Annotated in this window: 46 protein-coding genes (2 of these 46 running past the window's edge); 18 read left to right on the top strand and 28 right to left on the bottom strand. The window is 66.0% G+C overall.

Annotation, left to right across the window (positions count from 1 at the left end):
- Positions 1 to 784, top strand: the 3' portion of a protein-coding gene (locus tag ACZ1JC_RS21465) for a hypothetical protein (protein ID WP_465138235.1). 29 nt of this gene lie to the left of the window's left edge; 784 of the gene's 813 nt are visible here — the last part of the coding sequence; the start codon falls outside the window, past its left edge; its stop codon occupies positions 782 to 784.
- Positions 785 to 840: 56 nt separating this feature from the next.
- Here the strand turns inward: ACZ1JC_RS21465 and ACZ1JC_RS21460 are convergent, their stop codons facing one another.
- Positions 841 to 1,965 carry an aminotransferase class V-fold PLP-dependent enzyme gene (locus tag ACZ1JC_RS21460; protein WP_465138236.1) on the bottom strand — a complete coding sequence of 375 codons (1,125 nt, stop codon included), beginning with the start codon at positions 1,963 to 1,965 and terminating at the stop codon, positions 841 to 843.
- Positions 1,962 to 2,726, bottom strand: coding sequence for a tryptophan 2,3-dioxygenase family protein (locus ACZ1JC_RS21455; RefSeq protein ID WP_465138237.1), 765 nt, complete (start codon positions 2,724 to 2,726; stop codon positions 1,962 to 1,964). The genes ACZ1JC_RS21460 and ACZ1JC_RS21455 overlap by 4 nt, the downstream gene beginning before the upstream one ends.
- A 138-nt stretch (positions 2,727 to 2,864) precedes the next feature.
- Between ACZ1JC_RS21455 and ACZ1JC_RS21450 the strand changes: the two genes are divergently transcribed.
- On the top strand, positions 2,865 to 3,326 hold the full coding sequence (locus tag ACZ1JC_RS21450) for an Lrp/AsnC family transcriptional regulator (protein ID WP_465138238.1): 462 nt from the start codon (positions 2,865 to 2,867) through the stop codon (positions 3,324 to 3,326).
- A 142-nt stretch (positions 3,327 to 3,468) separates the two neighbouring features.
- Here the strand turns inward: ACZ1JC_RS21450 and ACZ1JC_RS21445 are convergent, their stop codons facing one another.
- From ACZ1JC_RS21445 to ACZ1JC_RS21375, 15 genes are all read right to left on the bottom strand, one after another.
- Positions 3,469 to 4,440, bottom strand: coding sequence for a glutathione S-transferase family protein (locus ACZ1JC_RS21445; protein ID WP_465138239.1), 972 nt, complete (start codon positions 4,438 to 4,440; stop codon positions 3,469 to 3,471).
- Between the two features lie 195 nt (positions 4,441 to 4,635).
- On the bottom strand, positions 4,636 to 7,845 hold the full coding sequence (locus ACZ1JC_RS21440; RefSeq protein ID WP_465138240.1) for an autotransporter outer membrane beta-barrel domain-containing protein: 3,210 nt from the start codon (positions 7,843 to 7,845) through the stop codon (positions 4,636 to 4,638).
- Positions 7,846 to 8,365: 520 nt separating this feature from the next.
- Positions 8,366 to 10,759, bottom strand: a complete 2,394-nt coding sequence (locus ACZ1JC_RS21435; protein ID WP_465138241.1) for a TonB-dependent receptor — start codon at positions 10,757 to 10,759, stop codon at positions 8,366 to 8,368.
- 4 nt (positions 10,760 to 10,763) lie between these two features.
- On the bottom strand, positions 10,764 to 11,681 hold the full coding sequence (locus tag ACZ1JC_RS21430; protein ID WP_465138242.1) for a FecR family protein: 918 nt from the start codon (positions 11,679 to 11,681) through the stop codon (positions 10,764 to 10,766).
- Positions 11,682 to 11,726: 45 nt separating this feature from the next.
- Positions 11,727 to 12,323, bottom strand: a complete 597-nt coding sequence (locus ACZ1JC_RS21425) for an RNA polymerase sigma factor (RefSeq protein ID WP_465138243.1) — start codon at positions 12,321 to 12,323, stop codon at positions 11,727 to 11,729.
- 70 nt (positions 12,324 to 12,393) lie between these two features.
- Positions 12,394 to 12,798 (bottom strand): DoxX family protein, encoded by a 405-nt coding sequence (locus tag ACZ1JC_RS21420; RefSeq protein WP_465138244.1) that lies wholly within the window; start codon positions 12,796 to 12,798, stop codon positions 12,394 to 12,396.
- A 144-nt stretch (positions 12,799 to 12,942) separates the two neighbouring features.
- Positions 12,943 to 13,650, bottom strand: a complete 708-nt coding sequence (locus tag ACZ1JC_RS21415; protein WP_465138245.1) for a YoaK family protein — start codon at positions 13,648 to 13,650, stop codon at positions 12,943 to 12,945.
- Positions 13,651 to 13,660: 10 nt separating this feature from the next.
- Positions 13,661 to 14,995, bottom strand: a complete 1,335-nt coding sequence (locus ACZ1JC_RS21410) for an alginate export family protein (RefSeq protein ID WP_465138522.1) — start codon at positions 14,993 to 14,995, stop codon at positions 13,661 to 13,663.
- A 189-nt stretch (positions 14,996 to 15,184) separates the two neighbouring features.
- The gene (locus ACZ1JC_RS21405; RefSeq protein WP_465138246.1) at positions 15,185 to 15,613 is read right to left on the bottom strand and encodes a DoxX family protein; all 429 of its coding nucleotides are present in this window, start codon (positions 15,611 to 15,613) and stop codon (positions 15,185 to 15,187) included.
- Between the two features lie 3 nt (positions 15,614 to 15,616).
- Complete coding sequence (locus ACZ1JC_RS21400) at positions 15,617 to 16,516, bottom strand: glyoxalase (RefSeq protein WP_465138247.1); 900 nt, start codon at positions 16,514 to 16,516, stop codon at positions 15,617 to 15,619.
- Between the two features lie 165 nt (positions 16,517 to 16,681).
- On the bottom strand, positions 16,682 to 18,529 hold the full coding sequence (locus tag ACZ1JC_RS21395) for an amidohydrolase (RefSeq protein WP_465138248.1): 1,848 nt from the start codon (positions 18,527 to 18,529) through the stop codon (positions 16,682 to 16,684).
- 92 nt (positions 18,530 to 18,621) lie between these two features.
- A complete protein-coding gene (locus ACZ1JC_RS21390) occupies positions 18,622 to 18,891 on the bottom strand; it encodes a DUF1427 family protein (RefSeq protein WP_465138249.1) in 270 nt (89 codons plus the stop codon).
- A gap of 29 nt (positions 18,892 to 18,920) precedes the next feature.
- Positions 18,921 to 19,757, bottom strand: a complete 837-nt coding sequence (locus ACZ1JC_RS21385; RefSeq protein WP_465138250.1) for an alpha/beta fold hydrolase — start codon at positions 19,755 to 19,757, stop codon at positions 18,921 to 18,923.
- A gap of 133 nt (positions 19,758 to 19,890) precedes the next feature.
- Positions 19,891 to 20,550: a hydrolase gene (locus ACZ1JC_RS21380; protein ID WP_465138251.1), complete on the bottom strand. Its 660-nt coding sequence runs from the start codon at positions 20,548 to 20,550 to the stop codon at positions 19,891 to 19,893.
- 519 nt (positions 20,551 to 21,069) lie between these two features.
- The gene (locus ACZ1JC_RS21375; protein ID WP_465138252.1) at positions 21,070 to 21,999 is read right to left on the bottom strand and encodes a LysR family transcriptional regulator; all 930 of its coding nucleotides are present in this window, start codon (positions 21,997 to 21,999) and stop codon (positions 21,070 to 21,072) included.
- Between the two features lie 133 nt (positions 22,000 to 22,132).
- On the opposite strand from ACZ1JC_RS21375, the gene ACZ1JC_RS21370 reads away from it, so the two are divergent.
- From ACZ1JC_RS21370 to ACZ1JC_RS21345, 6 genes are all read left to right on the top strand, one after another.
- The gene (locus ACZ1JC_RS21370; protein ID WP_465138253.1) at positions 22,133 to 22,831 is read left to right on the top strand and encodes a pirin family protein; all 699 of its coding nucleotides are present in this window, start codon (positions 22,133 to 22,135) and stop codon (positions 22,829 to 22,831) included.
- Positions 22,832 to 22,921: 90 nt separating this feature from the next.
- The gene (locus tag ACZ1JC_RS21365) at positions 22,922 to 23,818 is read left to right on the top strand and encodes a pirin family protein (protein ID WP_465138254.1); all 897 of its coding nucleotides are present in this window, start codon (positions 22,922 to 22,924) and stop codon (positions 23,816 to 23,818) included.
- 11 nt (positions 23,819 to 23,829) lie between these two features.
- Positions 23,830 to 24,213, top strand: a complete 384-nt coding sequence (locus ACZ1JC_RS21360) for an OsmC family protein (RefSeq protein WP_465138255.1) — start codon at positions 23,830 to 23,832, stop codon at positions 24,211 to 24,213.
- Positions 24,214 to 24,669: 456 nt separating this feature from the next.
- Positions 24,670 to 26,010, top strand: a complete 1,341-nt coding sequence (locus ACZ1JC_RS21355; protein ID WP_465138256.1) for a dicarboxylate/amino acid:cation symporter — start codon at positions 24,670 to 24,672, stop codon at positions 26,008 to 26,010.
- Between the two features lie 179 nt (positions 26,011 to 26,189).
- Entirely contained in the window at positions 26,190 to 27,812 is a 1,623-nt protein-coding gene (locus ACZ1JC_RS21350; RefSeq protein ID WP_465138257.1) for an NAD-dependent malic enzyme, read from the top strand.
- 1 nt (position 27,813) lies between these two features.
- The gene (locus ACZ1JC_RS21345; RefSeq protein ID WP_465138258.1) at positions 27,814 to 28,893 is read left to right on the top strand and encodes an oxidoreductase; all 1,080 of its coding nucleotides are present in this window, start codon (positions 27,814 to 27,816) and stop codon (positions 28,891 to 28,893) included.
- Positions 28,894 to 29,058: 165 nt separating this feature from the next.
- On the opposite strand, the gene hutU is transcribed toward ACZ1JC_RS21345, so the two are convergent.
- From hutU to hutI, 4 genes are all read right to left on the bottom strand, one after another.
- A complete protein-coding gene (gene hutU, locus ACZ1JC_RS21340; RefSeq protein WP_465138259.1) occupies positions 29,059 to 30,723 on the bottom strand; it encodes a urocanate hydratase in 1,665 nt (554 codons plus the stop codon).
- 14 nt (positions 30,724 to 30,737) lie between these two features.
- Positions 30,738 to 31,544 (bottom strand): N-formylglutamate deformylase, encoded by an 807-nt coding sequence (gene hutG / locus ACZ1JC_RS21335; protein WP_465138260.1) that lies wholly within the window; start codon positions 31,542 to 31,544, stop codon positions 30,738 to 30,740.
- 151 nt (positions 31,545 to 31,695) lie between these two features.
- The gene (gene hutH / locus ACZ1JC_RS21330; RefSeq protein ID WP_465138261.1) at positions 31,696 to 33,225 is read right to left on the bottom strand and encodes a histidine ammonia-lyase; all 1,530 of its coding nucleotides are present in this window, start codon (positions 33,223 to 33,225) and stop codon (positions 31,696 to 31,698) included.
- Positions 33,222 to 34,424: an imidazolonepropionase gene (gene hutI, locus ACZ1JC_RS21325; protein WP_465138262.1), complete on the bottom strand. Its 1,203-nt coding sequence runs from the start codon at positions 34,422 to 34,424 to the stop codon at positions 33,222 to 33,224. Before hutI ends, hutH begins: the two co-directional genes overlap by 4 nt.
- Before the next feature lie 97 nt (positions 34,425 to 34,521).
- On the opposite strand from hutI, the gene ACZ1JC_RS21320 reads away from it, so the two are divergent.
- The 4 genes from ACZ1JC_RS21320 to ACZ1JC_RS21305 all read left to right on the top strand — a co-directional run bounded on the left by ACZ1JC_RS21320 (position 34,522) and on the right by ACZ1JC_RS21305 (position 38,140).
- Positions 34,522 to 35,913: a formimidoylglutamate deiminase gene (locus ACZ1JC_RS21320; RefSeq protein ID WP_465138263.1), complete on the top strand. Its 1,392-nt coding sequence runs from the start codon at positions 34,522 to 34,524 to the stop codon at positions 35,911 to 35,913.
- Positions 35,904 to 36,611, top strand: coding sequence for a UTRA domain-containing protein (locus ACZ1JC_RS21315; RefSeq protein WP_465138523.1), 708 nt, complete (start codon positions 35,904 to 35,906; stop codon positions 36,609 to 36,611). The genes ACZ1JC_RS21320 and ACZ1JC_RS21315 overlap by 10 nt, the downstream gene beginning before the upstream one ends.
- 92 nt (positions 36,612 to 36,703) lie before the next feature.
- Complete coding sequence (locus tag ACZ1JC_RS21310) at positions 36,704 to 37,570, top strand: SDR family NAD(P)-dependent oxidoreductase (RefSeq protein WP_465138264.1); 867 nt, start codon at positions 36,704 to 36,706, stop codon at positions 37,568 to 37,570.
- Between the two features lie 15 nt (positions 37,571 to 37,585).
- Complete coding sequence (locus ACZ1JC_RS21305) at positions 37,586 to 38,140, top strand: nuclear transport factor 2 family protein (protein WP_465138265.1); 555 nt, start codon at positions 37,586 to 37,588, stop codon at positions 38,138 to 38,140.
- A gap of 161 nt (positions 38,141 to 38,301) precedes the next feature.
- Here the strand turns inward: ACZ1JC_RS21305 and ACZ1JC_RS21300 are convergent, their stop codons facing one another.
- The 5 genes from ACZ1JC_RS21300 to ACZ1JC_RS21280 all read right to left on the bottom strand — a co-directional run bounded on the left by ACZ1JC_RS21300 (position 38,302) and on the right by ACZ1JC_RS21280 (position 48,090).
- A complete protein-coding gene (locus ACZ1JC_RS21300; RefSeq protein ID WP_465138266.1) occupies positions 38,302 to 40,383 on the bottom strand; it encodes a proprotein convertase P-domain-containing protein in 2,082 nt (693 codons plus the stop codon).
- Positions 40,380 to 45,479, bottom strand: coding sequence for a hypothetical protein (locus tag ACZ1JC_RS21295; RefSeq protein WP_465138267.1), 5,100 nt, complete (start codon positions 45,477 to 45,479; stop codon positions 40,380 to 40,382). Before ACZ1JC_RS21295 ends, ACZ1JC_RS21300 begins: the two co-directional genes overlap by 4 nt.
- Positions 45,480 to 45,511: 32 nt before the next feature.
- Positions 45,512 to 46,558: a hypothetical protein gene (locus tag ACZ1JC_RS21290; RefSeq protein ID WP_465138268.1), complete on the bottom strand. Its 1,047-nt coding sequence runs from the start codon at positions 46,556 to 46,558 to the stop codon at positions 45,512 to 45,514.
- A 71-nt stretch (positions 46,559 to 46,629) separates the two neighbouring features.
- Positions 46,630 to 47,100: a hypothetical protein gene (locus tag ACZ1JC_RS21285; RefSeq protein ID WP_465138269.1), complete on the bottom strand. Its 471-nt coding sequence runs from the start codon at positions 47,098 to 47,100 to the stop codon at positions 46,630 to 46,632.
- Positions 47,101 to 47,115: 15 nt separating this feature from the next.
- Positions 47,116 to 48,090: a hypothetical protein gene (locus ACZ1JC_RS21280; protein WP_465138270.1), complete on the bottom strand. Its 975-nt coding sequence runs from the start codon at positions 48,088 to 48,090 to the stop codon at positions 47,116 to 47,118.
- 175 nt (positions 48,091 to 48,265) lie between these two features.
- Between ACZ1JC_RS21280 and ACZ1JC_RS21275 the strand changes: the two genes are divergently transcribed.
- Entirely contained in the window at positions 48,266 to 48,874 is a 609-nt protein-coding gene (locus ACZ1JC_RS21275) for a helix-turn-helix transcriptional regulator (RefSeq protein ID WP_465138271.1), read from the top strand.
- 24 nt (positions 48,875 to 48,898) lie between these two features.
- Here ACZ1JC_RS21275 and ACZ1JC_RS21270 read toward each other — a convergent pair whose 3' ends face one another.
- On the bottom strand, positions 48,899 to 49,261 hold the full coding sequence (locus ACZ1JC_RS21270; RefSeq protein ID WP_465138272.1) for an Hpt domain-containing protein: 363 nt from the start codon (positions 49,259 to 49,261) through the stop codon (positions 48,899 to 48,901).
- Between the two features lie 171 nt (positions 49,262 to 49,432).
- Between ACZ1JC_RS21270 and ACZ1JC_RS21265 the strand changes: the two genes are divergently transcribed.
- The gene (locus ACZ1JC_RS21265; protein ID WP_465138273.1) at positions 49,433 to 52,702 is read left to right on the top strand and encodes a CHASE domain-containing protein; all 3,270 of its coding nucleotides are present in this window, start codon (positions 49,433 to 49,435) and stop codon (positions 52,700 to 52,702) included.
- A gap of 132 nt (positions 52,703 to 52,834) precedes the next feature.
- Positions 52,835 to 53,824, top strand: coding sequence for an aldo/keto reductase (locus tag ACZ1JC_RS21260; protein ID WP_465138274.1), 990 nt, complete (start codon positions 52,835 to 52,837; stop codon positions 53,822 to 53,824).
- A 14-nt stretch (positions 53,825 to 53,838) separates the two neighbouring features.
- Here ACZ1JC_RS21260 and ACZ1JC_RS21255 read toward each other — a convergent pair whose 3' ends face one another.
- Entirely contained in the window at positions 53,839 to 54,735 is an 897-nt protein-coding gene (locus tag ACZ1JC_RS21255; RefSeq protein WP_465138275.1) for a LysR family transcriptional regulator, read from the bottom strand.
- Between the two features lie 127 nt (positions 54,736 to 54,862).
- Between ACZ1JC_RS21255 and ACZ1JC_RS21250 the strand changes: the two genes are divergently transcribed.
- The 3 genes from ACZ1JC_RS21250 to ACZ1JC_RS21240 all read left to right on the top strand — a co-directional run.
- Complete coding sequence (locus ACZ1JC_RS21250) at positions 54,863 to 55,903, top strand: NAD(P)-dependent alcohol dehydrogenase (protein WP_465138276.1); 1,041 nt, start codon at positions 54,863 to 54,865, stop codon at positions 55,901 to 55,903.
- A 170-nt stretch (positions 55,904 to 56,073) separates the two neighbouring features.
- Entirely contained in the window at positions 56,074 to 57,549 is a 1,476-nt protein-coding gene (locus ACZ1JC_RS21245; protein WP_465148460.1) for an efflux transporter outer membrane subunit, read from the top strand.
- 2 nt (positions 57,550 to 57,551) lie between these two features.
- Positions 57,552 to 57,671 carry the 5' end (the start) of an efflux RND transporter periplasmic adaptor subunit gene (locus ACZ1JC_RS21240; protein WP_465138278.1) on the top strand. The gene runs 1,209 nt beyond the window's last position, so only the first 120 of its 1,329 coding nucleotides appear in the window; the start codon lies at positions 57,552 to 57,554; its stop codon lies off the right edge, out of view.

The raw sequence follows: 57,671 nt of genomic DNA, 5'->3' as shown, positions 1-57,671 counted from the left end.
CGCGCTCCAGCCGGTACCGGCCGCTGCTTCCGTGCCGCCGCTCGCTGCCGAGGAACTGCGCCGCATACCCGCCGAAGAGGCGCGGCAGGGCGCGACTGCCGGACACGGATCGGTCTATGCCATCGGCAATCACGAAATCGGTCGTTACGATGCCAGGACCGGGCAGCGCGTCGCCCGCTGGGATGGCGATCCGGCGCGCTTCCCCCATCTCAATTCCTGCGAACTGGAAGGCCGCGACCTGATCTGCGCGGCTTCCAACTACCCGCAAGTGCCGATGTCCAGTGAGGTGCTGCGGTTCGATGCGGCCGCGCTGAAGCTGCGCCGCATTCATTCGCTGGGCCATGGACACGGATCGCTGACCTGGCTGAGCCGCCGCAATGGGGCCTGGTATGCCTGCTATGCCAATTACGACGGCAAGGGCGGGGAGCCGGGCCGTGACCATCGCCAGACGACACTGGTACGGCTGGATGACCGGATGCGCGAGACCGGACTATGGGCATTCCCCGATAGCGTGCTGGACCGTTTCGCCCCGCGCAGCGCTTCGGGCGGAAGCTGGGGCGACGACGGCCTGCTTTACGTGACCGGGCATGACCTGCCCGAAATGTACGTGCTCCGCATCCCGGCCCAGGGAACGGTGCTGGACCATGTCACCACGATCGCACTGCCCACTGATGGGCAGGCGATCGGCTGGGAAAAGGGGCAGGCCCGCGTGCTCTGGTCCATCGAACGCAAGAGCGCCGAATTGGTCGCCAGTCGGGTTCCCGCAGTAAAGTTCCCGCAGTAAAATAGCCGTCACCGCGCCGAGCGATCCGCGCGGTGCGGTGACGGAAGGATCCGAAATCAGCGTGCGGGGGTGAAAATCACGCCTGAACGCAGCAACACGCGCGCCAGATCGCCAGCTTCCTCGGGCCGGTTCCAGATGTGGAATGAGGCGCGCAGGATATTGCCGCGGAAATCGTGCGCGAAACCGGCGACGGACAGGGCGGCAGTCGCGGCTTGCGGGTCGTCGCAAAGCAGGCAGAGCGTTCCGCTGCGCGCCGACCAGCCGAGCGATTGGCCGGCCTCATCCTCGAAAGCGGCGATGCAGGCGCGGTTGTTGGCGAGAACCTGGGCTTGCCCAACCTCTAGCATTGTCCGGATGCCCTCGGCCGCGAGCGCGAAGGGCGCGATGGACGGCGTGCCGCCCTGAAAGCGGCGCGCGTCGCCCGCATAGCGGAAGTCGCGAATGTCGAAGGCGAAGGGTTCTTCGTGCGCGAACCAGCCGACATCCAGCGGCGCCAGCGTGGGGGTCAGGCCGCTGCGCACCTGCAAGTAGGCCGCGCCGGGGCCACCGCAGAGCCACTTCACGCAGGAGCCGATCAGCGCATCGGCATCCCATTCTTGCGACGGGACGGGCAGAATTCCCGCAGATTGGGCCAGGTCGACGATCGAAATCGCACCATGCTGCCGGGCTAGCGCGGTGATCGATGACACCGGAGAGACAAGGCCGGAGTTGGAATGGACGTGCATGGCGATAACCGCCGCAACCGTTCCGTCGAAGTGCCGTTCCCAAGTAGCCGGATCGGATGGGTCTTCGCTGGCAGGGATGAAGCGCGCGCTCAGGCCCAGGCGGGCGAGAGGTGCCAACACGAAGCCGATGGTCGGAAACGCCTGTTCGCTGAGCAGCACCACATTCTTGTCAGCCTGCGGTTTCAGGCCGGAGAGTAAGGTGAAAAGCGCAGCGGAAACGCTGGTTTGCGGGGCCACGGTTGCCACATCGACGCCGAGCAGCGTCGCGACGGCAGAGCGGAAATCCTCGATAGTATCCAGCCAGTTCGACCACGCGTGGCCGCCCTTCGTTCGCCAGGGTTCGAGCACGCCCGCCTCCAGCGCGCCCATGGCAGAGCGCGGCAGGCAGCCGACCGAGTGGGCGAGGAGGTAAGGGCCGCCTTCCGGCAGATGGAACAGGTCGCGCGCTTCGTTCATGCAGCGTCAGCCTTAACCTCGGGATTCTTTGGCGCAATGCTGTCGCGCACGCGGCCGTAATCGTGGCCCCAATCGTCGGTCATTTCCACGCGGACATCCCACAGCGCCGGGAAGAAGCGGTGCTTCGCGCCAGCCTGCAAGAGATCGACTGAACGACCCTTGAGCGAGGCTGAACCCATACCTATCGAGCGGTGGATCAGGAAAATGTGGTGCCAGCGGAACTTGCCGAACAGTTCGTCCAGTTCGATCAGTGCTTCGGCCAGAATATAGGCCTCATCATGGGCAAAGCCCTGGTCGTAGATCTCGCGCACGGTGCGGCCGGCGCCGGAGACATAGGCCTTGTCGAAGGTATGCCATAGCTCCGGAATGAAGCGGAGCAGCACGCGGAAGCCCGGCGATTCCTGCCCGCTGCCGTTGCCGAGTTGCAGGCGGATTTCCTGATATTCGCGCGGCGACATCGTTTCCAGCAGGTCCAACTGGGCGGTCATCAGGCGCATCAGCCGGTGGCAGCGGCCCAGCAACGTATTGGCGCGCAGGGCCTGCTTGGCAGCGATGCACTCATCAATGTCGAGCACGGTGGAGGCGATCAGCTTCATCCACAGTTCCTCCACCTGATGGACGATCTGGAACTGCAATTCGTCGGCATTGCACAGCGCGTCCCACGGTTTTTGGCAGGCCAGTAGGCTGTCGGTCTTCAGATAGACCTCATAGTCCAGCGCGGCGGGCGCCCCCAGCTGTTCGTAGACTTTCGCGCGGTCCATGGCCTCTCCCTTTCCTGTGCTTATGGAGCGAGCACGATAGCAGCGACAGGCTGAAACATTGGACTTGATTGGACGGCGATTGCAGCAATCTGGAGAACAGAATAAACGATTTCGACAATTCTGGAGACCGTTTGTTCCATGCCCGATCTCGATCCCTTAGACATGCGCCTTTTGCGCGCGCTGGAGCATGACGCGCGGCTGTCTTTCGCCAGCCTTGGCGAACTGGCGGGGGTTTCCAAAACGCCCAGCTGGAAGCGCGTACAGGCGATGGAAAAGGCTGGCGTGATTGCCGGTTATCGTGCGGTGATCGACCCTGCCGGCATCGGCCTTTCGACCAGCGCCTTCGTGCAGGTTTCCATCGAGTTCGACCGGCACGAGGCCTTCGAAAGTGCCGTGCAGGATGAGCCCGCCGTACTGGCCTGCCACGCGACGGTGGGGGATTTCGACTACCTGCTGCAAGTCGCCACCGCCGGTGTTCCCGAACTGGACGACCTGCTGCGCAACCGCCTGCGCCGGCTGCCGGGCGTGCGCCATTTCACCACCACGCTGGCCATGCGCGACATCAAGCCGCGGGCTTACCTGACCGATGCGGCGGGTTAGGGGAAGGATGTCTCGGGCCGCTAAGCACCTCTCGTCATTGCGAGCGTAGCGAAGCAATCCAGGGCGGTTTGCGCGACTCTGGATTGCTTCGCTACGCTCGCAATGACGAGGTGAGGTGTCTGGCCAAACCTTGCGCCTGCCCTCACCCCCGCCCGTGTGGGGCATCGAGGTCCAGCAGCGGCCCCACCGGCACGATCCCGGTGGGATTGATGGTGCGGTGGCTCTGGTAATAGTGCCCCTTGATGTGCTGGAAATTCACCGTGCCGGCGACGCCCGGCGTCTGGTAGACATCGCGCAGGAAGCCCTGCAGCGCGGGATAGTCCGCGATGCGGCGCAAGTTGCACTTGAAGTGGCCGACGTAGACCGGATCGAACCGGATGAGTGTGGTGAACAGACGGATATCCGCCTCCGTCATGCTGTCCCCCACCAGCCAGCGCTGCGTCGATAGCCGCTCCTCAAGCCAGTCGAGGCTGGCGAAAAGCTGCTCAAAAGCGTCTTCGTACGCCTCCTGCGACGTGGCGAAGCCGGCCTTGTAGACGCCGTTGTTCACGGTGTCGTAGACGCGCGCATTCACCTCGTCGATTTCCGCGCGCAGGGCCGCCGGGTAATAGTCGCCGGGGCAGGCGCCGATGCCGTCGAACGCGGAATTGAACATGCGGATGATTTCGGAGGATTCGTTGTTGACGATGGATCCGGTCTGCTTGTCCCACAGGATCGGCACGGTCACCCGTCCGGTATAGTGCGGGTCCGCCTTGGCATAGACTTCGTAAAGGTAATGCGCGTGGTTGACCGTATCGGGCACCACACCCGGTGCCGGATCGAAAGTCCAGCCGCGTTCCAGCATCAGCCAGTTCACCACCGAAACATCGATCATCGTGTCCAGCGCCTTCAGCGCGCGGACGATCAGCGTGCGATGCGCCCAAGGGCACGCGAGGCTGACGTAGAGGTGATAGCGCCCCACCTCGGCAGGAAAGCTTCGGCCGCCCTCTGCAATGGGCGTGCCGTCGGCGGTTACCCAGTCTCGGAAAGAGGAATCCTTGCGGACGAACCGGCCGCCGGTCGATTTCGTATCGTACCAGACGTCCTGCCAGACGCCGTCGACCAGCTTGCCCATCGTACTGCCTCATTTCCTTGAAGGGGGAAGGGGCAGCATCGGCCTTTTGCGGGGGCCTGTAAACCGTTCCGGAAAAAGCAAACCGCCCCGGCCGGCCGGATTCCGGCGGCAGGAGCGGTTTGCAGGGTGCGGCGCGTCGACGAGGGGGCGGGGGTGTGCGCCGGCGCGCCGCGGACGGCCTGATGGAGACGGGCTTTAGAAGCCGATCGCCACCGAGCCGCGCAGGGAAAGGTTGGTGTGGCCGTGGCGATCCTCTGCCGCCAATTCGCCCATCATCGTCAGGCCCACCGAACCGCCGATGGCGCGCAGGCGCGCGAACCAGCCGCTGGTGCCGTCATCGCCTTCAAGGCGGAAATCCTGGCCGCCTTCAAAGTGCGCAGTGGTGGCGCCGATGCCGCCGCTGACCACTTCGCGCCAGCCGCCTTCGGTTTCCATGCGGAACCAGTTGTCGTCACGGCCGGCTGCGGTCATGAAATCGACGCCCACGGTCATGCCGCCGTTCACGCCCAGCTCGTCGCTTGTGCGCGATGCCACGGTGAGGTCCAGCGCCTTGCCGCCGCCGGTTTCGGTGTAGCCGTCTTCCTTCAGGCGCACGTAGTCGATCGAGACGGCCGGGCGGAAGAACAGGTACTTGCCGCCGCCTTCGTAGGAGACGCCTGCCGCGCCGGTAACGAAGTTGCCGTTCCAGCTGCCATCGATCGTGCGCTTGACCGTGTCGGTGCCAGCCGTGCCGGCGAACGTGCGTTCGCTGTCATAGTTGCCGAAGCCGACCGAGGCGCGGGCATAGCCGGCCAGCGGGCCGCTCTCACCGCGCCAGTGGCCGGCGAATTCCCAGGAGTTCGACTTGATCTCGCTGGCCGCGCCGCGCGTGTAGCGGTTCCACAGGTACGAGAACGTGCCGCCGAAATAGCCCACGCCGGTGGCATATTCGCCGCCCAGTGACATGGCATAGCCCTGCAGGTTGTAGGCCGCGCTGGCACCGGCGTTCTTGTCGCTGCCCCAGAACGAGAGGTTCAGGTGGGTGAGGAAGCGCGAATCGCCGAAGACCGGGCTCTGCGGATCCTGAAGCTGGCGGATCAGCGTACGGGCGCCCAAGCTGATGCCTTCGAATGCGCCGCCGGCATGATCGGGCAGCATTTGGCTGACGTGTTCGCGGAAGGTATCGCCGTCGGTATCGGCCAGGAACACCTTTTCGATGTCCGCATCCTTGCCCAGCGCGGCGAAGATCGCGTTGTAGCCGGCCGCCTGAGAGCGGTTGAGGCCCAGTTCCTGCACGGTGCGGCGGGCTACGTCGACGACGATGACGTTGGCGGGCGCATCCTCGTCCAGCGTGGCCTTGAACATGTAGGGCACAAGATCGGCGGAGGCCTTCAGCTTGTCCCGCCCGGTGAGCGATCCGGCGGTGAGGACCTGGTAGCTGCCCTCTGCCGTGGAGATGTCGGCCAGCTTGATGGAGAGCTTGGCGCCGTCCGCGAAGTTGGCGTTGCCGGCCACGGTATAGGCCGAGCCGAGGCCGGCGGCCTTGTTCAGGGTGACGGCCAGCACGCCGTTCGCGCCGACATCCAGCGATCCGATCGAGGCGGGCTTGTTGAGGTCCAGCGTGCCGCCGCTGACCTTCAAGGCAAGGTTGCCGGCATTGGCCAGCGCGCCGGAGAACACCGCGCTGTCGGACAGCGTCAGCGTGTCCGCTCCGCCACCGAAATCGACCGTGCCGACATAGCGCGAGGTGCCGGCAAGGCTCATCGCGTCGGTGCCCGAACCGAAGGTAACGTTGCCCGTCTGCACCGCATCGCCGGAAAGCGTGAGCGTGTTGTTGCCGCCACCGAACGTGACATTGCCGGTCACTGTGCCGTCGGCGATGGAGAACGTGTCGTTGCCGCTGCCCAGCTTCACGTCGCCGGTGATGGCGGGGGCGGCGAAGCCCGATGCCACCTGCGTCTGCCGGATGGTGACGCCGCCGGTGTTCGCCGAGAGATCGATCGCGATGTTGCGGCCGCTGTCGGCCTTGGCGCCGGTTGCGGAGATCGTGCCGCTGTTCTCGATCAGGTTCAGCGTGCCGCTGGAATCGCGGATGGCGACGGCGGTGCCGTTCTCACCCGTCACGGCCTTGATCGTGCCGGAGTTGCGCAGCGTCGGCAGGCTGGCGCCGGCGTCGATCTTCACCGCAGTCGCTACCGAGGCGGCGGTGTTGCCGCTGGTGGCGGAGATCGTGCCGCCGTTCTGCACCAGCGGCGTGCTGGCGCCCGCGCCGAAGCGCACTGCGGTGGCGGCGGCATCCTTAGAAGTGGCGGCGACCGAGCCGGTCACGCCGACGCCATTGGCAATCGTCACCTTGCCGCCCAGACCGCCGATGACGAGGCCGTTGCCGTCCACGCCGGTGTAGACGCCGTTGCCTTCCACGCCGCCTTCGATCTGCAGGCCAAAGCCGCTGGCAGTACCGGCCACCGCGCCGATGGCGACATCGCGATTGGCCGCGCCGATCACCATGGCCGGCGCCTTGCCGTAGGAGGCGACCTTGGCGTTGCCTTCCTTGGCATCGTCGATTCCGTCACCGTCTTCGTCCGCCTTGTTCGGGTCGGTATCTTTCGGTGCCACGGCCAGCACGATGCCGCCGCTGACATTGCCGCCGATCACCAGAGCGGAACCGCCCTGCAGCAGATCGTCCGCGTCCAGCTTCGACGGGTCTGCGGGCGAGGTGTTGTAGCGATAGCCGGTGGAGGCGATGTTGCCCTGAACGACCATGGCGCCATTGATGTCCCCGCCGAACTGCGCGGCCACCGCATTCAACCCCTGCGCGCCGACCGATCCGGCCAGGCGCACGTTGCCGTTGATCGCGCCCGCCTTGACGCCCACGACATTGTCGCCGCCCACGGTGGTGGTGCCGTCATGCGTGAAGGCGCCGTTCAGCGTGCCGCCGATGGAGATGCCGGTCGAATTGTTGCCCTCCACCGCGATCGTGCCGCTCTGGGTCAGCTTGCCGGCGTGATCGCCTTCGATCTTTATGCCGGTGCGGTTGGAGCCGATCGCGAAGGGACCGTCGAGGTCGCCGTCCTTGTCGGTATCGGTGGCGGTGTAGGTCTCGTCGATGGTGATCGTGCCGGTGTTGACGATGTCGCCGGTGGTTCCCGCCAGCACGCGGATGCCGGTGGCGCCATCGGCATTGGTGATTGTGATCGCGCCGGCATTGGACACCGCGTTGTTGCTGTCCATCGTGATCGCCGTGCCGGACGCCAGCACCACGGAACCGTCCTTGGTCACATTGATGGCGTCGGCCGTGCCGTTCTTGATGGTGGAAGTGAGGAGCGGGGTGGTCTTCTTGGTGGTCACATCCTCAGCCTGAGCCGCAGTCGCCATGGTGAGCAGCGCGGTGGAGGCCAAGAAGTAACCGGGCAGGTAGCGAGGCATCGTCGTCCCTTCAGATCGATTTCGAAGGGGAAGACGGAGGCTTTTGGGAGTGACCTTGAAAATAATTTGGGTGGGGGTGTCTCGCCCCAACTCGCCACATAAAGCTTCGTCATTCCCGCGCAGGCGGGGATCCCGCTTTTCTTTGCGGGCGTGGCGCGAAGGAAGCGGGGCCCCCGCCTTCGCGGGGGCGACGGGTTCGGTTAGTGGCGGGCTGAGGGCTGCCAGCTGCCCATTTCCTATGCTTTATGCCCCATGCCTCAGCTCCATGCCTCAGCTCCATGCCTCAGCTCCATGCCTCAGCCCCGTGCCTCAGCCCCGTGCCTCAGCCTCATAACCGCCCCCTTGCTCGTCATTGCGAGCGTAGCGAAGCAATCCAGGGCAGTTCAGCGCCGCCCTGGATTGCTTCGCTACGCTCGCAATGACGAAGGTGGGTGGGGAGGGCGAGGGGACAACTGAAGGCGCGTGGTCGCGGCCGCGGGCAGGACGTATGCCCAGCGCCAGCCACATACCCGCCTCCCGTTCAGAACTTCGCGTCGAACCCCAGTCGCACGGTACGCGGGCGCAGCGGCGTCACTTGCTCACGGCCCGTCGCGAGCGGCGTGCCCAGCGCAAAGCGGTTGCCGCGCTCGTCGGCAAGGTTGGTCACGCCCAGCGTCACGCCGTAGCCCGGCGTGCCAACGCGCATGTCGAAGCCGCTGTCGAAATAGTCGCCCTGCAGCATTCCCAGATCCGGCCCGATACCCAGCCGCGACTTGCCGAGGTAACTGCCCCAGGCATTGGCGGAGAGGGCAAGATCGTCGGTGAGGTCCCGGTTCCACGCCAACGCCGCGCGGCCGGCGAAGCGGGCGATGTTCGGTACCTGCATCTGCAAGGCGTCCAGCGCACCGGCGGCGAACTGGTACTTGAGCGTGCTCTGAGGATCGGGCTTGTCGATCCGGCTGTGGTTGAACGCTGCACCCGCTTCCAGTCGCAGGCCATGCGCAACCTGCATGCCGCCTGAAACGCTGGCCGACCAGACGCGGCCGTCGCCGATGTTGGCGGTGCTGGGCAGGCCGGCGCTGTCGGTAAAGTCCGCCTGAATGTCTCGCCAGCGGGTGTAGGACAGGCTGACCGCCAGATCGAACGGGCTCACCCCCGCCCGGCCGTGACGCGCGCCGATCTCCACGGTGCCGGTGCGGTCGTTGCGGAAGCGGCGGACATAGTCGCTCTCGATCGCGAAGCCGCCGGGGCGGAAGCCCTGCTGATAGCGCAGATAGAGCTGATCTTCGGGCGAGAACTCGGCGTGCAGCGCCAGAGAGGGCAGGAAAGCGGTGAAATCGCGCTTCGCCGTCACGCCCTTCATCGCCATGGCATAGGCGACTTGTGGCAGCACATCCTCGCCATCGCCGCCCAGCCGGGCCTGCGTGAAGCGGCCCCCGGCGGTGGCAGTGAACGGTCCGCGCAAGTGCAGGCTCGCCTCGCCGTAGAGCGTGAATTCGTCCACCGTATTGCGCACGCCGGTCGCCGTGCTGCGCAGCGCCAGTTCCTCGAAATCGCGCGTCAGCGTGGTGCGGTTGTGGGTGTAGCTGGCACCGATCAGCCAGCCGAAGCCATGCCGTTCCGGCTGCCAGAGCCGGGTTTCGTGCGCGATCATGTGCGTCGCATTGGCCTGTTCGAACAGGCGCGGCGGGCCATCTGGTTCGCTGGCGTCGTAGCGCTCATGCAGGTTCTGGCGGACCGCGCCGGTGGTGGAGCGCAGTTCCAGGCCGCCGATCCGGCCGGAAATCACCAGTTGCCCCAGCGCATAGTCGGCCTCCGAACCCTCCCGGACGCGGGCGGAGTTTTCCAGCGGCTTGCCGTCGCGATCGGCATACTGGCTATCGTCCGCGCCGATGGACTGGGCAAGGCCGATCACGTCCACCGTCCAGTCCGGCGCCAGCTTCACGCGCAGCGCGGCGCGGCCGCCCAGCACATCGGTGCGGTTGACGTTCTTGCGGCCGAGCAATGGCTTGTCGATGTAACCGCCATAGCTGGCGGTATCGAGTGTGGCGCGGAATGCGGCCGTATCTGCCGCGATCGGCAGGTTGACGGTGGCGCTCAGGTCGCTGGAAGGGCCGCCGTGCTGGGTGAGCGCGCCGCCAAGGATGATCGATCCGCCGGTCCGGTCGAACTCGGGCGGATTGGGCACCAGCCGGATGATCCCGCCCAGCGATCCCGCGCCGTAGAGCGTGCCTTGCGGGCCCTCCAGCACTTCCACGCGGGCAAGGTCAGACAGGCGCAAGTCGGGATCCGGCGCGTTGTAGGTCAGCCGCATATCGCCGAGGTACTGGCCCACCGTAGCCTGCGTCGGGCCGGTGAAGCTGGAATCGGCAATGCCGCGAATGAACAGCTTGTTGCGCCCGCTACCCAGATGCGTGGAGGCGACGGTGGCAAGGCGGCGAATGATCTTCTCGCTGCCGCCGACGCCGCCGGTGGTCAGGCTGTCTCCGCTGAGGATGGTGACTTGCGCGGGCACTTGCTCTAGCCGCAAGTCGCGCTTGGTGGCAGTGACGACGATGGCTTGCGGCGCCGGTTCCGGTTTAAGCGCAGGAGCCGGGCGTGGCGGCGGAACCGGCACGGAAAGACGCGTCGGTGGCGCGCTTTCCAGCCGCCATGCCATGGGGCCGACCGGCACGGCACGGGCCCCGGCGGCGCGCGCCAGCCGGGCTACGGCCTCATGCGCCGCCATCCGCCCTTTCAACGCCGGGATGCGACGACGGGCCAGAGCGGGGTCGGCAATGACGATGCTGGTGCCGGTCTGCCGCGCCAGTTCGATGGCGGCATCGCCGGCCGATCCTTCGCGTGTCGCCACGGCCGCCAGCTGCGCAGGCGTCTGCGCGGCAGCGGGAAGCGGCACGGCATATGCCGTCGCAAGAAGAAGCAATGCGCGGCGCATGGGATCAGGGGCGGCCGATCACCCAGACTTGCCCCTCATGCCGAACCTGAAGGCCCAGCAGCGCGCCGATCATCTGCGGATCGTCGTGAATGGGGGTGACGAGAATGGAGCCGGAAACCGGCGTTTCGGATCCGGGCTGCGCGGCAAAGGCAATGCCGGTGGCGCGGGTCAGCCTTGCGGCGACTTCGGAGAGCGGTGTGGCATCGAACGTCAGCCGCCCTTCACGCCATTCGCCCACTTCGCGGGTGGGCACATGGCCCAGCGTGACGTTGCCGGCGTCCGCGACCAGCCTGTCACCGGGCGCAAGGCGCAGGTTCTCGCCCTTCGGATTGTACCCCACCGCGCCTTCGGCCACGCCGACGCTCAGGTGCGCGCCATCGCGCGAAACGTCGAATACGGTGCCCAGGTCGACGAGCGTGGCGTCGCCCGCCTCGACATGGAACGGGCGCGCGGCGTCGTGGCGCACGGTGAACAGCGCCTGCCCCTTGTCCAGCACGGCATAGCGCGGATCCTTGCGGTCCAGCCTGACCACGGTGCCGCCGGCCAGATCGATGCGGGTGCCGGTTTCCAGTTCCACCGTGCGCATCTGTCCGGGCGCGGTTTCCACGGCATAGATATCCCGCGCTTGCGTCTGCCAGAGCCACACACCGCCGATCAGCGCGATGGAGGCGGCGATGGCGCTGCCCAGCCAGACGCGGCGGGTTGGGGCGGCAACGTGCACGTCGTCGATCACGTCGTTCGCGGGCGCCGCAGCGGCCAGTTCCACCGCGTCCAGCACGGCGGCGCTCACGGCGTCATAGGCGCGGGCATGGGCGGGGTCGGCCTCCAGCCAGAGCATGAAGCCGTCCCAGTCGTCGAAACCGGGTTCGCCGGTCCGCACGGCCCAGCGGGCCGCTTCCTCGCGGATCATCTCGTCACTCATCACGCGCTCCTTCTGCGTGGATGACGGAGACGTTGGGCACCAGCCTCATCCGTGTCGTTCCTTCCATTCGCCCAGCGCCCGATAGGCAAGGCGAAGATCACTTTCCACCGTGCTGAGGCTGACGCCCAGTTCGGCGGCCACGTCGCGCTGTGCCACACCGTCGATCCGGTGGCGGCGAAAGGCTTTCGATGCGCGCGGGCCTAGCCGGTCCAGCACGCCCATGACCTCGGCCGCTTCCTGCGCGGCGGCAAGGCGGCGTTCGGGCGAGGGCTCGGGCGCTACGCCGGTGGAGGCGTCGGTATGGGTGTCGCTCCAGTCACGTTCGCGCTTTTCGGCCTGGCGCTGTGATCGGTAGCGGTCGATCATCAGGCTGTCCGCAGCGCGCATCAGATAGGAAAGCGGGGCGGCGACCGGGCCGGACTTGCTGGCGGCGATGCGCAGCCAGACTTCGTGCAGCAGATCCTCCGCCGCGTCGCCCGCGCCGCGCGAGCGCAAGAAACGCAGCAGCACATCGCGGTGCGCGAGGAATGCCGCTTCAAGGCCGGCACCGGGAGAGGGCGAAGTCACGGGGATCTGGTCGGTTCTTGTAGTCGCGCGCTTCAGATAGACGTTCGCGAGGATTAGGGGAAGAAGGCGCGACACGCCAAAAGGGCGGCTCCTTGCGGAACCGCCCTTTGTTGTGGGTTTGCGTCGTGGGTTGGGAGAGCGTGGGTTACTCGCGGCCCCTGCCGAAGGCGACGATCTGCAGCAGGCCGCCGGCCATCGCCACGTTCTTGAAGAAGTGGATGAACTGGTTCTGGTCCGCAAAGTTGTTGTGGAAGAGCAGCGCGGTAACCAGGCTGAACACGGCCAGCACGGCGGCGACGGTGCGCAGGCGATAGCCGGAGATCAGGACCAGGCCGCCAACCACTTCGATCAGGACCGCACCAGCGAGGGCAACGATGGGGAAGGGCAGGCCGACCGAGCCGATATAGGCCATCGTCGCGGCAGGCGCGGCCAGCTTGGACAGGCCGGAGAGGATGAAGATCGCGGCGATCAGCACGCGGCCGATCAGCGGCAGGGTGCGGACGATGCGGGTTTCGGTGTCGTTGACGGCAGTGTTTGCGATGGTGTTCATGGCGGTATTCCCTACTTTTTCGGTTGCGGGGCGCCGCTGTTTCCTCTTGCCGGCGTCCTTCGATGAGCAAGGAATGCCTCGAAATTCCGTTTCAGAAAATCAGGATAAGATTGATCGATTTGTTCTGAAATCTAGAATAGCCCATTAGCCGGCATGCGGCGCGGCGGCGGCGGGATGGCGCACGCAGGCCAGCGTTGCGACCAGCACCACGACCCCGGCCAGCGCCAGCGGCGCGGAAAGGCCGTGGTGCAGCACCATCACCGCTCCCACGGCGGCGCCTGCAAAGATCGCGAAGATCGCGCTCAGACGGCGGAGCAGGTTCGGCCCGGTGCCGCCGGCCATGCGCGAATCGGCGGCAATGCCGGTGATGGTGAGCGTCAGCACGGTGGTGGTGAGGTCCGGCACTTTTAGCTGACGGATGGTGGCGTTGCGAAAGCCCATGGCCACGGCGGTCAGCGCGATAATCGCATAGAGCGCGGGCTTGGGGGACAGTGTGGCGGGGTCGTATTCCAGCGCCACCCATGCCGCGATCCACAGCAGGCTCGCCTCGATCAGGGCGGCCCAGGTCAGCCAGTGGCGCAGGGGGCGCGGGGACAGGGCCTTGCCGGTGCGCCCGGCAATCAGCGCGCCGCCGATGAAGGCGCCCAGCGCCACCAGATAGGGCGCCACCATGAAACCCGGGGTGCCGGCGGCGGCGAAGCCCAGGAAGACGATGTTGCCGGTCATGTTGGCGGTGAAGACCTTGCCCAGGCCCAGCACACTGACCGCATCGACCAGACCGGTGGTGGAAGAAAGCAGCAGGAGCAGGCCCGGCAGCGGACTGGAAGGAAGTTTGGAAACGGGGGTGTCCACGGGAGGTCTCCTAGAACCGGAAGTTGGTTTCGAGGCCGAGCATGTGGATCGTTTTCGCAGATCCGGTCTCGCGAATGAAGGCGCCCGGCGCGAAGGCGGATAGCGAGGCGGACAGTTCGAGTTCCGCCGTCGCCTGCCAGGCGATGGTGGCTTCGGCTTCCTTGCCGACGAACTTCGCGCGGCTGTCTCCGGCGTCGCGGATCAGGTTGCCGGGGATGTCGTAGATCCCGTCCTCCCGCGAATAGCGCCAGTAGGCCATCGCCGCGAGGCTGGCCGAGATGTCCGGCGCCAGTTGCAGGCCGAGCGAGGAATAGGCGTTGACGATGTTGTAGGGGCCGACCGGAGAGAGTTCGCCAAAATACTTGCCCTTGGGGAACATCGCATTGAACGTGCCGAGGCGGTTGTCGTCCCGCTTGCCATCGCCGCTGACGACGTTGACGCGCATGGTCAGGTCCGGTGCGAGCGGCGCGGCCGGGAAGGCGCGGCCGAGTTCGGTGCCCAGCGTCCAGGCCGAGATCGGGCCATTTGCGAAGCGGCCGAACTGGTAGACGCCCTCGACATTCCAGTGCCAGTCATCCCGCGTGCCGTGCCAGCGCGCGCCGAGGCTGTGGCGGGTTTCGGTGCCCTCGCGGGTGGCCCAGTGCGCGGCATCGTTGCGATAGCCGAGGTAGTAGAGGTCGAGATCGGGCAGCGTGGCATAGGCGCCCCAGAGCGACTTGTCGGGCGAAGTGCGGTCGTTGAAGTCGCCCTTGCGTGCCTGCACGGGCCTTACCGCCAGCAGGCTGACTTTGGCCGCGCCCAGCTTTACGTCCGCGCGCACGCCATCGAAGGCGAGCGGCACGTTGGGGCCATAGCGCGTGCCGATCAGCCGCTCGGTGCCGAGCGAGAGCATCTGCCGCCCGCCGCGCAGGGTCACGGGGCCAAGGTCGGCCTCGGCAAAGCCCTGCAGCAGGTCGACACCGCTTCCGTCCACCGGGCCCGGTGAGGGGGCGACGCCGATCGAGGTGGAGGCGATGGGCTGCACGAAGGCGCGCAGCTTGCCGACGTGGAGGTCTGCATAAGGCAGGGCGCGGAGCCAGACATAGCTGTCGTCCGGCGCTTCGGCACTGCCCCAGAGGTTGTTCTCAAGGTTCTCGTTACGCGCGCGCAGTTCGATGCCGGTGGAGAGCCAGACGTCATCGCTGATGGGCACGTACTTGAACGGCCCGGTCCAGTGGTGGCCGCGCTTTTCGGCGTCGGCAAGATCGGACCAGTCTTCGTCGTAGCGGGTGATGGAGAGCGTGGGGGCTTGCCAGGCTTCGGTGGGTTCGGCGTGGGCTAAGCCGGGCGCGCAGGTCATGGTCATGACGGTTGCCGCATAAATCGGCGCGAGGCGCTTCATCGAACGGCTCCTGAATTGATCGGATGAAGTCCCCCTCCGCGCGTCCAGATCCTGTCGAAGAGCGCTGGCGCGGTGCTGTGGTCCTTCGACAGGCTCAGGACGAGCGGAGGGAGGGGAAGGCTTGGGGGATAGAGCGAGAGCAAAGCCCTCGTTTCAGGCACGGCTCTTGGCCCGATGGGCAAGCATGGCCACCAGAATGAAGCCGCCGACGAGGCCCATGTGCTCGAAGAAGGCATTGGTGGCGCCAAAACGCTCGGGGCCGGCGGGCATGGTCCAGAAGGCATTGGCGACAAGCGCGGCGAAGAACGTGAACACGCCGAGCATTCCCGCGCCCAGCCAGACCAGACGGCCCGAGAGGATCAAGAGCGGGCCGATCAGTTCCACCGCGATGGTCAGCGCGGCCCAGAGCGCGGGCGGGGTCAGGCCGAAGTGGGCTTGCTCGGCCACCGCGCTGGGCCAGTCGGTCAGCTTGGTGAGCCCGCCGACGAGGTAGGCGCCCACCAGCAGGAGGCGGGCGAGGAACCCCGTCGGTGCGAAGTCCAGCACCGATGCGACGAATTTGGGAGTGCCGGTGCCGGACATGGCTCAGTTGCCCTCGCCCGAATGGATTTCGGCGATGTAGCCGCCAGGGAAGCGGACGATGGCGCTCTGGCGCTTGCCGGTGCTGTAAGGCGCAACCAGCGTTTCCACGCCCGCGGTCGAAGCCTTGGCAAGCGTCGCCGTAAGGTCGCTGACCGCATAGCCGGTCATGTCGCGGCCATAGGGCCAGGGCAGTTGGCCGTCCGAGACATAGACCACCATCTTGCCGTAGCCGCTGGTGATCTCAACGCGGCGGATGGTCTTGCCGGGCTCGCCGATCTCGGCGCCATTGGCGGCCTTGTCGTCGGCGGTGATCCTGGCGTGGGCGAAACCGGTCCAGCTCTTGATGAAGCTGTCGGCGGCATCGGCGGTCAGGTAGATGCGGTTTTCCGGGACGGTTTCGAGCGGGGTGTAGCTCGGCTTGGCGGTGTGCCAGTAGAGCTGCATGTTCACGCCGCCCGGCCACTGGATCACGGAATCCCGGCCGATCGGATCGGGGAAGGTTTCCAGACGGCGCACCGCGCCATGGCTGACCGCAGACTTCACGGCGGCGTCGAGGTCGCTGACCAGATAGCCGGTGCGCTCATCGCCGAAGGCATACGGGATCGGCGTCTTGAAGCCGAAGACCGACACGGTGCCGGCGGGGGTCAGCACAAGTTGCGACTTGGTGAGGCTCTTGGTCGGCGTCACCTGGAATTCGCCCTGCTTGCTGGTGGTGCCGCCGAAGGTGGCGACGAAGCTGGCAACGAAGGTGTCGAACTGGTCTTGCGGCACGTAGACGTGGGTGGTGTCGTACTGGGCACCGACCGAGTAGTCCGTAGCGGCCTTCTCGGCGGCGAAAGCAGGCGTGAAGGCAGGGCTCGCGACCAGCATGGCGGTCGCGATGATCAGGGTGAAGCGTTTCATGTCAGTGGCTCCGATGGAGGGAGGGCAGTGCCGCTCGGTCGTTGGTGCAAGACCCGTCTAGGCAGTGACCGAGGATCTATCGATCCGAATAATATCGACTAATACGTTCGAAATTATGGAATAGTATCGGCACGGCCCCTCCTCGCCCGGAGGGGCCGTGCTGGATCAGACGGCCCAGCAGCCGCAGCCGAGCGAGCCCCAGAAGGTCTGGACATCGGCGGCGGGAACATTGGCGCCCAGCGCGGCGGCATGGTCATGGCCGTGGACGCCGCAGCTGCTGGCGCAGCCGCAGGCAGAGGCGAGCTTCTGCTTGGCTTCGGGCGTCTGGTAGTAGCCGCCGAACGTGGCGACCGGCGACCAGTCCGGCATCGGGCGCGGCAGCTGCGGCGCGAGCGGGCGATAATCGCCCTCGCCATGCACCACCTTGCCGCCCAGCAGCGTCAGGATCGAACGGATGTGGACGATCTCATTGTCGGGCACGCTGAAGTAGTCGTCGGAGAGCAGCGCGAGGTCGGCCAGTTGGCCTGCCTTGATCTGGCCCTTCTTGCCCACTTCGTTCGAGAACCAGGTGTTCTCGTGCGTCCACATGCGCAGCGCCTTCTCGCGGCTGACGCGGTTGTCGCCGCGATAGAGCGAGAGGCCGCCCACGGTGCGCCCGGTGACGAGCCACGAGAGCGAGACCCACGGGTTGTAGCTGGCGACGCGGGTAGCGTCGGTGCCGCCGCCCACGGGGATACCGGCGGCCAGCATCCGGGCGATCGGCGGCGTGCGTTCGGCGGCCTTGGCGCCGTAGCGCTCGACGAAGTATTCGCCCTGATAGGCCATGCGGTGCTGCACCGCGATGCCGCCGCCAAGCGCGGCGATGCGGTCGATATTGCGGTCCGAAATGGTCTCGGCATGGTCGAAGAACCAGTTGATGCCTTCGAGCGGAATGTCGCGGTTGACCTTCTCATAGACGTCGAGCGCGCGGCCGATCGTCTCGTCATAGGTCGCGTGAAGGCGCCAGGGCCAGCGGTGCTCGGCAAGCAGGCGGATGACGGGTTCCAGATCGCCTTCCATGCTGGGCGGCATGTCGGGGCGTTCGACGCGGAAATCCTCGAAGTCGGCAGCGGAATAGACCAGCATCTCGCCCGCGCCGTTGTGGCGGTAGGTGTCGTCGCCCTGTCCGGGGCTGACCTGCTTCACCCAGCCCGAGAAGTCCGCCAGCTCCTCCTTCGGCTTCTGCGTGAAGAGGTTGTAGCTGATGCGCACGGTAAGCTGGTCATCGGCGTGGAGCTTTTCGATGATGTCGTAATCGTCGGGATAGTTCTGGAAACCGCCGCCGGCGTCGATCACGCCGGTCACGCCCAGCGCGTTCACTTCGCGCATGAAGTGGCGGGTGGAGTTGAGCTGGTACTCGGGTGGAAGCTTGGGGCCCTTGGCGAGCGTGGAATAGAGGATCGTCGCGTTGGGCTGGGCGAGCAGCAGGCCGGTGGGGTTGCCGGCGGCATCGCGCACGATCTCACCGCCCGGCGGGTTCGGCGTGTCCTTGGTGTAACCGACGACGCGCAGCGCGGCGGCGTTCAGTAGGGCGCGATCGTAGAGGTGCAGGATGAAGACCGGCGTATCGGGGGCGACGGCATTGAGTTCCTGAATCGTCGGCAGACGCTTTTCGGCGAACTGGTGCTCGGTAAAGCCGCCGACGACGCGGACCCATTGCGGAGCGGGGGTGTTGTCGACCTGCTTCTTCAGCATCGCCATCGCTTCGGACAGGCTGGTCACGCCGTCCCAGCGCAGTTCCATGTTGAAGTTGAGCCCGCCTCGGATGATGTGCATGTGGCTGTCGATCAGGCCGGGGATCAGGCGGCGACCCTTGGCGTCGATCACGGCGGCGCCGGGTGCGGCGGCTTCCCGCGCTTCCTGCTCGCTGCCCACGGTCAGGAACTTGCCGTCACGGATGACCACGGCTTCGGCCTGCGGGTTCTCGCGGTCGAGCGTGGTGACCTTGGCGTTGATGATGATCGTGTCGGTCATGGGGGCTTCCTTGGATCGGGCAGTCTGGCTGGTAAGCAGGGATGGCAGGAGCGACGATGCGGCCGCTCCCAGGAATGTATGGCGGCGGGTGATCACGCCTTGGCCTCGGGGGCCGCGTCACCGGGAGACTTGTCGCCCGGCAGGCGGCCGAGCACGTGTTTGCGGCAGTCGGTCTGGACGAAGTGGACCACTTCCTCGCCAGCGATCAGCCGCTTGGCGAGGGGGACGACCTGTTCGCCCAGCAGGATACCGAGCAGGCCGATGAGGGCGATCACCGGGGGCGCGGGCGAACGAACCCCCAGTAATCCATAGATCACGCCGACAAGCAGGCCGGCGCCGAGTGAGAGGAGGTAGATCTTCATGGCCGGGCTCCTTGTTCCTTTGGGGGACTTCAGTCGCGGGCGAAGGATAGCAGGTCGGCGTTCAGCCGGTCCTGGTGCGTCTTGGGGAAGCCGTGCGGGGCGTCCTGATAGGTGATCAGCGTGGCGTTCGGCAGGATCTGCGCGGCGCGCTTGCCGGTGGTTTCGTAGGGAACCACTTCGTCTCCGGTGCCGTGGATGACCAGCGCGGGGATGGTGATCCGGGTCATCTCCTCGCGGAAGTCGGAGGCCCAGAACTGTTCGATGCAGGCATAGAGGGCGTTGATGTCGGCGGCCATGCCCTGCTGCCAGAACGCCATGCGCCAGCCTTCGCTCTTCGGCGCGCCGCCGCCACGGTGCATGCCGAAGAAGACATCGGGGAAATCGAGGAAGAACTGCGAACGGTTATCGATCAGCGCCTTGCGCACGCGGTCCGCCACATCGGCCGGGACGCCATCGGCATTGCCGTTCACCGCGCCCATCAGCGGGGTGACCGCACCCAGCAGCACCATCTTTGCGACGCGGCCGGTGCCGTCTGCCGCGCCGTGGCGGGTGACGTAACGGGTGATCTCTCCGCCGCCGGTGGAATGGCCGACCAGTATCGCGTCCTTGAGGTCCAGCTGTTCGATCACCGCGGCCAGATCGTCGGCGTAAGTGTCCATATGGTTGCCGGCGGCGCTGGCGTCGGACCGGCCGTGGCCGCGACGGTCATGCGCGATGACGCGGAAGCCGTTGTTTGCAAGGAACTGCATCGTGCCGTCCCACGCATCCGAATTGAGCGGCCAGCCGTGAGAGAACACGATCGGGCGGCCCTGGCCGAAATCACGATAGAAGATCCGGGTGCCGTCGGTGGTGGTGACGTAAGCCATGCTGCTGATCCTTATAGGAAAACGCGGCACGATAACGCCGCGGAGGCGTTTCGCGAAATGCGGATTTCAACGATGGGAGAAGGGGGACCGGCAGCCCGGCGGGGGGATAGGGGGGCTGCCGGTCCCGAGGTGTTCAGTGCCCGCCTTCGGAGGCTCCGAACATCGTCTTGGCGTACTTGATGCCAAGACCATATGCGCCGCCCACTTCGGCCGCGATGCCGGTGGTGCTGTCGTAGGTTTCGGTCCGCGCCCAGTCGCGCTGCAGTTCGAGCAGGTACTGGAGCGAGGTCATCGGTACGGCGCCGAGCTGGATCATGCGTTCCACGGCACGCTCATGCGCTTCGGTAGAGATGTCGCCGCTGGCATCGGTGATCACATAGGCTTCGAAGCCCTGGTCGATGGCCGAGGCAACCGGGCCGACGATGCAGACCGAGGTCCAGAGGCCGGCGAAGACGATGCGCGGCTTGCCGATGCGGTTGACCTCTTCGATGACGGCTTCGTCTTCCCAGGTGTTCATGCTGGTGCGGTCCAGCAGCTTTTGGCCGGGGAAGGGCGCGGTCACTTCGCTGAACATCGGGCCGGAGAAGCTCTTTTCTGCCACCGTCGTCAGGATCGTGGGCACCTTGAACGAAGCGGCGGCGCGGCTGACGAGTGCAGCATTGTTGCGCAGCAATTCAGGTGCGATCGACTTGGTGGCGAAGGCCATCTGCGATTGGAAGTCGATCAAAACCAGAGCGTGATTATCAGGCGAAAGCAGCGAGTTGCCAGGCTTGGCGGTGGCGGTGATCGTCATCGGGAAGCTCCATTTTGTTAGGCAGCGCTTGCTGCGGTGACTGGAAGCTATGCGGATTCGCTGTTTTCAAAAATCCTGATAAATCAGTTTCGAACGTTCGATGAAGTTGAAAAGATTGCTGGACTGGCAGGATGATGCGCAAGAGATTGAGCAATGGGGCTAGGTGCCGGCCCTAGCGCGCGTCCCCGCCCCGGTCTTGTACGGAAAGGACATATCCGGGCGGCCGGCAAAGGCATTGCGGCGCGGCATGGTCAAACATCGCTGATCCTTCGGCACAGTCCCTGCGCCGGCAATGCAATTGCCGGCGCTTTCCATCTGATTCGCTACCGATTTCTTGATCTCGCAGTCACGTTGCAGTCGTGAGGCGATTCGTGATGGACGGCACGTTTACTGTATGAGTCGTGCCGTCCGGTTCCGCTTAGAGCGTTTTCTAATCAGGTGGGACCACCGGATGACTTGGAAAACGCGTTCAACCAATAATTTAGTGCGGTTTCATTTTGCGCGGATGCTGCACCGGCTTCACACGTCCGGAAGGTCCAGTCCCGGGGTGTCCAACTCACATTGCGCCACGAACCGGTCGATCAGCCAGGCGGCGGCGGGGCCGGGGGGCGCATCCCGGCGCCAGATGCCGGCAAAGCGATAGGTGCCGCCCGTGTGGTCGGGCATCTGCAAGTGCACCAGCGTGCCCGAGACAAGGTCCGCCTCCACCATCGGCAGCGGCATGTTGCCCCAGCCGATGCCCTGCCGCAGCAGGGCGTGCTTGGCGCCAAGGTCGGCAAGGCGCCAGGTGCGCGCGCTGACGACGGAGAAATCGCGCCCTTCCGTGAAGCGCGAACGGTCGGACAATACCAGCTGTGTGTAGTTGCGCCCGGATCCGGGCGGGATCGTGGTCATGCGGCCCAGCGCATGATCCGGGGCTGCCACCGGTATGAGTGCCACGGTGCCGGTGGCGACGCTGTCCAGTCCATCGACACCGGCGAACAGCGGCCCGGAGATGCCGATCACCGCACGGCCATCCAGTACCATCGCGGTGATCGCGCCCAGCGCTTCGACATGAAGGCGAAGCTGCACGGTGGGAAATTCCGTCTGGAAGGCGCGCAGCACCACGCCCAGCCGGTCGGCCGGAAACATGACGTCCACCGCCAGATCGACCTCCGCCTCCAGGCCGTCCAGCAGGCCTTTCACTTTGGCGCGCAACCCGTCGATTCCCTCCGCCACGCCGCGCGCTTCGGCCAGCACGGCGCGGCCGGCGACGGTCAGCTGCGGCTTGCGCGTGCCTTCGCGGTCGAACAGCATCAACCCCAGTTGCGCCTCAAGGTTGGAAATCCCATAACTGATCACGGAGACCGCGCGGTTCAGCTTGCGCGCCGCGCCCGCGAAACTGCCGGTGTCGACCACGGCAAGGAAAATGCGAAGCTGGTCGAAGGTAGGCGTACCCGGATTGCTCACTTATCAACTCCATCGAACAATTGGGTCGATTTTATCCATCTGATCAGGAAAGATGGCAAGGGCTATATGGGTCTTCGACGAGGCGGACACCGGACTTCACCGGCACCACCGCCAAGACAGGAGATTTAGGACCATGATCGAACTTCGCCCCTTCGACAGCCTCGGCGGTGCCAACCACGGCTGGCTCGACGCCAAGCATCACTTCTCGTTCGCCGGTTACCACGATCCGGCCCGCGTCCACTGGGGCAACCTGCGCGTCTGGAATGACGACATTATCGCCCCGAAGACCGGCTTCCCCCCGCACCCGCACCGCGACATGGAAATCATCACTTATGTCCGTGAAGGCGCGATCACCCACCAGGACAACCTGGGCAACAAGGGCCGCACCGAGGCCGGCGACGTTCAGGTGATGAGCGCGGGCACCGGGATCCAGCATTCGGAATACAACATGGAAGACGTGGAAACGCGCATCTTCCAGATCTGGATCATCCCCACCCGCAATGGCGAACAGCCGAGCTGGGGTTCGCGTCCCTTCCCTAAGGGTGAGCGTTCGGGCCAGTTCGTGACGCTGGCTTCGGGTTACGAGAACGACAATGACGCGCTGCCGATCCGCACCGACGCCAAGGTCGTGGCGGCCACGCTGAAGGCTGGCGAGACTGCCGAGTACCCGCTGGGCAAGGACCGCAAGGCCTACCTCGTTCCGGCAACCGGCGCGGTGCAGATCGACGACGTTCGCGTCAACGCCCGTGACGGCGCCGCGATCAGCGATCTGGACGTGCTGCGGGTGACCGCGATCGAGGACAGCGAAATCGTCCTCGTCGACGCCGCCTGATTATATAAAAGCCTGATAACAAAGGGGCGGGTGCCCACCGGTGCCCGCCCTTATTTTCCTCGGCCCCGTCTTCTTTTTGGAGAGCCATCCATGACTGTGCAATCTTCCGATGTCGAAGGCGTAGACCTCGTCATCCTCCCCTCGGTCCGCGATCTTGGCGATGGCTTCAAGGTCCGCCGCGCGTTGCCCGTCGCGCAGCGCCGCATGGTCGGCCCTTTCATCTTCTTCGACCAGATGGGCGAGGCGGTGTTCAAGTCGGGCGAAGGGCTCGACGTTCGTCCGCACCCGCACATCGGTCTTTCCACGCTCACCTATCTGATCGAGGGCGAGATCCTGCACCGGGATTCGCTGGGTTCGGTCCAGCCGATCCTGCCGGGTGAGGTCAACTGGATGACCGCCGGCAGCGGCATCGTCCATTCCGAACGCACTTCGCCCGAAAACCGCGCCAAGGGCGGCAAGCTGTTCGGCCTGCAGACCTGGGTTGCGCTGCCGAAGGAGTCCGAGGAAATCGACGCCTCCTTCGCACATCACAAGGCGGATGAGATGCCCGTCAGCGAAGATGCCGGCACCCGCTTCACGCTGATCGCCGGTTCGTCGGACGGCATGACTTCGCCGCTGAAGACTTATTCGGACATGATCTATGCCGACATCGTGATGCTGGACGGCGCTCGCTATCAGCTCAAGGCTGAGCATGTCGAACGGGCGATCTACGTCGTCAGCGGCGCGGTGGAAGTCGTGGGGCAGAGCGGCACGTTCGGCGAGGCCGAACTGGTGGTCTTCCAGCCCGGCGCCGAACTGGTGCTGCGCGCCAAGGCGCCGACGCGCCTGATGCTGCTGGGCGGTGAGCCGCTGCCTGAAGAGCGCCATATCTTCTGGAACTTCGTGTCCTCTTCGAAGGATCGTCTTGAGCAGGCGAAGGACGACTGGAAGGCCCAGCGCTTCCCCGCCGTGCCGAACGAGCCCGACTTCATTCCGCTTCCTGCCTGAGAGTCCCAGTCATGACGCAAGCTACCGCCACCATCGGCCAGACCCCCTGGCGCACCGAAATCGTGGTCAATGGCCACGCCATCACGGCCGACGAGCCGCCCGCGCTGGGTGGCCAGTCGGCAGGTCCGGCACCCTACGACCTGCTGCTCGCCAGCCTTGGCGCCTGCACCGCGATCACGCTCAAGATGTATGCCGCGCGCAAGGGTTGGGAGTTCGGAGACTTGACCGTCGACCTCGCGCTCAATGGCGGGAAGGGCGATCTGCATATTGCCCGCACGCTGACCATCACCGGACTGGATGACGAGCAGAGGAGCCGTCTTGCCGACATCGCCGAGCGGACGCCGGTGACGCTGACGTTGAAGAACGGCCTGCCGATCGAGACGCGGTTGGCGTGAGCGGGCGGGCCTGACCGGCAAACCAGCCGTTCGCATCTAACCACTCGTCATCCCCGCCCTTCGGCTGGCCGGCAGGCAGGCCGCTCAGGGTGAACTGCCCGTAGGGCAGGCGGGGATCCGCTTCCTTCCTGCTACCTCGCGCCTTCCCGCGAGGTGGCAAAGGAAAGCGGGGCCCCCGCCTGCGCGGGGGCGACGGCAAGGTTGGGGCGGTAGTCCGTGGCGGGATATACCCCGATCCCGCTCAGCCTGAGCTTGTCGAAGGCCCCTGAGGCTGGGTGCAAGGTTCCCATCCTTCGACAGGCTCAGGATGAGCGGGGTGTGATGAACAACCGCGCGCTCTCAGCCGCCGTCCCCGCATAAAAACCGCTTGGAACCGGACGGCAATTCGCACAGGGTCCGCCAAAAGCCGCGCCTGTTCGGGGGATGCGCGGCGCCAAGGAGCACAAGACGGGTCCCATGCATATCGCTTCATCCCAGCCGGGTGAGAGTGCCAAGCCGCAGCGCTGGTACGGCCATCTCTATTTCCAGGTCCTCGTCGCCATCGCGCTGGGCGTATTGATCGGCCATTTCCGTCCCGATGCGGGAGAGGCGCTGAAGCCGCTGGGCGATGCCTTCATCAAGCTGGTGAAGATGGTGATCGCGCCGGTCATCTTCCTGACCATCACCACCGGTATCGCCGCGATGCGCGATCTGAAGTCGGTGGGGCGCGTGGCCGCAAAGGCCTTTGCCTACTTCCTGTTCTTCTCCAGTCTGGCGCTTGTCGTTGGTTTGATCGTCGCGAATGTGGTGCGGCCCGGGCATGGGCTCAACATCGATCCCTCGACGCTCGACGCCTCCAAGGTCGCGCTCTATTCGGAGAAAGCGCACGAAACCTCGATCACCGGTTTCCTGATGGCGATGATCCCCGAGACGTTCCTGTCTTCGATGACCGAGGGGAACATCCTGCAGGTCCTCGTCGTCGCGATCCTGTTCGGCGTATCGCTGGCCATGCTGGGGGACCGCGGCGCGCCGGCACTCTCGCTGCTGGAAACGATCTCGCTGGTCTTCTTCAAGCTGGTGTCGATCGTGATGAAAGCGGCACCGATCGGCGCATTCGGGGCGATGGCCTTCACCATCGGCAAGTACGGCGTAGAAAGCCTCGCCAACCTCGCCGGGCTGGTGGCGACGTTCTACCTGACCTCCGCCTTGTTCGTCTTCGTGGTGCTGGGCACCGTCGCGCGCTTGTGCGGGTTCTCGATCTTTTCGCTGGTCGCTTATCTCAAGACCGAACTGCTGCTGGTGCTGGGCACCTCGTCCTCCGAAAGCGCGCTGCCGCTGCTGATGGAAAAGCTGGAGCGTGCCGGCTGCCCGCGCCCCGTTGTCGGCCTTGTCGTGCCCACCGGCTACAGCTTCAATCTGGACGGCACCAATATCTACATGACCCTGGCCGCGCTGTTCATCGCGCAGGCGTGTAACGTCCACCTCTCGTTGGGGGAGGAACTGCTGCTGCTGGGCGTCGCCATGCTCTCGTCCAAGGGCGCTGCGGGGGTGACCGGCGCGGGCTTCATCACGCTGGCGGCCACGCTCTCCATCGTGCCTTCGGTGCCGGTGGCGGGCATGGCGCTGATCCTGGGCGTGGACCGCTTCATGTCCGAATGCCGCAGCCTGACGAACTTCATCGGCAATGCCGTGGCAACGGTGGTCGTCTCGCGATGGGAAAAGGCCATCGATATGGAACAGTTCCGGGCGGTGATCGGCAATCGCGGCGATGCGCAAGGTGCTGGCGTGCAGTCCGCGCAACTGGCGGCTTCTGAATAGGCTTTGATGCATTAATTGCATTTGCGGCGGGGTCTTCGGCGGCGTGACAGGGCATCGCGGGCGGTCTATCCACCACTCGCGAGCTCGTGCCGATCCCCCCGTGGGCCACTCGCCGCTGCCTTTCTCGGCAGGGCAGCCCATGTCGGCCGGGCATCTCGAAGTCTGAAGAAAGGTCGTCGATGTCTCCCACCCGTCACGCCGCTGCCCGCGCGCTGCTCTCCGATCCGCTGACCAACAAGGGCACGGCCTTCACGGAGGAAGAGCGCGACCGCTTCGGCCTGCACGGGCTGCTGCCGCCCCACGTGGGCACGCTGGACAGCCAGATCGAGCGCCGCCGCAACGCGCTGGAAGACAAGGAAAGCGATTTCCAGCGCTATGCCTTTCTGCGCGAACTTCAGGACTCCAACGAAGTGCTGTTCCACGCGCTGGTGCAGAGCGACCTGCCGCGCATGCTGCCGCTGGTCTACACGCCGACCGTGGGTGAGGGCTGCGAGCGTTTCAGCGAGATCTACCGCCGCCCGCGCGGCCTGTTCCTCAGCTATCCCAACCGCAACCGCATTGCCGATATCCTTGCCGATCCCGCCTATGACCGAGTGAAGGTGATCGTCGTCAGCGATGGTGAGCGTATCCTCGGCCTTGGCGATCAGGGCGCGGGCGGCATGGGCATCCCCATCGGCAAGCTGGCGCTCTACACCGCCTGCGCCGGCATCCATCCGGCCGAAGTGTTGCCGATCCTGCTCGACCTTGGCACCGACAACCACGCCCGCCGCGAAGACCCGCTCTACATCGGCTACCGTGCGCCCCGCGTGCGCGGCAAGGACTACGACGATTTCGTCGAGGCTTTCGTCTCCGCCGTGAACGACCGGTTCCCCGGCGTGCTGCTGCAGTGGGAGGATTTCGCCGGCAAGAACGCCTACGACCTGCTCGTGCGCTACCGCGACCGCCTGCTGAGCTTCAACGACGACATTCAGGGCACCGCCGCCACCGCCGTGGGCACGCTGCTTTCCGCCATTCGCAAGACCGGCGTGCCGATTACCGAGCAGCGCGTCGTGCTGTTCGGCGCGGGCGCGGCGGGCAGTGGCGTGGCCGAAATGCTGGTGCAGGCCATGCAGCTTGAAGGCCTGAGCGAAGCCGATGCCCGCGCGAAAATCTGGGCGGTCGACCGCGACGGCCTGATCCTCTCCGACGTTCCGCGTATGCCGCCGCAGCAGGTGAAATTGGCGCACGATCCCGCCGATATCGCCGGCTGGAATCTCTCCGGCGCGAACCTCATCACCTTGCACGACACGATCGCCAACGTGAAGCCCACCGTGCTGATCGGCACTTCCGGCCAGAAGGCGGCCTTCGATGAGCGCGCGATCCGCACCATGGCGGAGCATGTCGAGCGGCCGGTCGTTTTCCCGCTCTCCAACCCGATCTCGCGCGCGGAAGCCCATCCGGCGGACGTGCTGGAATGGACCGACAACAAGGCTATCGTTGGCACCGGCAGTCCCTTCGGCATCGCCGGCGTGACGCAGGTGAACAACGTCTACGTCTTCCCCGGCATCGGCCTTGGCGCGCTGGCGAGCGGCGCGACTACGGTGAGCGACGGCATGTTCATGGCGGCCGCGCGCCGTCTGGGTGAACTGCATGACGGCGACGAAGGCCTGCTGCCGCCCGTCACCGCGCTGCGCGAAGTGGCGCTGGAAATTGCCGTCGCCGTCGTCGAACAGGCCGTGGCGGAAGGCCTCGCCACTGCCGAGCCGGAAGCGCTCACCCGTGAAAGCATCGCGGCGAGCATGTGGAAGGCGGAGTACGCCTGACATGGCCGAGGCGGCGAACATGGTTCGGGTCGGCCTGATCGGCTACGGCTATGCCGGGGCGACCTTCCACGCGCCGCTGATATCGGCGGTGCCGGGGCTTTCGCTCGATGCTTTCGTGTCGAGCAACCCGGCGCCGATTGCCGAACGCTACCCACAGGCCACGGTCCACGCAGAGGCCGATGCGCTGCTGCGCGATCCGGCCATCGATCTGGTAGTCATCGCCACGCCCAACCACTCGCATTTTCCGCTGGCCGAAGCGGCGATGCGCGCGGGCAAGCATGTCGTCGTCGACAAGCCCTTCACGCTGGACCTTGCCGAAGCGCGCGCCTTGATCGCACTTTCGCAGGAGTCCGGGCGCAACCTGACGGTGTTCCACAACCGCCGTTGGGACAGCGACTTCGCCACCGTGCGGCGGGCCATCGACGATGGTCTGGTGGGCGATCCCGTCCACCTTGAAACCCACTTCGATCGCTTCCGCCCGCATGTTCGCGACCGCTGGCGGGAGAACGCCGGGCCGGGGTCGGGCGTGTGGTTCGATCTGGGCCCGCACCTTACCGATCATGCGCTGCTGCTGATGGGCCTGCCGGACCGGGTGACGGCCTCGCTCGCCCTCCAGCGCGAAGGTGCGCGTAGCGACGACTGGGCGCATGTCTTGCTCGATTTCGGCGGCAAGCGAGCGATCCTCCATGCCTCGATGCTGGTATCCGGCGGCGTGCCGCGTTTCATCGTTCACGGCACTGGCGGCAGCGCGGTCAAGCAGGGCATGGATGTGCAGGAGAGCCAGCTTGTGGCCGGCATGGCGCCCGGCGCAGAGGGCTGGGGCGAGGACTTCGATCCGCTCGTGCTGCACACGGCCGAAAACGCCCCGCGCAGCATTCCCGCCGAGCGCGGCGACCAGCGCGAGTTCTATCGGCTCGTGGGCGAAGCGGCACAGGGCAGGGCGGCGAACCCGGTCCCGCCGATCCAGTCGCTGGCCGTAATGGCGGTGATTGAGGCCGCGCAGCAATCGGCTGCTGAAGGGCGCTCTGTGGAGCTGTCGTTGACCGAGGCAGAGCGGCGCGCCTGGGCTGAAAGTCGGTAACGGCTTACGTCCCGAATACGTGCCAGGATAACCTCCGAACACCTAAACTCGTCGCCCCCGCGCAGGCGGGGGCCCCGCTTTACTTTGAGCCACAACGAGAGGCCGGAAGAACAAGCGGGGTTCCCGCCTGCGCGGGGACGACGAGGTGACAGGGTCAGGCTAGGATCAGAGGATCCCCGGCAGATCCAGACCCTTCTCCCGCGCACAATCCAGCGCGATCTCGTACCCGGCATCGGCGTGACGCATCACGCCCGTCGCCGGGTCGTTCCACAGCACGCGCTCCAGACGCTTGGCTGCCGCTTCGGTGCCGTCGGCGACGATCACCATGCCCGAATGCTGCGAATAGCCCATGCCGACGCCGCCGCCATGGTGCAGCGAAACCCAGGTCGCACCGGAGGCAGTGTTGAGCAGGGCGTTGAGCAGTGGCCAGTCCGAAACCGCGTCCGAACCATCGCGCATGGCCTCGGTCTCGCGGTTCGGCGAGGCGACGGAGCCGCTGTCGAGGTGGTCGCGGCCGATGACGACCGGGGCCTTGAGTTCGCCCTTCGCCACCATCTCGTTGAAGGCGAGGCCAAGGCGGTGGCGGTCGCCCAGACCGACCCAGCAGATGCGCGCGGGCAGGCCCTGGAACTGGATCTTCTCACGCGCCATGTCGAGCCAGTTGTGCAGGTGCGCGTGGTCGGGCAGCAGTTCCTTTACCTTGGCGTCGGTCTTGTAGATATCCTCGGGATCGCCGGAGAGCGCGGCCCAGCGGAACGGCCCCACGCCGCGGCAGAACAGCGGGCGGATATAGGCGGGCACGAAGCCGGGGAAGTCGAACGCGTTTTCTACGCCTTCGTTCTTGGCCATCTGGCGGATGTTGTTGCCGTAATCGGTGGTGGGCACGCCTGCCGCTTGGAAGTCCAGCATGGCCTGCACGTGGACCGCCATGGATGCCTTGGCGGCCTTGGCGACCGCTTCGGGCTCACGCTCGCGCTTTTCGATCCATTCGGCAACGGTCCAGCCGGCGGGGAGGTAGCCGTTGACGGGATCGTGGGCGGAGGTCTGGTCGGTCAGCAGGTCGGGACGAATGCCGCGCGCGAACATTTCGGGCAGCAGTTCCGCCGCGTTGCCGAGGAGGCCGACGGAGACCGGCTTCTTCTCGGCATTGGCCTTTTCGATGATCGCCATGGCTTCTTCGATCGTGCTGGCGGCAACGTCGAGATAACCCGTACGCAGGCGCATTTCGATGCGGCTGGGCTGGCATTCGATGGCAAGGCAGGAAGCGCCGGCCATCACGGCGGCCAGCGGCTGCGCGCCGCCCATGCCGCCAAGGCCGGCGGTCAGCAGCCACTTGCCCGAAAGGTCGCCGCCATAGTGCTGGCGGCCCATCTCAACGAAAGTCTCGTAAGTGCCCTGAACGATGCCCTGCGTGCCGATGTAGATCCACGAACCGGCGGTCATCTGGCCGTACATGGCAAGGCCGCGCTTATCGAGTTCGTTGAAGTGTTCCCAGTTCGCCCATTCCGGCACGAGGTTGGAATTGGCGATCAGCACGCGCGGCGCATCGGCGTGGGTGCGGAACACGCCGACCGGCTTGCCGGACTGGACCAGCAACGTCTCGTCATCGTTCAGGCGGCGCAGGGCCTCGACGATCTTGTCGTAGCTTTCCCAGTCGCGCGCGGCACGGCCGATGCCGCCGTAGACCACCAGTTCCTCAGGCCGTTCGGCCACGTCGGGGTGAAGGTTGTTCATCAGCATGCGCAGCGGCGCTTCGGTGAGCCAGCTTTTCGCGCTGAGTTCGGTGCCGGTCGCAGGCTTGATGACGCGGCTGTTGTCGAGGCGGGTCATTGTGTTTCCTCAGGTCAGGATTGCGCGAAGGCGATTGCGGCCTTCAGCACGTCTTGCAGGATCGGGGTGAGGGCGGCGGCACGCGCCGCCGAATAGGGCAGGGGCCAGTTGGCTTCGCTGGGCACTTCGGGCTCATCCATGTAACCGCGAATGGCGAGTTCCATCTGGATCGCATGGACGCCGCTGGCAGGCTCTCCGTAATGCCGCGTGGTCCAGCCGCCGCGGAAACGGCCGTCGAGAACGTGGCTCAGGCCGCTTGCCTTGCAGACTTCGACCACGGCGGCGGAAAGCGCCGGATCGCAGGTCTGGCCAAGGTTGGTGCCAATGTTGAACTGCGGCAATTCGCCATCGAACAGGCGCGGCACGTGGCTGCGGATCGAGTGCGCGTCATAGACCACGACTTTGCCGTGGAGCTTGCGCAGCCGCTCGATCTCGGAGCGAAGCGCGGCGTGATACGGATCGAACCAGAGCGTGCGGCGGCGGGTGATCTCGGCTTCGTCAGGGCCTTCGGTCTTGTAGAGCGGCTCTCCGTCGAACGTGGTCGTCGGGCAGAGTTCCGTCGTCGCCTGCCCGGGATAGAGCGAGGCGCCAGAAGGATCGCGGTTGAGGTCGATCACGCTGCGCGAAACGCGCGCAGCAATCGTCGTCGCGCCAAGCTCGCGGGCGAAGGCGTAGAGATCGTCCACCCACCAGTCGGCATCGCGCCGCGCCAGCCATTCCGAGCGGAAGGCCGGACCAAGATCGGCGAGATCGGTGCCGACATGCGGAAAGGCGACGAGTAGCGGCGCCTCCCCGCGATGAAGCGTGAAGCTAGCGCTCATGCGCTTCGCCCCATGCGACTGCCATTACCCATCACCTGGTCATTGCGAGCGTAGCGAAGCAATCCAGGGGCGGCCTTGTGCTGCACTGGATTGCCGCGTCGGCTATGCCTCCTCGCAATGACGAAAGAGTGGGGATGAGCGAACAGGGGCATCAGGCGATTCCGGGCAGCAGGTTGCCGCCGATATCCACAAGCGCGCCGGATCGGATCAGTACGTTCGCGGCTTCCATGTCGGGGTGGAAGTGGCGGTCTTCCTCCAGCGTCGGCACCTGCGCGCGCAGGGTTTCGCGCGCCTGCTCCAGCACCTTGCTGGATGCCAGCGGGGCGTGGAAATCGATGCCCTGCACGGCGGCGAGCAGTTCGATGCCCAGCACCGCGCTGGCGTTCTCCACCATGCCGATCAGGCGGCGGGCGCCGTGGGCGGCCATCGAGACGTGGTCTTCCTGATTGGCCGAAGTCGGGATCGAATCGACCGATGCAGGATAGGCCTTCTGCTTGTTTTCGGAGACCAGCGCGGCGGCAGTGACCTGCGGGATCATGAAGCCGGAATTCAGGCCGGGGCGCGGCGTCAGGAACGCGGGCAGGCCGGACAGCGCCGGGTCCACCAGCATTGCCACGCGGCGTTCGGAGATCGAGCCGATCTCGCAGACGGCCAGCGCGATCATGTCGGCGGCGAAGGCGACGGGCTCGGCATGGAAGTTGCCGCCGGAGAGCGCCTCGTCCGCTTCCGGAAAGATCAGCGGGTTGTCGGAAACGCCGTTGGCCTCGATCTCCAGCGTCGTGGCCGCCTGGCGCAGCACGTCGAGCGCGGCGCCCATGACCTGCGGCTGGCAGCGCAGGCAGTACGGGTCCTGCACGCGGGCGTCATTCTCAAGATGGCTGGCGCGGATTGCGGAACCGTCCATCAGCGCGCGCAGGGCGTCGGCCACCTCGATCTGGCCGGGATGGCGGCGCAATGCGTGTATGCGGCGGTCGAACGGGGTGTCGGAACCCTTGGCCGCCTCGGTCGAGAGCGCGCCGGTGACGAGCGCGGACTGGAACAGGCGCTCCGCCTCGAACAGTCCGGCAAGGGCATTGGCGGTCGAGAACTGGGTGCCGTTGAGAAGGGCGAGGCCTTCCTTGGCGCCGAGTTCTACCGGGGCGAGACCGGCCTGCGCCAGCGCTTCGGCGGCGGGGAGGCGCGCATCGCCCACGAAAATCTCGCCCACGCCGATCATCGTCGCGGCCATGTGCGAAAGCGGGGCAAGGTCGCCGCTGGCGCCAACCGAACCTTGGCTGGGCACTACCGGCGTCAGGCCCTTGGCCAGCATCGCTTCCAGCAGTTCCACCGTCTCTACGCGCACGCCCGAGGCACCCTGGGCAAGGCTGGCGAGCTTCAGCGCCATCATCAGGCGGATCACCGAAACGGGCGAGGGCTCACCGGTGCCGGCGGCGTGGCTGAGCACGATGTTGCGCTGCAGCGTGGCTAGATCCTCGTCACCGATGCGTACGCTGGCCAGCTTTCCGAAGCCGGTGTTGATGCCATAGACCGGCTGGCCCTTGGCAAGAATGCGGGCGACGGCGGCGGCGCTTTCGGCGATCACCGGCATGCACGCAGGATCGAGCTTCACGCCGGCGCCGCGATAGATCGCGCGCCAATCCCTGAGGCTCACCGTGCCGGGGGTTAGCAGCACTTCGTTCATTGACCACTCCAGATGCGGGCATGGAGCGGATTCAGCCCCATGCGATAGACAAGTTCGGACGGATGCTGGACATCCCAGATCGCCAGATCGCAGCGCTTGCCGGCTTCCAGCGTGCCACGGTCCGCAAGACCCAGAGCGCGGGCGGCATTGCGGGTGACGCCAGCCAGGCATTCATCGACGGTGAGGCGGAACAGCGTCGCGCCCATGTTCATCGTCAGCAGCAGCGAGGTAAGCGGCGAGGTGCCGGGGTTGCAGTCGGTCGCCAGCGCGATCGGCACGCCGGCTGCGCGTAAGGCCGCAATCGGCGGCAGCACGGTTTCGCGCGTGAAGTAATAGGCGCCGGGCAGCAGCGTAGCGACAGTGCCGGATGCGGCCATGGCGTCTATCCCGGCGAGATCGAGATGTTCGAGATGATCGGCGGAAAGCGCGCCGAACCGGGCGGCGAGCGCGGCTCCGTGAAGGTTCGAAAGCTGTTCCGCGTGAAGCTTCACCGGCAGGCCGTGCGCGCGGGCGGCGGCGAACAGGCGCTCGGTTTGCTGCGCGGAAAAGCCGATGCCTTCGCAGAAGGCGTCCACCGCGTCGGCAAGGCCTTCGCGGGCGACTTCGGGCAGCATGATTTGGCAGATATGCTCGATGTAGCCGTCGGCATCTCCGGCGAATTCGGGCGGCAGCGCGTGGGCTCCCAGGAATGTGGTGGCGATGGAAACCGGCCGCTCGCTGCCCAGCCGCCGCGCGGCGCGCAGCATTCGGAGTTCGCTGGCAAGGTCTAGGCCATAGCCGGACTTCACCTCGACGGTCGTCGCGCCTTCGCCGATCAGCGCGTCGAGCCGGGGCAGGGCGCTGGCGACAAGGTCGTCCTCGCTGGCGGCGCGCGTGGCCTTCATGGTGGAGACGATGCCCCCGCCGGCGCGGGCGATTTCCTCATAGCTGGCGCCCGCCAGCCGCAGCTCGAACTCGCGCGCGCGGTTGCCGGCATGAATCAGGTGCGTGTGGCAATCGACAAGGCCGGGGGTAATCCAGCGACCCTCGCAATCGGTGACGATGTGGCCTTGCAGCGCAGGCGCATCGGCCTCGGGCCCGGCGTAGACGATCTTGCCGTCCGTCGCCGCGATCATGCCGCGTTCGATCACGCCGATGCCATCCGCTTCCGGGGCCATCGTGGCGAGGCGGGCGTTGGTCCAGATCGTATCGCAGCGCATGGCGGGCCAGTCTCTCCGGGCGGTTCACTCTCTGCCGCGTCTTATTGCATCGGCCTGCGATAATGTATAGACAAAAAGAAGTCCAAGGGAGTGCCCGATGTCTCAAGCCCAGCCGCGTCAGTCCTTTACGATCCATGCGGGCCGCGCGTTTATCGAGTCCGGAAGCGAGTCTGGTTGGGCACGGGACGTGCGCTTTACGGTCGCGGATGGGCGGATCGCGCGGATCGAGTCGGGTGCCCGGCCGGACACTGCTGACCAACGCCACGCCTGTGTGGTTCCCGGCATCCCCAACCTTCACAGCCACGCCTTCCAGCGCGGCATGGCCGGCCTTGCCGAGCAGCGCGGGAATAGCGACGACAGCTTCTGGACATGGCGGGAGGTCATGTACCGTTTCCTCGACCGCATGACGCCGGAGGATCTCCACGCCATCGCGGCGCTGGCGGCGATGGAGATGCTGGAGAGCGGCTTCACGCGCCTTAGCGAGTTTCACTACCTTCACCACGATGCCGACGGGCATGCCTATGCCGATCCCGCGCGCATGTGCGCGGCGGTTGCCGAGGCGGCGGCGGAAACCGGCATCGGGCTGACGCTGCTGCCGGTGTTCTATGCCCATTCGGGTTTCGGCGCTCTGGCGCCGAACCATGGGCAGCGCCGGTTCATTCACGATCTGGACGGCTTTGCGCGCCTGCTGGACGGTGCCCGCGCGGCGGTTTCCGGACTGGACGAGGCGGTGGTCGGCCTTGCGCCGCATAGCCTGCGCGCGGTCTGTCCGGACGAACTGCTGCGTCTGGAGGCAATGGCGGGGCAGGCCCCGATCCATATCCACATCGCCGAGCAGATGAAGGAAGTGGAAGACTGCCTCGCCTGGAGCGGCCAGCGCCCGGTCGAATGGCTGCTGGATCATGCGGAAGTGGATCGCCGTTGGTGCATGGTCCACGCCACGCACATGACGGCGGAAGAGACATCCCGCCTTGCGCTCAGCGGCGCGGTGGCGGGGCTTTGCCCGATTACCGAGGCCAATCTGGGTGACGGCCTGTTCCCGATGGCGGACTGGCTGGCGGCCGGGGGTGCTTACGGGATCGGCAGCGATTCCAACGTATTGATCGACGCGACCGAGGAAATGCGCCTGCTCGAATACGGGCAGCGATTGTTCACGCGAAAGCGCAACCTGCTGGCCGATGCCAATACGGCTTCGACCGGGGAAGCGATCTGGCAAGCCACGCTGAAGGGCGGTGCGCAAGCGTTGGGCGTGGAGGCAGGGCTCAAAACGGGCTGCGCCTTCGATGCGGTTTCGCTCGATCTCGATCATCCCTCGCTCTGCGCGCGGGGGGCGGATCGCGTGCTCGATGGGCTGGTCTTCGCCTCCGGGCGTGCCGGCATCGATTGCGTCTGGCGCTTCGGCAAGCAGGTGGTTAGCTCTGGCCGCCACCACGCACGCGACGGGATCGTCCGACGCTATCGGATGACTCTGGACCGACTCTGCGCATGACCCTTTCCGAACGTATCCGCCACGATTTCGAGAGCCGCATCCTCTCCGGCACACTTGCGCCCGGCGAACGCCTGCCGACCGAGCAGGAATTGATGGAACTCTACGGCTGCGCGCGGATGACGGTGAACAAGGCGCTCTCCGCACTGTCCGCCGCCGGGCTGGTCGAGCGGCGGCGCAAGGCGGGCACGTTCGTCGCTCGGCCGCGCGTGCATTCGATGGCGATGGACATTCCCGACCTCGGCGCCGAAGTCGCCGCGCGCGGGCAGGCCTATCGCTTCGCGCTCTCGCGCCGCAAGCTGGTGCGCGCCGCCGAGGCTACGGTGAAGTGGGATGTGGACGGTGAAGTGCCGCTGCTCGAACTGTCGGGCATCCACTTTGCGGACGATGCGCCGATGGCGTGGGAACATCGCTTCGTGAACGCGGCAGCGGTGCCGGAAATCGTGGAGGCCGAGTTCTCCTCCCCCGGCGGCTGGCTGCTGGAACATGTGCCGTGGACCGAGGCCGATGCGCGGATCACCGCCGCCGCCGCAACCGGCGCGGAGGCCAAGGCGCTGGCCGTCGCCAGCGGCGCACCCTGCCTCTGCATCGAACGCCGGACGTGGCGGGGAGCGGAGCCGATCACTTACGTCCGCCAGCTTTTCCTGGCTGGTAGCTATGAACTCAACGCCCACTTCGGGCCCACCGCCGGAATGCGCTGAGCCGATACAGCGCCGGAGGGATGCTTATCGCTTCGGCTTGGTCCGTCTGATTGCATTTGCTAAACACCTGTTCAACAAGAGCGGGAGAGAGCATGGCGGATCAGGCACCCATCGCACTGGTTACGGGCGCAAGCCGGGGCGCAGGGCGGGGCATCGCCATCGCGCTGGGCAGTCACGGCTGCACGGTCTACGTCACCGGACGCAGCCAGTCTTCGGGCGATCATGCGCTTCCGGGCACGATCTACGAGACCGCCGAAGCGGTCACGGCGGCGGGCGGTCGCGGGGTTGCGGTGGCGTGCGATCATTCGGATGACGAACAGGTCGCCGCGCTGTTCGATCGCATTCTGGCGGATGCGGGGCGGATCGACATCCTCGTCAACAATGCTGCGGCCATCCATGACGAACTGACCGATTCCGGGGAGTTCTGGGAAAAGCCGCTGAAGCTTTCCGGCTTGATCGATGTCGGCGTGCGCAGCGGTTATGTCGCCAGTTGGCATGCGGCACGGGCCATGGCGGAGCGCGATCACGGGCTGATCGTCTTCACTTCGGCTTCGGGCGCGGCGCACTATTCGCTGGGCCCCGCCTATGGCGCGCACAAGGCGGGCATGGACAAGATGGCCTTCGATATGGCCGCCGATTTCCGCCACGCCGGGCGTGAAGTTTGCGCCGTCTCGATCTGGATGGGCGCACTGCTGACGGACCGGCTGAAGGCGATCATCGCGTCCGATCCAGCCAAGTACGGCCATCTGGAAGGGCACTGCGAGAACCCGGAGTTCACCGGCCACGTGATCTGGGAACTTTACAACGACCCCTACCTCGCCGGGATGAACGGCAAGACGCTCGTGGGCGCGGAAGTGGCGCGCAAGTATGGGCTCACCGACAAGGGCCGCGTGCCGCCGACTGCTGCCGAACTGCACGGCGTGGAGCCGCTGCAATTCCATCCCGCCGTCATCCGCTGAACCGGAGAGCCTGCCATGGACCAGACCGAGCAACTCGCGCGCGATGTGCGCTATCTGATGGATCGCCGCGCGATAGAGGATTGCGTGCACCGCCATGCGCGGGGGCATGACCGCTTCGACGTGGAATTGCTGACGGCGGCCTATCACCCTGACGGTGTGGACGAACATGGCGCCTCGGCCGTGAATGAGGGCCCGGCTTATGCCGAGTGGGCGAACGCCATTCACGGAGCGGGCTGCCAGCTCTGCCTGCACAACATCACCACGCACAATTGCGAGATCGACGGCGATGTGGCCCATGCCGAAAGCTATGTGCTGGTCGGCCTGCTTAACCCGGATGGGAAGACGGTGCGCTTCATCAATGGGCGCTATGTCGATCGGCTGGAGAAGCGCGACGGCGAATGGCGCATCGCCTTGCGCCGCTGCACCGTGGACCTGCTGATCGCGGGCGACGCTTCGATCCTGGAGATGCCGCAGTTCAAGGCCGGCGGCTATATCAAGGGCAGCCGCGACCGGGAGGATGTGTCCTATGCTCGCCCGCTGTCGCTGGAGGTTCCGACCAGCCGCTGGTGAAACCGGCCTCTCCGGCCCCTCACAAATCCCCACCTTCGTCATTGCGAGCGTAGCGAAGCAATCCAGGGGCGGTTTGCGCCGCTTTGGATTGCTTCGCTACGCTCGCAATGACGAAGAAGGTTCGTTCGGTGGTCGTGGCAAGCAAGGCGCTGCTCGCGAAGTCAATTCACCGTCGCATCGAACCGGATCGCGAAGCTCGATCCTCCCGCCAGCGTGGGCGCGCTCGCCTTGACGGTGCCTGAGGCATAAGAGGCGCCATAAGGGTCGCTTTCGTCGCTGCCCGTATCGTTGTCGTCCTCCGCCGTGGTCGCGCTGGCGCAGTCACTGCCGGAGGTGATGCTGCCCGCGATGTAAGTGAGCGTCGCGGGGATCGGGTCGGATGCGGTGACGCTGGTGGCCGCGCTGCTGCCGGTATTGGCGACGAGGATGCAGTACCGCACCGTCGCACCGGGGATCGCCTTGGGATTGTTCGTCCCGCTCACCGGATCGCTGACCACCGAACTGGTCTTGGAAACGGCCAGCGTCGTGCTCGGGCGGCAGAAGGTGATGTCGTGCAGGGCGATGGCCTGCTGGCCGGGGTCGCTGGGCGCCATGGCGTGGTTGCCATAGCGGATGAGGATGGTGTCGATCGGCTGCGAGAAGGTGACGGTGACGGTGCCGTCCGCGCTGGCATCATCGCTGAGGCCGTCACCATAGGCGCTGTTGCCGATCACGTAGTTGGATACGCCGTTGGTCAGCGTGGGGGTGACCGCGGCGCCGTTGTAGCGGCCCTCCACGGTCACCTTGTCGGCAAACTGGCCGGAATAGTAGTCGACATCAAAGATCTTGAACTGCGCGCCGGGCAGGGCGGTGGGCAGGGTGATCGTGGTCGTCGCCTCCGCGCTCACGCTGGGCATGTTGACCATTTCGAACAGCGCATAATCGTTAAGCCCGCCGTTGACGACGTTCTGCCGCACTGGCGACTGGCCGCCGTAGGTCGAACTGCTGAGCCACGTGCCCTGATTGGTCAGCGCGAAGCTGATCGTGCCCAGCGTGTCGAAGGAATAGGAATTGCTGGTGCTGCCCGCCGTCCAGGCGCGGTTGCTCCAGTCGAACACCACCGATCCCGCCGCGCAGGAAAGCGCGGGCGGCGTGCCGGCCACGCGGCTGCCGGTGACGGTCAGCGTGGCGCTGGCATAGTCGTCCTCACCGGTTGCGCCGTTGCCGGGCGTGGAATCCGGGTCGCTTTGGTCGCTGGCGGTGATCTCCGCCGTATTGGTGAGCGTGGCGCCCGCACTGGCGTTGACGGTGCCGGTTATGTCTATGGTGACGCTGGCGCCGGGGGCGACCGATCCCACTGTCCACACCCCGGTTGCGGCATTGAAGGAACCGGTGCCGTTCGACGAGACATAGGTGAAGCCATCCGGCAGCGTGTCGGTGACTTTCACGTTGGTCGCGGTGTCGGTGGAGGTGCTGGCGTTGGTCACCGTCAGGCGGAAGGTGGCAAGGCTGCCGGCGGTGGGGCTGCTGGTGAGCAGCGTGTTGGCCAGCGAAAGGTCCGCGCCCTTGGCGTCGAATCCGAGACCCGACAGCACGATGTACTGCGCATTGGGGTTCGCCGTGCCGGAGACGGCGTAGCTGTTGTAGACGATGCGGATGCGCTTCACGGCCTGGGTACCGAAGTCGAAATCGATATTGCCGCGGTTCTGTGCGTTGGTGCTAGCGGCATTGCCATACCAACCTGTCGAGGTGCTGGTAACGGCGCTGCCATCGGTCCAATACGATGTGCCAGCCGCGTTCACGAATGTGCCATTGCCGGTGTCGTAATAGACCGTCACCGCGTCCTGATTGTAGGTGCTGCCGCTGCCCGTCTCGCGGTCCACGTCGGCCAGCGTGAAGGCGAGGCCGGTGACGCTGCGGCCCAGCGTGATGTCCATGGTGATCTTGTTGTTCGCATCGAAGCGCGATGCATCGAAGTTCAGCAGCAGAGTCGGGCTGACGCCGCCGATGGAACTCGTGTTGTAGACCACATAGTTGCTGTAGCCGGACGCGACGGCGAAAGTGCCCGCGCCGCCGACTGTGGTGCTCCAACTGGTGCTCACGGTGGTGCCGTCGCTGGCGGCCATCGACGTGGAAGTGCCCACCGATCCGCCATTGGACACACCAAGGCTCGACCATGCAGCAGTCGCGCTCTGCGCCTGCGCGGTGCCGGCCAGCAGCAGGGCGGCCAATGCGGCGAAGAGGGCGAGCAGGCGCGCGGTCATCGGCCCAGCCCCAGGAAGCCCAGGCTGTTCTTGTCGAACTTGGCGCGAAGGGTGGCGAACACGCCCTTGTTGGTGCTGCGCGCGGCCGAATAGTCGCGGTCGCGGAAGCCGGTGACGTTGTAGCCGATGGTCAAGAGCATGTCCTGCGTGGGCACCACGCTGATCTGCGGGCCGATGGCGAAGCTGGTGGTGTGTTCGGAGAAGGCACGGCGCACCGTGGCCGTGCCGCCAACGGAAATGCGGTTGCCGATGCCGATACCCAGATCGAGGCCGGCAACGGCGGTGAAGCCGGCCAGATCGAAATCCTCGTAACGGTCAAAGCTGTAGCGCCCCCCCACGAACAGGCCCAGTTCCATGCGGTGGACCATGCTTTTCCCTACCCCGCCATTAACCAACTTTGCGTTAACCAAACCGAGCGGCGACCAGTTGGTGGACAGGCTGGCGAGCAGGCGGCGCGCAATGGCATTGTCGCTGGCGGAAAGCGCGCTATTGCCGGCGGCATCGGAATCGCCATCGGTGCCCACGACCGATCGGTCGCTGCGGTATTCCAGCTTGGCGAGTGCGGCGAAGGGCGATTCCGCCGGGCGGTGGGCGAGCGAGATGGCGGCGTCGGTCACTTCGCTCACGGTGCCGTCTTCCGCCTTCGCATGTGTCCAGGTCACGCCGGACCCGACCACGCTGCCTTCGCCCAACTGGCGGATCGCGCCGAAAGTCAGGCCCTTGCGGTCGGTCACTTCGCCGCCCCGCCATTCGGCGCGGCCGGTGATCGACCAGCGCTCATGCCGCCATGCCGCGCCGAAAGTGAGGGCGGTGAAATCCTCGAACAGCAGCGCGTCGGATGTGCTGATCTGGCCGCCGCTGGTGACGGGCTGGAACTCGTTGATGATCTTCGAAGCCGATACGCCGCCCACCGTGCGGTTGCCGTCCACGGTGGCGTCCAGCGTCAGGCTCTTGGTCACCGGCAGGCTTTGGGCAAGGCCATAGGCGGCGAAGGCGCGGTTGCCGTATTCGCCAATGTCCTGAAAGCCCATGCCACCCGAAACGCGCGCATTGGTCCATGCGGCGGTCTCGATCCCGCCCTTCAGCGTGCGCGCGTTGATCGCATCGCCCAGCGCGATCTCGTAGCTGGCAGTGGCGCGAATATCCTGCGTGACCGCATAGCGCAGGCCAAGGCGGTGGCGGGTGGGCAGGTCCACCGAATCCGTGCGGGCCAGCGGCATGCTGGAATCGGCGGAGAGTTCCAGCCGGTTGCCCAGCAGGCGGCGGGTCGCGCCGAATTCAAGGACGGTGGAATTGGCATCGCTGCCATCGGCCAGATGATCCGCCACTTCTGTCACGCCCGCGCGCAAGTCGGTCTGGCCGTTGCGCCAGTTGAACTGCGCTTTCACGGCATCGCGGCGGGCGGCGTCGGTCAGGCTCTCGTCGTGCCAGGCGCTGGCGGTGAGGCTGAGGCCCTCGGCAAAAGTGTAGCGCCCGTCCACGCCGAACTTGCGGCGGCCGCGCTCGGCGATGGACTGCTGGTTGGTGCCGTAATCGGCGTCGATCGAGCGGGCATAGGCCAGCATGTCCAGCTTGCCGGTGTGGTGCTCCACTTCGACCAGCCACGCCTCGGACGTCTGCGCGTCCGCGCGGCTGGCACCCAGTTCGGCGCGCAGTTCGGACCGGGGGCCGAAGCGCAGGCGGGCATCGACCGCGCCGATCTCCGTATGGGTTTCGCCATCGCGGTCGGATATGGCCGAGGCGCCGAGGCGCAGCGCCCCGTTCGCCAGCGTCACGTCGCCGCGCAGGCCGGCATTCCACTGGCCATGGTCCAGATTGCTGTCGACTTCGTAGTCGACGACGATGAAGCGTGGGTTGAGGTCGGAATCGCGGCTGAGCACCGGCGACTTGAACGTGATCGTGCCCGAGACCAGGTCCACATCGTAATCGAGGTACCGCGTCAGCGGCGTGCTCTCCACCACCAGTTCGGAGCGGAAGCGGTCGCGCACGACCAGCGTCACCGTCTCGCTATTGGCGACGATGGCTCTGGACGAAAGGCTGTAGGGCCCGGAAATGCCGGCGCCCTGAAGCTCGTCATGGCGGTGGCTGGTTTCGATCTTGGCGGCAAAGCCCTGCACGTGGACCGCGCCCAGCCGCCCCTCCGCCTTGGCGCCGGTGGCGGTGCGGACGTAGCGGGCAAGCTGGGTCTGGTCGAACCCCGTGTCGATATCGCCGTAGATCGCGTAGAACGTGCGGCTTTCGATGCGCACGTAGAGCTTGTCGCGGCTGGCGGCATCGAAGCGGCGGGTCGATCCGTCGGCGAAGACGGTGTAATAGGCCTGGGGATCGATGGTGCCCAGCAGCACCTGATCGTCGCGCTGCTTGGCGCTGTCATAGGCGGCGGTGACAAGGAAGCTGCCGAGCACGCGGCCCTTGGCATAGAAGGCGGTGCGCGCGTGCTTGCCAAGGTCGCTGTCGAACGAGCCGCTCTGCTGCATGGCGTCGGCGATGGACTGCGAACCCACTGCGCCCTCGGCCAGACCCACCAGCGTCCATTTCTGGTCGCCCGGAACCACCCAGCCTTCAAGGTCCTGCGTGCTGGAGACTTCGCCGTCCGCGAAAGTGAACGTCAGGTGCAGCGGGCCGGAGACCATGGTGGGCGCGAGTTCGACAAGGGCAATGCCGTCATCGCCCTCGACCGTCCAGGTGGGCGAAGTGCTGCCGGAACCGCTGAGCTGCCGCTGCTGCATCCGCTCGATGGCAGCGGCGCTTTCGTAGGGCGCGTTGATCGAGAGCGCGCCGGAAACGCCCGCGCGCACCGGGTTGCCCTTGCGGTCGGTCAGGCGCAGCGCGATCACGGGGCGCGACCGGCCATCGGCAACAAGGTGCGACCGCTCGCGCAGGATCTGCGCATGGGCGGGCGCGGCGGCGAAATGTACGTCGCGGGAGAGTTCCGCCGCCACCGAGCCATCGGCATTGCGCACGGTCGCGGCCAGATGGGTCACTTCGCCGTCCAGTGGCACGCCCCGCCAGATGCTGACAGCGTAGCGGCCATCGGCGGACTTCTTCACGCCATCGAAGCTGAGCGCGGGCACTGCCTTGCCGGCGGCGGTGAGGTCCACCTTCTGGCCTGGCTTGTGGCGGATCACCACGCGGATGGCAGGCGCGCGCGGGTTGTGATCGGGCGCGGGGAACAGGAAATCGATCGGGCCGTCACCCATCGCCAGCCAGTCGACGCCGCCGCCTGCGGCCTTGGCATCGTCCAGCACGGGCGCACCGTCGGGAGCCGGTTCGGTCGGCGCAACAGTCTTCGGATCTACCGGCGCGGGCAGGGCGCTCGCGGGAACCACGGCATAGAAATCGGCAGTGACGAGGCTGCCGCCCTGGCCGATGGCAAACAGCGAGTTCGCCTTGCCCGCATTGCGCACCGAGTTTCGGCAATCGACGAAATGCCCACCTGCGGGCAGCGTATCGGGCTCTGCCTGCACGACATGGGTGCCGGGGACGAGGCCCTCGAAGTGGAAGCGGCCATCGGCATCGGTAACGGCGAAGCTGCCGTCTTCCAGCATCACGCGCACGCCGGGAATACCCTGGCGGCCCGAGGTCACGGTGCAGTCCCCGGCGCTGACGCGGCCGATCACGGTCATGCGCGATCCGATCGTGTCTTTCTCGATCTTCACCACGGCGCTGGCCTTCTCGGTATCACCGCGCAAGTCGGTGGTTTCGGCAAGGTTCAGCGCTTGTCCCGCCGGCGCATCGCCGCGCACGCTCATCGCGTAGACGACCGTGCGGGTGCCACCGGCAGGAATCGCGGCAAGGTTGATCGCCAGGCGACTGCCGTCGGCGGCGACGCTCACCGCACCGCCTTCCGGCTTTGCGCCGTCGACGCGGATCGAGGACTTGCGCAGGCGCAGCCATGCCGAGGGCGTATCGACCAGCACCACGCCGGATTTGGCGCGGCCTGCATCGGAATTGCGCACGGTGACGGTGTAGAACACCACATCGCCCGGATTGGCACTGGCGCGTGAGGCGGTCTTGGTCAGCGACACCGCATTCTCGGCGCCATCGACCGGGATGTCGACGCGCACCGGCGCGGGGGAGGACAGCGTCACCACGCCGCCGAAGGAGGCATCCTCGATCACCATCGTATTGCCGTCCGGCCGCGTGAACGTGGCCAACACCGTGCGCGCGACGGTTGAGGGCGCGGTGTAGCCTTCGGGCGGTTCGATCTCCAGCCGGTAGCGGCCCAGTGGCGCCAGCGGGAAGCGGTATTCGCCCGCATCGAATGCGTAAGTGTTGCCCGCGCCATCGGTCACCGGCTCGCCCGAAACCACCGTGGAGGGCCAGGTAGTCACGCCGTCGTCGGCGTAGACGGTGGCGGGCAGGCCGGTGTCCGCATTGATCAGCGTGATCCGCGCGCCGGTTACCGCTGTGCCGCTCTCACTGTCGAACACCATGCCGTAGGGATCGGCCAGCACGGCGACCACGGCGCTGGCGATGGTCTTGTGCGTGGTGGCGGAGTTGTAGGCGATGGTGATCGTGTCGTCGTTGGCGACGCTGAGGCGGCAGTCGTTGGCCTTGGGCGAAGGCGGGATTGCGGTGGTGGGGATCGACCCCGCGAAGACGCCGGTATTGGCGCCGGTTTCGTAGATCGTGATCTCTTCCACGTCGCCCTGCGAGGTGGTGAGGGTGACGGTGATCGCATCGATGGCGGAGGCATCGAGATTGGCGCTGGCCGCCTCGATCCGGATCACAAGATCCTCCCCGATGTGGAAGGTCTTGGCGCTGGCGATGGCGGTCAGCGTCGCGGTTGTTGCCGTCCGCGCGGTGGCGGAGAGTTCGGTGCCGCCGCAAGTGGTTGCGGAGAGCGGCGTCGACAGCGAGGACGAGGAGACCGGGCGATAGGTCTGGATCGTCGCGATGGTTTGCACGACGTCGAAGCTGACTTCGTTCGAGCGGACCGCACCTGTGGTTCCGTCATGCGACCATGCGGCATCGGCGATATTGGAAACGGTGGCGGCCTCGGCGAGCGGGCTGGCTGCAATCTGGACGCAGGCAAGCGACAGCAGCGCCCCGAAGGACGCTGCTGCGCGCTTGAAGTTCGTCCAGAAGTGCACCCGGCCCCCGCCTGTCCCTCAGTCCGTTTCCGTCAGTTGATCGTGGCCTGGAAGACCAGCGTGCGGGTGACGCCCGCCGCGATATCCGAAAGCGTGCCGGTGACGGTATTGCTCGCGAACGTGCCGCCCGCCGTACCGTCCGCATTGCAGGTGCTGCCGGTGACGGTGCCGTTCAGCTTGATCGAGCTGGTGACGTAGGTCACGTTCGTGGGCAGCGGATCGTTCACCGCAATATTGGTGGCCGTGGCGCTGCCGCTCGCATTGGCGACGGAGATGCAATACTCGATCGTCGCGCCGGGAATGGCCTTGGGATTGGTGCTGCCGCTGACCGGATCGCTGACCACGCGGCTGGTCTTCAGCACGGTAAGCGCGGCGGCACTGACCTTGTAATCGTCCTTGGCAGAGAAGGCACCGTCATTGGCCGCATCGGTCGCGCCCGCCGCGTCCGCCAGAACGGTGTCGACGCCGCTGGTGTTGGTGGTGCTGGTGGTGAGCGCCGCGCCCATCGAGTTCGCGGTGCCGCCCGCGCGCGCCGTGGCGGTGAGCACGACGGTGGCGATGTCGCCAGTCACTTGCGTGGCGGGGATGTCCATCACCACGAAGATCGTCTTGGCGCCATCGGCGGCCAGTTCGTCCAGATAGGTGACCTGCGTATCGGCGGCGGTGAACACGCCGTCGCCATTGTCGACGTAGATCTTGACGTTGGAACCGTCGAAATTGTCCGTGCCGCCCCAGGCCGCGCTGCCGCCCGATTGCTGCGCAGCAGTCAGTGCGAAATCGAGTGTGTCGTTCGACAGGTTGGTGACCTTGAAAGTCGAAACCGCCTGGACCTGACCCGGCGAGACGACCGTGGCCGAACTGCCGACTTCGGTGACGGTAACGTTGACCTTGCGGTCGACCGTGAACGTGTCCGACGCGGTCTTGGACGTCTGCGCGACGCCGCCGACCTGATAGCCGACCGTCACGGTGTTCTGGATGGTGGAGCCGGCCGTGGTCCCCGTGGCGAAGGCGGGGCTGGAGCCGAGCGCGACGAGCGCAAGCGAGCTCACCGCACCCAGCAGCGTGCTGGTGCGTGTCATGAACGAAGTTCCTTCAAGTATGATGGGCCGCGCCTACCCCCGCCCGCAGCCCGTGGCGGAAATCTGCCGGGTCAGCGGACCACGGCGTGATACTCCAGCGCGCCGGCGGCGCGGGGCGCGAGGTGCGCCAGCGTCCAGCGGATATGCGTAACGTCTTCAAGCTGCGCCGCGCGGCGTGTTCCCGCTGCGTCGGCGACGGTCAATTGTGCGAGCTTTCCGAAGGACTTGCCGCCATCCACCGAAACCTCGAAACCGCTGTCTTCGGCGGCAAGGCGGACGGGGGCGGGCAGCGGATTGGTGACGACGAAGTTGTCGACCGGCTTGTCGCCGTCGTTGCTGTAGCGCGTGGTGAACAACAGCCTGTCACCCGGGACGACCGTGGTCGGCGGGGCGAGCACGGTCTTCGTCGCGCCGTTTTCGGTTACGGCCTTTTCGACCTGAACGTCACCCTTCAGCGAGACCGGTTCAGCCGCCGAAGCAGTGCCGGCCAGCGAGAACCCGAGTGCGAGAGCAGCGACGGAGGAGAGGATGTTGCGGTTCATCGCTTTGGCGGGCCCTTATTGGATGGTGACGTTGAAAGTAACGGTATGCGTGCTGCCGGCGGCGGCGGTGCCGACCAGCACGTCGATGCCGCTGGCAGAGGCCTTGCCCGCGTCCGCATCGGCGGCGTCGCTGAGGGCGGCGGTGTCCAGTTTCAGCGTGCCGGCGGTGTAGGTGGTGCCGGTGGGGATCACGTCGGTCAGGCGCAGGTCGGTGATCGATCCGCTGCCGCCGATGGTGGCGACCAGCTTGTATGTCACTGTGGAGCCCGGAACCGGTTGGGTGCCGCCGAAGGGATCGGCGATGATGGCCGACTTGACGAGGCCAACCGTGGCGACGCTGGCGACCAGCGATCCATTGGCATTGGCGCTGGCGCCGGAGGCCCCGACCACCGCGTCGCCGCCGCCCTGACCCTTGCCGGCGTAAGTGGTGCCCGGCGTGCCGCTTCCGGTAACGGCGCTGGCGGCAAGGTTCACCTTGCTGGCCTGGGCATCGGTCATGGCCGAAGGGCCGGTGACGATGACGAAGAGCGTGAGCGACTTGTCCTGATCGACCGACGGCGTCGCGGTGCCGGAAGGCAGCACGGTATCCACCCCGGCATCGTAAACGCCGTTGCCGTTGCTGTCGTAGGCGATCGAGGTGACGGTCGCGGTGAACTGGTTGCCGGAAACCGTCGGGTTGGCGGTAAGGTTGAATGCCTCGGGCCCGTTGCCGGTATTGGTCAACTGATAGGTCAGCACCGCGCTGCCCGATGAGATCGACACCGGCGCGCTGTCCTTCGACACCAGCGTCACGTCCAGCAGTTCGTCAACCTTAACGGTCACCGTGTTCGAATCCACCGTGCGGGTGGCGGTGCCGGTGGTGAAGCTGGCCGAAGCGGTGTTCTGGATCAGCGTTCCCGCTGCAACATTTGCGGCATGGGCCTGCTGCGCGGCGAGTGCGGCCGCAAGGACGGCAAGGCTGGATACAATACGGGTTTGCGCGTAGGTCATGCCTATCGAGGTGAACCGGTCTGGTTAGCGAAACCTTTCCATTCGCCGGCCGTCATACCAAGGTATGCAATCGTTACTGGATCGAACATACTTTCGGATGTAAAGCACGATTTGGGGGCAGATTCTCGCGGTCTACGGGGCAGTTGCGCGAGAAGCGAATACTAGGGGGGCCTACTTGATTCGACATCTGATCATTGCCGACGACCACCCGATTTGCGTGTCGGCGTTAACCGCGGCTGTTCACGCAGTTGACAGTTCCATCCAGGTTCGCACGGCGGAAACGCTTGGCGAAATTCAGGATTTGCTGGCGACGGAAAGCTTCGACGCGCTGCTGCTGGATCTGGCGCTGAAGGACTGTCAGGGCCTTGCCAACCTTGCGGCAGTGCAGGCCGTCGCGCCGCGCCTGCCGGTGCTGGTGGTCAGCGGAAACGCGGCCTCCAACCTGCCGGCGAAGGCGGCGATGCTGGGTGCGCGGGGCTTCCTGAACAAGACCGCGCCGCTGGCGGAGATGAAATCAGCCATCGCCGTCATCCTGGAAGGCGGAACCTGGTTCCCGGCGCGCGAAGAGCAGGCGGAAAGCCTGACGGGGCGCCTCTCTCCGGCGCAGCTTCGCGTGATGGCGGAACTGGCGCAGGGCAAATCGAACAAGCTGATCGCCTACAGCCTTGGCCTTACCGAACCGACGATCAAGTCGCACCTTTCGGCGATCTATCGCGCGCTGGGCGTGCACAACCGTTCGCAGGCGCTGCTAACCTTGCGTCAGGGGGCTGACGAGGCGGCCTGAGGGCTCGTCTTCAGGCGGCAGCGGTCATTCGGGGAAACGGCGGGCGATCCAGTCGCCCGTTTCGCGCGCCGTGGCCACCAGCAGTGCGAGTGATGGCGCATCGGCGGGCAGGCCGCTTTCCGGCATGTCCATCTTTTCCAGCGTCTCCGCCGCGCGGGCAAGGCGGATGGCGGAAAGGTTGAACGCCGCGCCCTTCAGGCCATGGGCCAGCCGCCGCGCGCGTTCGGGTTCGCGCGCCGCGACCGCTGCGGCAATCGCCCAAGCCTCGTCCATCACCGTTGCCGCGAAGGCATGGAAGATCGGCACCAGCCGTTCGTCGCCCAGCATATCGAGCGATTGGGCCAATTCCGCTTCGTCGATAAGCGGCGCTTCGGCGGTCTCCAACATGATCGAACTCCAGCGCGACATGTCCGGCGGCTGCATTCGCGCGCCAGATCGTTCCATTTTGCGACACCATGTCATTCAGTTCGGCACTGTCGACCGGCACGGCGATGATAGCCGGGGAAAACCGCTCTGCAACCGGGAAGGCGCGGCCCGAAATCGCGGTACGGATCGGTCATGACGGGCATGGCTCGGTTTCTTTCGCGCAGCAGGGCGTCCGGTGGTTCGTATAGGGCCGGCTCGGGTGCCTCGCCAAGCGTCACGCTCGCGCGGATCGCGGCGCTGGCCGCGGCCTATGCGCTGGGCGGCGCCATCGGGCTCGATCTGGCGATTCCGCCCGGTTACGCGACGCTGGTCTGGCCGGCTTCGGGGATCGCGCTGGCCGGACTGTTGGCCTGGGGCCGGCGCTGCTGGCCGGGCGTCTGGCTCGGTTCGATGGCCATCAACCTCTGGCATCAGCTGGCAAGCGGCATGGGGGGCGGCGAATTCGGGCATATCTCGCCCGCGCTCTCCATTAGCACGGCGGCGATCGTGGGGCTTGGCGCCAGTCTTCAGGCCGGGCTCGGCGCCACGCTGCTGCGGCGCTGCTTCATGGCGGGCGTGGAACTGACCGCCATCCGGCGTACGGCGGCGTTTCTGGCCCTTGTCGTTTTCATACCCTGCGTGATCGCGGCGAGCACGGGCGTCACCGCGGTGTCGCTGGAAGGGCGGATCGATACGGCGCTGGCGCTGCGCAACTGGTGGACGTGGTATCTGGGTGACGTACTGGGCATTTTCGTCGTGCTGCCCATGTTGCTGTTCTCGGCCCGATCGCCCGTGCCGCTGCGCTGGCGAGGGCGGCCCATGCGCGGGGTGACCGCGATCGTGGCGATCTGTCTGGCGTTGTCCATCGGCATGACTTTCACGCTGTGGAAGCACAGTGCGGAACAGCAGTTCGCTCGCACCCACGCCAGCTTCTTCGCACTGACCAACGAAACGGAGCGAGCGCTGGATCGCCGTTTCGAAATCTATGCACAGGCGCTGGACGGCGCGGCAGGCGTGCTCACCGTCAATCCGGAGATGGATGAGCGGCGCTGGGCCAACTACGTTGCGGCTACCGGCATCAGGCGGCATCTGCCGGGCATGCGCGGCATCGGCACGATAGAGGCGGTATGGCCGGAAGATCTACCGCGATTGGCCGCCAACGCCGTGCGGGACAGTATGCCGCTGCCCACGGTTCCGCCGGGGAGTGCCCGTTCCGAACATTTCATGGTGACTCTGGTAGCGCCGCTGGAGCCGAACCGCAGGATCTATGGTCTCGATCTCGGTTTCGAGAAACACCGGCGGGAGGGGCTGGAACAGGCGCGCCGTACCGGCGAACTGACGATGACGGCGCCGGTGTCGCTGCTGCAGAACCGTCCGCCCTCGTCCGGCTTCCTGTTGATCCAGCCGCTCGGCCGATCTGCCCATGGCCATGACGGGGAAAAGAACGGCTTCCGCTGGGTCTATGCGCCGATCGGGGTGAACGAAATCTTCGCCGGCCTCACGTCGCGGCAGGGGCAGGACTTTGCGCTGGAAGTGTTCGACGGCGATCGCGCCGATCCCGCGCGCCTGCTCTACTCCGCCGGAGCGGAGGCCATAGACGGCGATCCGCTGTTCGTGCGATTGGCCAATGTCGATGTCGCCGGGCGGCATTGGACTCTGCGCTGGACCAGCCTGCCGCCGTTCGAGGATCGTACACTTTCGAACGAGCCGCTCAGCGTGCTGCTGGGCGGCGGCTTGGTAACGGTGCTGCTCGGCCTGCTGCTGGGCCACTTCGTCCGCCGCGAGGGGACGATCTCGCGGGAGGTGGACCGCGCCACCGGCGAAGTCGCCCGGGTTTCCGAACAGCGCCGGCTGGCGGTGGAAAACCTCAACGAAAGCAATCGCTTGTTGATGCTGGCGGAAGCGACATTCCATGTCGGCCATTGGCGGCTGGATTTCGCATCGAACAAGCTGCTGTGGTCGGAAGAATTGTTCCGCATCCACGGGGTGGAACGGGGCGAGACTCCCTCGGCTCAAGAGGTTCTGGGCTATTATGTGGAGGAGGATCGCCCGATCGTTGCCGGTGCGATCGCTGCCGCGCGTGAGCATGGCACCCCGTGCCGCTTCGCCGCCCGCATGCACCGCGCCGACGGGTCGCTGCGCCATGTGGAAGTGGTGGCGCATGTCGAACCGGACGATATGGGCCGTCCAGCCGGGCTGTTCGGCGTGCTGGCGGATCGGACTGAGGAATCCGTGCTGCGCAACGAATTGCTGCGCACGCGGGACGAGGCGCGCGCTGCCGCCGATGCGAAGACGGCGTTTCTGGCCAATATGAGCCATGACATCCGCACGCCGATGAACGCGGTGCTGGGCTTCGCCGAACTGCTGCACCGTGCGGAACTGCCGGTGGAGCAGCACCGGCAGGTGGAAGTGATCCTCGATTCCGGGCGCAACATGATGAGCCTACTGAACGACATCCTGGACCTGTCGAAGATCGACGCCGGCCGTCTGGAACTGGTGGAGCGCAATTTCGATGTTCGCGATCTGCTGGCCGGATCTGTCGAGATGTTCCGCCAGACGGCCGCGGACAAGGGCATCGCGCTGCAACTCACGCTGGATCCGGCGGTGCCGCAATGGATCCGGGGGGACAAGCTGCGCCTGCGCCAGATTCTGGACAATCTGCTGAGCAACGCGCTGAAATTCACCGAAGCCGGCACGGTCACACTGGCGGTGCGGGTGGAGCGGGAAAGCGGCGCGCGGCGGCTGCTGATGGCGGTCAGCGATACCGGCATCGGCATCGCGTCCGACCGGCAGCAGCGCATCTTCGACGGTTTCACTCAGGCCGATTCCACTATCCACGAGCGCTTCGGCGGTACCGGCCTGGGCCTTGCGATCTGCGCGCGGCTGGCGGCATTGATGGGCGGTGCGGTCACGGTGGAATCTGTTTCGGGGGAGGGTGCCACGTTCGCTTTGCGCCTGCCGCTGCGGATGGGCTTCGGCGAATCCGGCACGGAAGAGGCGGAGGGCGAGGAACTGGAACTGGCCGGACGCGTGCTGGTGGCGGAGGATAATCAGGTCAACCGCATGGTCGCGGCCGCCATGCTGGACCGACTGGGCGTACCCCACGACTTTGCCGAGGACGGCGAGGAAGCGGTGGCCCGGATCATGGCTGCGCGGGGTGAGGGCGATCCCTATGCGCTGGTGTTCATGGACATCCAGATGCCGCGCATGGGCGGCCACGAAGCGGCGCGCGCCTTGCGGGAGGCGGGCATCGGCGCGGACGAACTGCCGATCGTGGGCCTTTCGGCCAACGCCTTTCCGGAGGATACCGTGGCCGCACTGGCCGCCGGGATGCAGGCGCACCTCACCAAGCCACTGCAACTGGAGGCACTGGCCGGCGTGCTGCGCGAATTCGCGGGTGAAGTTCTGCGCACCGCGTCCTGACGGCCGGCATCATTGATGAGCAGCGCTCATGGCTGCTTGCCGATTGTCCCGACTTATCGCCATGCCCCATGGCGCCTAGATTTGCCGCGTTCCCGGGGCCTGCCCCGGGTGCATCACGTGAAAGGATTTCGCATGAAGACGCGCAAACTCGGCAGCATCGGGCCGGAAGTTTCGGCCATCGGTTTCGGCTGCATGGGGCTGGATTTCGGATACGGGACCAAGGTTCGCAAGGAAGACGGCGTGGCGCTGATCCGCGCCGCCGTCGATCGCGGCGTCACCTTCTTCGACACTGCCGAAGTCTACGGCCCCTACACCAACGAGGAAATGGTGGGCGAAGCGCTGCGCCCGCTGCGCGACCGGGTGGTGATCGCCACCAAGTTCGGTTTCAACATCGTCGATGGCGAGATGCAGGGGCTAAACAGCAGGCCGGAGCAGATCCGCGCGGTTGCCGATGCTTCGCTCAAGCGGCTGGGCATCGATGTGATCGACGTGTTCTACCAGCACCGTGTCGATCCCGAGGTGCCGATCGAGGACGTGGCGGGCGCCGTGAAGGATCTGATCGATGCCGGCAAGGTGCGCTGGTTCGGCATGTCCGAACCGGGGGCCGAAACGGTGCGCCGCGCCCATGCGGTGCAGCCGGTGGCGATGCTGCAGAACGAATATTCGATGTGGACGCGCGGGCCAGAAACCAACGGGATTCTGGATACGTGCGAGGAACTGGGCATCGGCCTCGTACCCTATTCGCCGCTGGGCAAGGGGTTCCTGACCGGGGCGATGTCTGCCTCCACCCAATTGGCCGAAGGCGATTTCCGCGCTCTCCTGCCGCGCTTCACGCCCGAGGCGATGGAGAAGAACCAGGCGCTGGTGGACCTGCTGAAGCGCGTTGGTGAGGCCAAGGGCGCGACGCCGGCCCAGATCGCGCTGGCCTGGCTGCTTTCGCGCAAGCCCTGGATCGTGCCGATCCCCGGCACCACCAAGCTGCACCGGATGGAAGAGAACGTCGGCGCCGCCGATGTAGAGCTTTCGGCGGATGAACTGGCAGAGCTTCAGGTGGCCGCCGATGCCATCGTCGTCGAAGGCGATCGCTATCCGCCTGCACTGATGGCCACCGTCGGCCGCTGATCCGTCCTGCTTTCTCAGCCGCCGCGATAGCGCAGCGCGTCCACCAGCAGGCGGAACGCTGCGGAAGACTGGCGGCGGCTGGGATAATAAAGGTGGTAGCCGGGGAAGGGCTGGCACCAGTCCTCCAGCATCGGCACCAGTTGCCCGGCGTCCACATAGGGCCGGGCATAGGATTCCATCATGAAGGCAATGCCCACGCCGTCAAGCGCGGCTTTCATGATCATCGGCATCGAATTGAAGGTCAATTGCCCATCCACCCGCACATTAAGCGCGCGGCCGTCCCGTTCGAACTCCCAGGCGTAGAGATTGCCGCGCGTGCGGAAACGCAGGTTGATGCACTGGTGGCCGGAAAGGTCATGCGGCGTCTCCGGCATCCCGCGCTGCGCGATGTATTCGGGCGCGGCATAGGGCACCAGCCGCATCTCCGGCCCGATGCACACCGCGATCATGTCTCGCGCGACGGATTCGCCAAGCCGGATGCCGGCGTCGAACCGATCGGCAACGATATCGGCCAGCCCGGAATCGACGCTGACTTCCACGTTGATCTCGGGATAGCGTTCCAGAAAGGGCTTGAGCGAGGGCCAGAGCAGTTCGTGCGCCGCATGCTCGGTGGTGGTCAGCCGAATTGTGCCGGCAGGCCGTTCGCGCAATTCGCTGATCGTGGTCAGGCTTTGGTCGATCTCGGTAAAGGCCGGGCGCAGGCTGGCCAGCAGTCGCTCGCCCGCCTCGGTAGGCGCGACGCTGCGCGTGGTGCGGGCCAAGAGGCGCACGCCAAGGCGGGCTTCCAACCGGCGGATCGTGTGGCTCAGCGCCGACTGTGACGTGCCCAGTTTGGCGGCGGCGCGGGTGAAGCTGCCTTCGTCGGCCACGGCGATGAAGGCGATCAGGTCGGCCATGTGTTCGCGTTGCATTCATGAAGCCCTATCATGATTGCATTGAGATTTCCTCCCGTTTTCGTTTGGCCTGCGCGACCCTATAAAGACAATGCTGCATTGCGGCACTTCTCTCCCCCGCGTTATCTCCCTCCAAGGAAATTCCATGAAGACAATCGGCTATGCCGCCCAGTCTCCCGAGACTCCGCTTGCCCCCTACGAATTCGATCGCCGCGATCTGCGTGCGAACGATGTTGCCATCGAGATCCTCTACTGCGGCGTCTGCCATTCGGACCTGCACACCGCCCGCAACGATTGGGGCGGCAGCGTCTATCCGATCGTACCCGGCCATGAGATCGTCGGCCGCGTTACCGCCGTCGGCCCCGAAGTCAGCCGCCACGCGGTAGGCGATACCGTCGCCATCGGCTGCCTTGTCGACAGCTGCGGCCACTGCGACCAGTGCGAGCGCGATCACGAAAACTACTGCCGCAACGGCTGGGTGGGCACCTACAACGGCCGCGATAAGGTAACCGGCGAGGTCACCCAGGGCGGTTACTCGCGCGATATCGTCGTGCGCGAGGAATTCGTGCTGACCATGCCCAAGGGGCTGGACGTGGCCAAGGCCGCGCCGCTGCTCTGCGCCGGCATCACTACCTATTCGCCGCTGCGCGAATGGAACGTGGGCGAAGGCAGCCGCGTGGGCGTGATCGGCCTTGGCGGGTTGGGCCACATGGCGGTGAAGCTGGCCGCCGCAATGGGCGCCGACGTTACCGTGTTCAGCCGCTCGCCCGGCAAGGAGAAGGACGCTCTGGAACTCGGCGCCGCACGCGTGCTGATCTCCAGCGATGAAGAGGCGATGAAGGCGGCTGCCAGCAGCTTCGACTTCATCATCGATACGGTGCCGGTGAAGCACGACCTGAACCCCTACCTGCCGCTGCTGGACGTGGACGGCAGCCTGGTACTGGTCGGCCAGATCGGCCCGGTGGATGAGCCGATCACCACGCCGCTGGTCTTCGGCCGCCGCCGCATCGCCGGTTCGCTGATCGGCGGCATTGCCGAAACGCAGGAGATGCTCGATTTCTGTGCGGAAAAGAACATCCTGCCGGAAGTGGAGATGATCCGCATGGACGAGATCAACCATGCCTACGAACGCATGGAAAAGTCCGACGTGCATTACCGCTTCGTGATCGACATGAGCACGCTCTGAGCGTTCTTCAGCGATGATCGCGAATGGCCGGCGCAGCGATGCGCCGGCCATTTTCGTTGGCTCAACTGATACACGTTGCAACAATTATTCCCGGCCTTTCGCCTTGACCTGAAAGGCAAAACGGGGACATCTTCGCGCCTCCCCCGAAGGACTGATGGAGTCCCGCGAACTTGCGAGCCGCAATCGTCCGAAGCCTTCCGCTTCCGCTGGCCTTCTGTTTTCTCGCCGGATGTGCGGTGGGGCCGAACTATGCCCCCAAGAGCGCAGCCGAACTGGGCGTGCCCGATCAATGGTCGGTCACCGCTGCCCCGGCGACGGCGGACCTGACGCGCTGGTGGCAGACGTTCGACGATCCGGTGCTGACCCAGCTTGTGGATCAGGCCGCGGCGTCCAACCTCGATCTGGCGCAGGCGCAGGCGCGGCTGCGGCAGGCGCGTGAATCGCTGGTGATCAGCCGCGCGGCGCTGTTCCCTTCGGTCTCCGCATCGGGCAGCATCAACCGGACGGAGCCGCTGAAAGGCGGCGGAACGACGCTGACCCAGCCGGACGGCACCGTGGTCGTGGCCGGCAGCGGCGGCAGCACCAGCTTTTCCATGGGCGCGGACGCCAGCTACCAGCTCGATCTGTTCGGCGGCAATCGCCGGCAGGTGGAAGCCAGCAAGGCGCAGTTCGAAGGATCCGGCTTCGATTACGCCACCACGCTGCTCTCGGTGGAGAGCGAAGTGGCGCGCAACTACATTCTGGTGCGCGGCTATCAGGCCCAGCTGGACAATGCGCGCGCCAGCCTGTCCATTCAGGACGAGAACCTGCAGATCGCGCGCTGGCGCGTGATGGCGGGCCTCGTCTCTTCGCTCGATGAGCAGCAGGCCCGCGCCAGCCGCGCGCAGACGGCGGCGACGATCCCGCAGTATGAGCAGCAATATGCGGCTGCCGTCGCGCGGATCGGCGTCTTGACCGGGCAGGCGCCCGGCGCGCTGCGCTCGCTGCTTGAGGCACCGCAACCGATTCCCGAAGGCCCACGCGATCTGAGTGCGGGCATTCCCGCCAATGTCCTGCGCCAGCGGCCCGATGTGCGCTCGGCAGAGCGGAACCTTGCCGCCACCACCGCGCAGATCGGCGTCGCCAAGGCGCAGCTCTACCCACAGTTCAACATCTCGGCCTCGATCGATACCAATGCCGCCAGCGTCGGCGGATTGTTCGAAACGATCACCGGCGGCCTGTTCGGCGGGATCAGTCAGGCGATCTTCAACGCCGGGCGTCTCAACGCACAGGTCCGATCCAGCCGTGCGGCGGCTGACGGGGCGTTCGCGGCCTACAAGTCCTCCGTGCTGACCGCGTTGGAGGATGTGGAGAACGCCGTCGTCGCACTTCAGAGCGCCGAGGCGCGAGAGACGCAATTCGCAGAAGCGCTGGATGCGTCGAACAATTCCGCGCTGCTGGCCCGGATGCAGTACCGATCCGGCCTGACCGACTTTACGACGCTGAATACGCAGGAAGCGGCGCTGGTTTCTGCGCGCAACGGGCTGGTTCAGGCCCATGCCGACCGGGCGACCGCGGTGATCTCGCTCTACAACGCGCTGGGCGGCGGCTGGGATCCGACCGCCGACTATACCGCGCTTGCCAAAAAGCCAGAGGGAACGAACTGAGCATGGCCGACCGGAGCCTCGACGAATTCCTCGGCGCGGACAAGCGCCCGATCTGGCAGCGCAAGTGGGTCGCGTGGGCGGCGCTGGCGCTGGTGATCGTGCTGACGCTGGTGATCTCGCAA

The sequence above is a fragment of the Sphingomonas sp. BL-S-28 genome (genome assembly GCF_055521515.1).
Note: the sequence above shows the minus strand (reverse complement) of the source record. Positions and strands in the feature narration are given on the sequence as shown.

Coding starts and splice junctions, on each gene's coding strand:
- ACZ1JC_RS21460 (WP_465138236.1), bottom strand. CDS start 1,965: ATGAACGAAGCGCGCGACCTGTTCCATCTGCCGGAAGGCGGCCCTTAC.
- ACZ1JC_RS21455 (WP_465138237.1), bottom strand. CDS start 2,726: ATGGACCGCGCGAAAGTCTACGAACAGCTGGGGGCGCCCGCCGCGCTG.
- ACZ1JC_RS21450 (WP_465138238.1), top strand. CDS start 2,865: ATGCCCGATCTCGATCCCTTAGACATGCGCCTTTTGCGCGCGCTGGAG.
- ACZ1JC_RS21445 (WP_465138239.1), bottom strand. CDS start 4,440: ATGGGCAAGCTGGTCGACGGCGTCTGGCAGGACGTCTGGTACGATACG.
- ACZ1JC_RS21440 (WP_465138240.1), bottom strand. CDS start 7,845: ATGCCTCGCTACCTGCCCGGTTACTTCTTGGCCTCCACCGCGCTGCTC.
- ACZ1JC_RS21435 (WP_465138241.1), bottom strand. CDS start 10,759: ATGCGCCGCGCATTGCTTCTTCTTGCGACGGCATATGCCGTGCCGCTT.
- ACZ1JC_RS21430 (WP_465138242.1), bottom strand. CDS start 11,681: ATGAGTGACGAGATGATCCGCGAGGAAGCGGCCCGCTGGGCCGTGCGG.
- ACZ1JC_RS21420 (WP_465138244.1), bottom strand. CDS start 12,798: ATGAACACCATCGCAAACACTGCCGTCAACGACACCGAAACCCGCATC.
- ACZ1JC_RS21410 (WP_465138522.1), bottom strand. CDS start 14,995: ATGACCATGACCTGCGCGCCCGGCTTAGCCCACGCCGAACCCACCGAA.
- ACZ1JC_RS21405 (WP_465138246.1), bottom strand. CDS start 15,613: ATGTCCGGCACCGGCACTCCCAAATTCGTCGCATCGGTGCTGGACTTC.
- ACZ1JC_RS21400 (WP_465138247.1), bottom strand. CDS start 16,516: ATGAAACGCTTCACCCTGATCATCGCGACCGCCATGCTGGTCGCGAGC.
- ACZ1JC_RS21395 (WP_465138248.1), bottom strand. CDS start 18,529: ATGACCGACACGATCATCATCAACGCCAAGGTCACCACGCTCGACCGC.
- ACZ1JC_RS21390 (WP_465138249.1), bottom strand. CDS start 18,891: ATGAAGATCTACCTCCTCTCACTCGGCGCCGGCCTGCTTGTCGGCGTG.
- ACZ1JC_RS21385 (WP_465138250.1), bottom strand. CDS start 19,757: ATGGCTTACGTCACCACCACCGACGGCACCCGGATCTTCTATCGTGAT.
- ACZ1JC_RS21380 (WP_465138251.1), bottom strand. CDS start 20,550: ATGACGATCACCGCCACCGCCAAGCCTGGCAACTCGCTGCTTTCGCCT.
- ACZ1JC_RS21370 (WP_465138253.1), top strand. CDS start 22,133: ATGATCGAACTTCGCCCCTTCGACAGCCTCGGCGGTGCCAACCACGGC.
- ACZ1JC_RS21365 (WP_465138254.1), top strand. CDS start 22,922: ATGACTGTGCAATCTTCCGATGTCGAAGGCGTAGACCTCGTCATCCTC.
- ACZ1JC_RS21360 (WP_465138255.1), top strand. CDS start 23,830: ATGACGCAAGCTACCGCCACCATCGGCCAGACCCCCTGGCGCACCGAA.
- ACZ1JC_RS21355 (WP_465138256.1), top strand. CDS start 24,670: ATGCATATCGCTTCATCCCAGCCGGGTGAGAGTGCCAAGCCGCAGCGC.
- ACZ1JC_RS21350 (WP_465138257.1), top strand. CDS start 26,190: ATGTCTCCCACCCGTCACGCCGCTGCCCGCGCGCTGCTCTCCGATCCG.
- ACZ1JC_RS21345 (WP_465138258.1), top strand. CDS start 27,814: ATGGCCGAGGCGGCGAACATGGTTCGGGTCGGCCTGATCGGCTACGGC.
- hutU (WP_465138259.1), bottom strand. CDS start 30,723: ATGACCCGCCTCGACAACAGCCGCGTCATCAAGCCTGCGACCGGCACC.
- hutG (WP_465138260.1), bottom strand. CDS start 31,544: ATGAGCGCTAGCTTCACGCTTCATCGCGGGGAGGCGCCGCTACTCGTC.
- hutH (WP_465138261.1), bottom strand. CDS start 33,225: ATGAACGAAGTGCTGCTAACCCCCGGCACGGTGAGCCTCAGGGATTGG.
- hutI (WP_465138262.1), bottom strand. CDS start 34,424: ATGCGCTGCGATACGATCTGGACCAACGCCCGCCTCGCCACGATGGCC.
- ACZ1JC_RS21320 (WP_465138263.1), top strand. CDS start 34,522: ATGTCTCAAGCCCAGCCGCGTCAGTCCTTTACGATCCATGCGGGCCGC.
- ACZ1JC_RS21310 (WP_465138264.1), top strand. CDS start 36,704: ATGGCGGATCAGGCACCCATCGCACTGGTTACGGGCGCAAGCCGGGGC.
- ACZ1JC_RS21305 (WP_465138265.1), top strand. CDS start 37,586: ATGGACCAGACCGAGCAACTCGCGCGCGATGTGCGCTATCTGATGGAT.
- ACZ1JC_RS21300 (WP_465138266.1), bottom strand. CDS start 40,383: ATGACCGCGCGCCTGCTCGCCCTCTTCGCCGCATTGGCCGCCCTGCTG.
- ACZ1JC_RS21290 (WP_465138268.1), bottom strand. CDS start 46,558: ATGACACGCACCAGCACGCTGCTGGGTGCGGTGAGCTCGCTTGCGCTC.
- ACZ1JC_RS21285 (WP_465138269.1), bottom strand. CDS start 47,100: ATGAACCGCAACATCCTCTCCTCCGTCGCTGCTCTCGCACTCGGGTTC.
- ACZ1JC_RS21280 (WP_465138270.1), bottom strand. CDS start 48,090: ATGACCTACGCGCAAACCCGTATTGTATCCAGCCTTGCCGTCCTTGCG.
- ACZ1JC_RS21270 (WP_465138272.1), bottom strand. CDS start 49,261: ATGTTGGAGACCGCCGAAGCGCCGCTTATCGACGAAGCGGAATTGGCC.
- ACZ1JC_RS21265 (WP_465138273.1), top strand. CDS start 49,433: ATGACGGGCATGGCTCGGTTTCTTTCGCGCAGCAGGGCGTCCGGTGGT.
- ACZ1JC_RS21260 (WP_465138274.1), top strand. CDS start 52,835: ATGAAGACGCGCAAACTCGGCAGCATCGGGCCGGAAGTTTCGGCCATC.
- ACZ1JC_RS21255 (WP_465138275.1), bottom strand. CDS start 54,735: ATGCAACGCGAACACATGGCCGACCTGATCGCCTTCATCGCCGTGGCC.
- ACZ1JC_RS21250 (WP_465138276.1), top strand. CDS start 54,863: ATGAAGACAATCGGCTATGCCGCCCAGTCTCCCGAGACTCCGCTTGCC.